This is a genomic window from Leptolyngbya sp. FACHB-8, assembly GCF_014695575.1.
In the GTDB taxonomy this organism is placed as follows: Bacteria; Cyanobacteriota; Cyanobacteriia; order Elainellales; family Elainellaceae; genus Vacuolonema.
This window is the reverse complement of record NZ_JACJOO010000087.1, coordinates 1-57,671: the sequence shown is the minus strand read 5'-3', so window position 1 is coordinate 57,671 and position 57,671 is coordinate 1. Positions and strand designations below refer to the sequence as shown.

The window sequence follows — 57,671 nt, the reverse complement described above, 5'->3', positions numbered from 1 at the left end:
ATTTAGTTTGTGCTAATAGAAAAACGGTATCGGCGTCAAATGAATAACTTGAGTTCAATAACCCTTCAATCGTATCTTCAAAATAGATAGGCAGCATGTAATCCATCTGTTGCTTCAGTAAATTGCTGATCGAACCCAAAACACCATTAATCACAATATTTCCCACTTCCGTGAGGGTTCCAATTTTGACCTCATCTAAATCAGGAGAATTCCGATCTTCACCCGTTAAAAGAGACACCAGGGCAGAAGCACTTTCTGTCGGAAAAACAAGCTCTGCACTACCACTAAAAACACCCGAAAAGTTTAGCCTGACGATGGAAAGGCAATGATTACTGAACCGGGCTACAACTTCTCGTTTCAGCGCCTCAGTAGTAAAAACCTTTAGAACTGGAACATTCAGAAAAATAGGAGATTCGACCATCTCATTCAGCATTCCAGCAGCACGTCCAACTCCGATGTTAATAAACTCCTGAAGTGCATCAAGCTGCTCCTCGGTAATTAATGGCATGAGCGATCGCTTCCTTATTTCTGTAAGAGCTGTCGAACGGTTTGACGAACTTCGTTTTCTTTAACAGGCTTGTTAATAAATCTCGCAGCTCCAAGCTCTGTCCCTCGTTGGCGGGATGTTTCTTGAATATCTGCTGTAATAATCGCGATCGGCATTGTCCAGCCCTGCTCCCGTAGAGTCTTCAATAACTGGAAACCATCCACATCTGGCATAAGCAAATCTGTTAAAACGCAGTCTGGCTGATGCTTTTGCACCATTTCTAAAGCTTCTTGCCCATTTGTTGCTTCCAGAACGCTACATCCTTCAGATTCCAGATACTTACGCAGCATTCGCCGCGAGAAAGCCGCATCGTCCACAATCAAGACGGAATTCGTATGTAAATCGCTCATGAGCTTCCTTTATGAAGAAATATAAAGTATCTATATTCACTCTCGAATCCAGGACAAGATTGTTGTGTGGTGGATATCGGTCATTTTTTCGATCGTTCGTGTACTCATACCCTTTTGATACATTCGAATGCAAAGCTGCTTGATGTCCTCTGAGTAACGAACCTGCTTGTAGGACTCTAGGAATTGCCGACCACAGCGTTTGCATTTGTAGCACTGAACCTTGTTGCGATACCCATTGCGCTGCAACTGAGTTGAACTGCAAGTAGGACATTCCATACACCTAATGACACTAAGTTATCATTAGTGTTCAGCATTCCTTCCAGACAAACTTCTACTCTAAGATAGATTGTGTAGCGTGCGCATCCTTCTTAGGCTGGTATATATAGCCACGATAAAGGACCGGGTACGTTTGGGGGTATGGAGTCTTTGAATGAAATTGATGCTGAAGATTTAATGGCCTTCATAGTAGAAGGCCACGAAATTTTGACTCAGTTTGAGCAGGATGTTTTAAACCTTGAAAAAGGTTCTTTTGACCAGCAAAGGTTAAACCAGCTCTATCGGGCATTACACACAATAAAAGGAAATTGTGGATTTCTTCCTTTACCCAAATTGGAAGCGATCGCCCACGCTGGAGAAACCCTCTTAGATACCCTTCGAACAACTCAGCAAAACATTTCTCCAGGTGTTGCAACAGCGTTACTCCAATTAACGGACGCCATTCGACAAACGCTACACACGATCGAAGCCACGGCAACCGAAGGAGATCAGGATTATGCCGCCCTAATCACAACCCTAACCACCCTCTGCACCCCAACTACAGGTCATTCTCCCCTGCTTCCCCACTCCCCTGCCCCCCCGACCTCTACAGAAGCATTCAGTACCCAAATCCAAACATTCTCTGATTCCACCCCCGATTCAACGATTCGCGTTCACGTTGATCTCCTGGACCACGTGATGAATCTGGTCAGTGAGCTGGTTCTCGTTCGTAACCGAGTGCTGCAATTAATGCCGGGTAGCAACAATCCGGCTCTGATCTCGACTTGTCAGCAAATTAATCTCATTACAAATGAGTTGCAAGATAGCGTTATGCAGACGCGAATGCAGCCCATCAGCGTCCTCTGGCGCAATTTACCGCGCCTTGTGCGGGAAACAGCGATCGCCTGCCATAAAGAAGTAATTCTGGAGCTAGAGGGTAGCGAGACAGAATTGGATCGGAGTCTCATCGCCGCGATTAAAGACCCGATTATCCATCTTGTTCGCAATTGCATAGACCATGGCATTGAAGCACCGCACGTAAGAGTTGCCCATAGCAAACCAGCAGCAGGCACCTTAACCCTTAGAGCCTTGCAGGAGAACGGCCAGATCATCCTGGAAATTCGAGATGATGGGGCCGGTATTGACGCGGCTCAGGTTAAAGCGCGATCGCAACAAATCGGGCTCATCACTGCGACGCAAGCTGAATCATTGAGCGATCGCGAAACCTTAGATCTAATCTTTTTGCCTGGATTTTCGACCTCTGATGAAGTGACCCGCCTATCGGGTCGTGGGGTCGGTATGGATGTGGTACGGCGCAATCTTGAGTCGGTAAATGGCACCATTGAAATCGATAGCCAACTGGGATGTGGAACGACCTTTCGCCTGAAAATTCCCCTCACCCTGGCTATTCTTCCAGCGCTGCTGGTCTGTGCTGGAGGCGAGCGATTTACGATCCCCCAGGCCAGTGTGCAGGAGTTAGTTCGCATCGAAGGCACCGAACAGATTGAGAAGAGTATCGAAACCCTACTGAACGTTCCTGTATATCGACTGCGAGGGCAAATTTTACCTTTAGTCAATCTCACGTCAGTACTACAGTTAACACCCTCTGACATAGAACATGATGTTCTTTACTTTGTGGTCATGGCGATCGATGGATACCGATTTGGACTCATTGTGGATCAAATTATTGATACCCAAGATATCGTCGTAAAGCCTCTGAGCAAACAGTTAAAGTCGCTCGTGATGTTTGCAGGAGTGACGGTTTTAGGCGATGGTAAAGCAGCACTCATTTTAGATGTGGCAGGGTTAGCGCAACATGCAGGTGTGCAACGGCAGTCTGACATCAACCTCACTACCTCTGAGGTGGAACAGAGCGATCGCCAATTGATCTTGACAGTGCTTGGACCGCAAAATTCGCGCCTGGGAATTTGTCTTTCTCATGCAACTCGATTAGAGATGATCCCAGCCGAAAAGATTGAGCAGATTGCGGGTCAGTATGTCATGCAATATCGCGATCGCATTGCCTCATTGATTGATTTAGAAGCCCTCTTTACCGGGGTAGCGCGCCCTTTGCCGGAGTTTGATGACGTTATCCCCGTTGTTGTCATCTCGTTAGAAGACAACCGTACGGTCGGGCTGGTGGTGCATCAAATTCTCGACATTGCCGAAGAATCTCTCACAGTAACCGGTGCGGCGAATCGTCCGGGGGTTCAGTGCTATGCAACCGTGCAGGGCCAGATCACCGAAATGTTGGATTTGGAGGCACTGATCGATTTAGCCAATCCCTATCGGGTGTCCCAGGAGTTGATGACTGGAGTTGGGGGGTAATACCATGGCAATCCAGCAAATTTGTACCTTCTTTCTCAACAACACTCGGTTTGGCATTGGGGTTGAACATGTCCAGGAAATTATTCGACAACAACCCCTCACTCAAGTTCCCCTTGCAGCTCCAGATGTTTGCGGCTTGATGAACCTTCGCGGACAAGTCATTCCGGTGGTGGATTTACCCTGCCGTTTAGGCCTACGATCAGCACCCTGTGGAAGTGAAAAAGAAACCGTTTACAACATCATTGTGAGTGCTGAGGATGATGTTGTCAGTTTTATTGTTGATGATATTGGAGATATTTTGGAGTGCTCGACAGAAACCTTAGAGCCACCTCCAGCCACGCTTGATACCTATATTCGATCGTCTTTAACAGGTGCTTATAAACTTGAACATGATTTTCTGCTCTTGTTAAATACTCAAAAGATTCTAGATCCAGCATTAACCAGGAGATCCTAATGCCTTCTGATTCTACACAGACTGCGGAACAACCGTTGGAATCAACACCCATCACCCAGGCATCCTTCCAAGAATTGCTTGCAGCGCTCCAAACAGCCAATGCTGGTGACTTTTCCGTTCGTTTAGATGAGACGAATGGCTGGGGTGAGGTGGCTCGAGAGTTTAATCAATGGGTCAGCCGTAACCAAGCCTTTGCTCAGGGCATCAGTGAAGTTAGCCAGCGGGTTGGCGTTGAAGGAAATTTAACAGAGCGGTTAATCTTGGACGGAGCAACAGAAACCTGGGCTAGCAGTGTCGAATCTATCAATCACCTCATCCACCATTTGGTGACGCCAACAACAGAAGTCCAAAGGGTTTTGAGTGCGATCGCTCAGGGTGATCTAACGCAACGCATGCCTCTGGAGATGGATGGACAGCCCCTTGCAGGGGATCTGCAGCACCTTGGCACCATCGTCAACGACCTGGCGAATCGGCTCCATCTCCTTACGAATCAGGTCATACACGTTGCCAGAGAGATTGGCACTGAGGGGCATTTAGGCACGACCGCAGCCGTTGAAGGTGCAGCCGGCACCTGGCAAGAGCTCATTGATAGCGTCAATGCCATGGCATCTCAGATAACGGCACAAGTCCGGAGCATTGCCGATATTGTGCTTGCCGTTGCCCAGGGTGATCTGGCAAACCAGATCGAGGCCGATAACGTTGGAGAGTTCCGCGCGCTCACAGGCAACGTGAACCAAATGATTAAAAACCTGCAAAACACGATGCGCCAAATGGCAGACATTGCAACCACTGTTGCAACGGCGTCCGAAGAACTAACCGCCGTCAGTGGTGAAATGACCAACAATGCGGGTCAAACTGCTGAGCAGGCCTCTTCTGCATCGGCATCGGCAGAACAGGTTAGCCAGAATGCTACAACCGTTGCAACCGCGATTGAGGAGATGAACGTCAGCATTCGAGAGATTGCAAAAAGTGCCGCTGATGCGGCCAGAGTGGCCGCAGATGCCGTTAAAACCTCTGACGAAACGAACGTGAACATTACAAAACTGGGGCAGAGCAGTATTGAAATTGGTAAAGTGATTAAAGTCATTACCTCGATCGCCCAACAAACGAACCTGCTGGCGTTGAATGCCACAATCGAAGCCGCACGCGCAGGGGATGCGGGCCGAGGATTTGCCGTGGTTGCCAACGAAGTCAAAGAATTAGCGAAACAAACCGCAGCCGCAACGGAAGATATTAGCCAACGGATTGAAGCCATTCAGACGGATACCAAGAGTGCGATCGAGGCTATCACTCAAATTACAACCGTGATCAATCAAATTAACGATATTCAAAATACAATTGCTAGTTCCGTTGAAGAACAAACAGCCACAACCAATGAAATTGCTCGTAATGTCTCGGAAGCCGCTAAAGGCAGCTCAGACATTGCCAAGAATATTAGCGTGGTAGCGCTCAATGCTCAAACAACTACCACAGGAGCCAGCAACACCTCTGAGGCCGCGGCAGAACTTGCCCACATGGCTGCCAACTTACAAACGATCGTCAGGCAATTTCGTGTTTGAAACTTGCTCATCTCAACGGTTATTTTTCCTGCCCTTTACACGGAAAAATAACCTTTTCGACCAGATTGAAAGCACGCTCTATCGTGTTTACCTTCAATAGGTGGGCAATATCAGCCGCAGAAGCCGCAGTTCTTAAGGGACTGTGACTTCTGGTCACTAGAAAGTTAATCGAGGCAGGCTCCAAAAATTATGCTCTCAAAATTATGCCAACCATTCGGGTTTTAATTGTGGATGATGCGGTGATGGTGCGAAGCCGTCTCAGCAAAGTCCTGGCTACCGATCCTGCTATTGAAATTGCGGGAGTTGCCGCAACAGGACAGATTGCTTTAGCAAAATTGGCGCAACTCAATCCGGATGTGGTCATCCTGGATATGGAAATGCCCGATATGGATGGCTTACAAATTCTGGCGCATATTCGTCAGAATAATACCCATCTGCCTGTGATCATGTTCAGCTCTATGACAACCAGGGGAGCAACGGTCACCCTCGATGCCCTGACCTTAGGGGCCTCTGACTATGTAACGAAACCCAGCCATCTCGGAAACGTAGACGACGTTACTCAATACCTGAAAGACACCCTGATTTCGAAAATCAAAGCCCTGAGCAGAAAAGCTACTCACAAAGCGGAAACCTCACCCCTTACCTCCGTTCCTCTTCGCCAGTTCAATCGGCCGAAAGAAATGGTAGAGATCGTTGCAATTGGAGTTTCTACCGGTGGTCCCAATGCACTGGGAACCTTACTAGCAGATGTACCACCCGATTTTCCTGTGCCGATCGCCATTGTGCAGCACATGCCACCCATGTTTACCCGACTGCTGGCAGAGCGTCTGACAACCAAATGCGCACTACCCGTTCGAGAGGCGATCGCCGGAGCCACCCTCAGTCCTGGCACCATCTGGATTGCTCCCGGTGATTACCATCTCACCGTAAAACAGGTTAATTCTGTTGTGCAACTTGCTACCGAGCAAACCCCTCCCAAAAATTCCTGCCGCCCCTCCGTCGATGTGCTATTCGAATCGGTAGCCCAGGTTTATGGCGATCGCACCCTCGGCGTTATCCTGACGGGCATGGGGCAGGATGGGCTGCGGGGATGTGAGCAGATTCGCGATCGCAATGGGCAAATTTTGGCTCAGGATGAGGACAGCAGTGTCGTTTGGGGAATGCCAGGATTTGTGGCAAATGCAGGCTTAGCCGATGCCGTGTTGCCTCTCGACCAGATCATGCCAGAGATTTTGCGGCGGGTCAGCCGCGCCTCTTTCGTTGGGGGATGAGGGGATGACACAACGAGCCCTAGATTTTAACTATCTCCGAACCCTGGTGTTTGAGCAGTCTGGAGTTGTTTTGGAAGCTCACAAGGATTACCTTGCGGAACTGCACCTGGATAAACTGGCTACTCAGACTGGATTTGAGTCGATCGCCGCCTTTACCGAACATCTTAAAACCATTCCATTGAGTACCCTGCATACTCAAGCCGTCGAAGCGCTACTGATTAGCGAAACCTCCTTCTTCCGCGATCACTACCCCTTCGAAGCCCTCTGCACCTCGATTCTCCCCCCTCTCATTCAGTCACGTTCCAGCAATCGAATGCTCAATATTTGGAGTGCTGGTTGTTCGACTGGACAGGAGCCTTACAGTATTGCCATGCTCATCCGCGAATCGTTTCCAGAGTTAGCAAACTGGACAGTTCGTTTGATTGCCAGTGATTTATCAACCCGATCGCTTGACCGGGCGCGCCAGGGAATCTACAGCAATCTGGAAATTAACCGGGGACTGACGCCGGTGATGCGCGATCGCTATTTTCACAAAACCGGGCAATCCTGGCAAATTAATGATGACATTCGACAGATGGTTGAATTTCAGCAACTCAACCTGCTCCATTCCTGGGATACGCTCCCTGAACTCGATGTTATCTTTCTCAGGAACGTCCTCATTTATTTCAATAGCGATACCAAACAGTCCATTTTGAATAAGGTGCAACGCTATTTACGAGAAGATGGGTTTTTGTTTCTCGGTAGTGGTGAGACAACGTTTTACCTCGATCCTAGATTTGAAGCAGTCCACGGCAAGACAAGCCTTTACCATCGACTACGCAATTCATCGCAATAAATAACCTGAGTTCGGGTTAAGAGCGTTTTCGAGTGCCGCGCGTTGCGCGGCACTCGAAAACGCTCATTTTGGCGTGCGCTTTGCGCACGCCAAAATGAGCACTGCAGCTTATCCCGAACTGAGGTTAAATACTGTACATCCCAGCGAACCAACGAGACGGTGAACCAACTCCGCATGGGAGGATGCTTGCTTGAAACGGAAGAGGCTTACTTCTTGAACATTCCCTGCGCTTTAACCATATCTAGAAACGCAAAAACTGGCGGTGATAAAAGCGCACTGGCCAGTACCGCCATCCAGATCTCGCGATAGAGCGGTACAGGAAGACTGTAAACCTGTACATTCTCTGGAATGGGTTCCGCTGCAAGGCGGGGCATAATCGTCACCCCCAAACCCTGCGCCATCATGCTAACAATGCTGGAGTCTGCGTTGACATAGTAGTCAACATTGAGCGTTACGCCGTGGGCCTCGCAGTGGGCGTATACCTCCTCATCGTGCATATCCCCTTCCGCAAACATGATCAATGGATAACGACTCAACTGCTCCCAAGTTAATGTTACTCCTGGGTGCTGGAACGGCATCGGAATCAGCACGACATATTCATCCTCGAACACTTTCCACTTTTCGAACTCATCACCGAGAGGGCTGTCAATAAAGCCAACATCTGCACGACCTCGGCGTAAATCCTCTTCAATCACCTGGTTATTCCAGTTGTCAGAAATGCGAATCGCTACATTGGGAAACTGCTGACGAAAGCGGGCCAATACATTTGACAAAATATGCGTCGTTACACTGCGAAAGGACGTAATGCGCAGGTCACCGCCCCGCAGACTATTGGAAAGGCGGGCTTCGGTAAACATATCTTCCTGAAGTTTCACAATCTGCTGGGCATAGGCCACCATCCGTTCACCAATGGGCGTCAGATGGGCCCCGTAGCGCCCCCGGGAGAACAGCACCACCCCCAATTGCTCTTCGAGCATCGCGATCGCCCCACTGACCGACGATTGCGAAAGGCCCAACTGCAACGCAGCATCGCTGAAGCTACTGCGCTCTGCAACAGCCAGCAACGTCTGCAATTGGGATAGGGTCATGGAGGTACGCGATTTGCGTTTCATGATGGCACCAGAAACAGCAGGGTGAGGGAGAAAACCCTTCCCATAAACAGCCTTCCGATCCATCGGTAAAACCGATGGAGGCGATAGGTAGAGTATTTTGATTTCATTCTGAGCCGTTTATACAGTAGACCTATACACAAAAAATAGAACCAACCGTATGAGATTTACGACACAAAGCCCTAGAGACAGGGCAGGTTTCCTTGCGGCTTCCAAGCCGTTACAGCATCACCCAATCCGCGAAAAGATTCAGCATCTTTGGCGCCGCATGGTGATGAGTTTGAGAGAGGATGACACTGCGTTGCAAGTTTGGTTGACGCGCGATCGCTCCGGCGAGGCCGTGTGGCATGGCTACGACACTCGCACAGGTCGAGCTATCCACAATGCCTCGGAAAGTGAAGTACGTCAGTGGGTTGAGCTGCAACAGCGACAACCTGGCGCAAAATCTTGCCTGGAAGTCTGCCGATAAGCCAATCATTCAATTGGAAATAGCTTCCGGTTGGCTACTTCGGGTTAGATGCGATCGCGAGGCTCTGCCTCATTAGAAGAGACAGAGCCTCTAGCTGACACATCATTTATGTTGAAATCCCGATGATAAGAATGGAAGATTCTACCCAAATTCACATCGACCGGGATTGGAATCATTGCTAACCAATTACGTGGATGCACGTGATCACGAGTTTTTTTGTTTTCGTTAATTAGGACTTTTATCTAAGCCACTCAATTCGATTAAACACAAAACCTGAAATGCTGCGGTATCCGCTTCACGGATGTTAAAGCGTTTCAGGTTTTGTGTTTAATGATGCCAACCCATTAAGGTGCTAACAAATGGGCAGTACTGGACTCGAACCAGTGACATCCTGCTTGTAAGGCAGGCGCTCTACCAACTGAGCTAACCGCCCGCGTTCCGCTTTATCCGGAGCACGATTTACTAATGTAGCAGATAATCGCGACTTTTATGTGCAAAAAATGCCAAAAAAAGGTTGAAACATAAATTGCACCGCAGTAGCGGTGCAATTTATGTTTTATGAAATGAATGGGCAGTACTGGACTCGAACCAGTGACATCCTGCTTGTAAGGCAGGCGCTCTACCAACTGAGCTAACCGCCCGCGTTCCGCTTCATCCGGAGCACGATTTATTAATGTAGCAGATGATCGCAACACTGCAAACAAAAAATACAGCAATTCAGCAATTCTCATTTTGAAATTAGGCCCGAAAACCGCGCGCCTTCGGCGCGCGGTTTTCGGGCATCAAAGCCAAGAGTTCACGCCCGTAGGGCGTGAACTCTTGGCTTTGATGCCCATACTGAGAATTGCTGACAGCAATTCTCATTTTGGAATAAAGCTCATTGTGAAAATTGTGGTTGGAACCCAGAAAGAAACTGCACCGCTATAGCGGTGCAGTTCGCTTGTTATTAAAAAATGGGCAGTACTGGACTCGAACCAGTGACATCCTGCTTGTAAGGCAGGCGCTCTACCAACTGAGCTAACCGCCCGCGTTCCACTTCATCTGGAGCACGATTTATTAATGTAGCAGACTTTACGGGAGATGCAAGTTTTTTGAGAAAAGCCAGCAATTCTCATCTCGAGCTTTAAACCTGAGAGAGTTCGCAACCGACGGACGCGAACTTCATGATTCATTCGTATTCACCTTCGCCCATTACCTGCTTCTGCCGTCTGCCGTCTGCCTCCTGCCTTTCCCCCATTCTCACTCCCTGCTAGGATTCTAAAAATACGAATGTTCTACTGGGCTGCCCCATGCCCTCCGGCCACACCCACGATCGCATCACTCTCTGGACACTTCCCCTGGTTGGGATAGGAACCCTGCTTGCCACCGCCAGCAGTACCTCTACTCTGCTGATGGCAGGCGGTTATCTATTTGGGGGGCTTATGTTTGGGCCTGACCTGGATATTCACTCTGTCCAGTTCAAGCGATGGGGATGGTTTCGCTGGATCTGGATTCCGTATCAGGGGAGCCTCTCCCACCGATCGCCCCTTTCCCATTCCCCCATCACTGGCACAGCCCTGCGCATTCTCTACTTGCTGGTGTTGTTGGGCTTCTTCACATTTTTGGGGCTAGCGATGGTGAACCAGATCGGGCAACTGGGCTGGAGCTGGGGCGATATTTTTGGAGGAATGGGGCGATCGCTCTCCCAATACCGCACCCATTGGTTCACCCTGGTCATAGGGATCGAGCTCGGAGCCCTCAGCCATATCCTTGCCGACTGGGCCACCACCACCCGTCGTCGCTACAAAACTGAAGGATGGAAAGCCGTTCTTCCCAAGCAGAAGAAAACCCGCCGAAAAAGTAGTCGAAAGCGATCGCCCACACCCCGTAGCCGTCGCCCATAAAGGCAGAGAGCACAAGACAGACAACAAAGAACAAAAAGAACTCAAGACCTCTACCATCCTCTCTTGCCCTCGTACTTCCTACCCATCCACTTATCCACCCCCTATGTACTCCCAAACTCACCACCTCCTCCGCTCCCGTCAGGATGGCCAGTACCTCGTTGCCCGCGCTCGTACGGCAGATGCCGATCCTGATACGGCTCCTATCCAGTTTTTACTGTTATTTGGGGAGTATGCAGACGCCCTGAGTTACTTAAACACCCATGCAGCGGAGGCGAGCGATCGCTTCTCCGTTGAAACAATTCCAGGGAGCCAGTTGGGGGCATTACTCAAGCGGTGGGGCTATCGAGGCATTGGGGTGGTGAAAGATCCGCTAATCCCCACAGTGGAATTTCTTACCATTGAGTAAAGGTTAGGAGGAGAGAGTAGCAAAGCTATTCTCTCCCCCTAAATCCAGCAATTCTCATTTTGGAATCCAACCGGAAAACTGCTCGCCTGAGGCGAGCAGTTTTCCGGCTTCAAATCCGAGAGTCGTGCCCATAGGGCACGACTCTCGGATTTGAAGCTCACAATGAGAATTGGCTGCCCAAGACGATTGCACCTTAGAAGTGCGCCTCTAGCGTTATACAATGCTAGCTTGCGCAGGAGCGTGCATTATTCAACTGCAATTCTTGTGGGATGGGCATTTTGCCTGTCCGGGCGGGTGAGGGCACCCACCCCACAATTGACTGAGTTCATAACCTTAGCTTTAACCGCAGTTCTGTTTCCTTATTCATCATGACCAAGCAATATCGCATCACTCTCCTTCCTGGCGACGGCATCGGCCCTGAGATTTTGGCGGTCACCGTGACCGTATTGAAGGAGGTGGGCCAGCAATTGGGGATTCAGTTTGATTTCAAAGAAGCCCTAATTGGTGGAGCCGCCATCGACGCGACAGGTAACCCCTTGCCTGATGAAACCCTGGCGATCTGTAAGGATAGCGATGCGGTACTGTTAGCGGCGATCGGTGGCTACAAGTGGGATACACTGCCCAACGCGCAACGCCCGGAACGGGGATTGCTGGGTCTGCGAGCTGGTTTGGGTGCCTTCGCCAACTTGCGGCCAGCCACGATTCTGCCCCAGTTAATCGATGCTTCCAGCCTCAAGCGTGAGGTAGTGGAAGGGGTCGACATCATGGTCGTGCGCGAACTCACAGGAGGAATTTACTTCGGACAGCCACGCGGGATCTTTACCGATGAGAACGGAGCCAAACGTGGTGTCAATACCATGGTTTACACCGAGGCCGAAATTGACCGGATTGGCCGAGTCGCCTTTGAAGCCGCCCAAAAGCGCAGCAAACGGCTGTGCTCGGTAGATAAGTCTAATGTGCTTGAGGTGTCGCAGTTGTGGCGCGATCGCATCACCCTCCTGGCTTCCGAGTACCCCGATGTGGAATTGAGCCATATGTACGTGGACAACGCGGCAATGCAATTGCTGCGTAACCCCAAGCAGTTTGACACCATCGTAACGGGCAACCTGTTCGGCGACATCCTTTCCGATGCGGCAGCGATGCTAACCGGGAGTATTGGGATGCTGCCTTCCGCTAGCCTGGGTGCCAGCGGCCCTGGTGTATTCGAGCCTGTTCATGGTTCCGCCCCCGACATCGCAGGCCAGGATAAGGCCAATCCCCTTGCGCAAGTGCTCAGTGCAGCTATGATGCTACGCTACGGCCTCAGCGAACCCGAAGCCGCCAATCGTTTAGAACAAGCGGTTCAAAAAGTTCTGGATCAGGGTTACCGCACAGGTGACATCTACTCAGAGGGGATGACTCTGGTGGGTTGTCAGGCCATGGGTGATGCGTTGTTGAAGGCGCTGAGCTAAGGCAAAGGGTAGAGTGTATAGGTGGGCGAGTGGATGGGGCGCTGGTTGGGTCATGATTTCCTTGCTCCCCCTACTCATTCGCTCCCCTGCCCCCTTATTCCCCTGCTCTGCTTTATCAATTTATCGAGACTCCTGATAAATTTGGTTCGTTCCCTGGCTTTTTCGCTATGCTATTAGGCAACTTGGCGGGGTAAGTCCGTTGGGTAGCTCGGAAGTACGTTGATAGACTATTGGCGATCGCAATTGGAGAAAGCGTTGGTGTACACCTCACAATACACACAGAATCAACCCAGCACTGGCCTACCGATGGACTCGACTCATCATGAGTCGATGAGTTTTTCGGCGCTTCTGGATCCCGCCCTTTTGCATTCTGCCCGTAACATTTACCGAACTTTTTATGAAGTGCATCCTGAAGAGGTGCGTCGGCCTATTGGGATGGCGATCGATCGCTACACCCATCGCGGCAAGCTCATTTTTGGCACGAAGCCTGTGCTTCTTCCCCAAGAATGCTTCATCCCTTTGAATCAGATTGAATCTGACCTTTTCTAAGCCGTGTAAGGCTTTGAAATTGGCTCTTTTAACAAACCCCGGATTTTACCGTTAGTTTGTAGCGGCGAAATCTGGGGTTCTGTATATGGGGATCGTCGTAGCCGTCCTACGTTGGTGGTGTAACTTTCTCCCCGTCATTTCATAAGGAGGGTTTCACAACAAACAATGTTTATCTTCCATTTTTAATGGACATATTGAACCTGACTCAAAAAGCAAGCCCATGAACACACCTGCTCATGTTGTAGCAAGCCTCTTATTCCTGGGAAGACAAGATCAGGCTCTGACGTTAACCCCGGTAATCATAGGAGCTATCTTGCCCGACGCGCCAATGTTTGTGTTCTACTTCGTGGAAAAAGTCTTGTATAAAACTCCAGAAGCAATCATCTGGAGACAGGCCTACTATCAGCCCCATTGGCAAAATTTCATTGATTTTTTCAACTCAATTCCGCTGATTCTATTAGGGTTGGTTCTGGCACTATGGGCCGGTTCGCAGTTTGGAACATTACTGTTTGGCAGCATGATGTTGCACATGGCTGGAGACTTGCCGTTGCACCATGATGATGCCCATCGCCATTTCCTCCCCTTTTCAAACTGGCGATTTCAGAGCCCAGTTTCCTATTGGGATCCCCGACATTACGGGCATCTTGTCTCAGCCTTGGAAATTGTGTTTGTGATAGTTGGCTGCGTCATCTTGTTCAATTTGTACAGTTCATTACCTGGAAAAATTGCTATCGGGCTGATTGGCGTTTGTTACTTGGCTTATTTTGTATATGTCTTAACAGTTTGGGCTTAGGGTCGTGCATCTGGCAACCTGTCATTCTTTCTATGGGAATGGTGGTAAAGCCACCATTCCCATAGAAAGAATGACAGGTTGCTTTATTTGTGATTCTTAAAAACCATTTGGAAGGAGCCAATTACCGTGGCTTCAGCCTACTCAAAACTTGCATTGGAACTCCGAAGGGTAATTTTGCTATAGTCTAAGCAAAATTACCCTTCGGAGTTCTGATTTTAGAAAGGGGCAAGATTCAAACCTCTAGAAATTCACTTTCTTGCAACTAATCGTTAAAAAGTTACTGAAAAGGATTATTGCTCTATCTGGAAAAAGAAAAGAAAAGTTTGATGTCTGTTCTAACTGACCCCCACCTTCCCTTGGCCTATGCAATCTGGAATCTTTGCCGTTGTTACTATTGGCTCATATCGCCTTTATATAGGAGAGGTACATCATCTAGAGCAGCGTTGGAAGCCTGCTCTGGCTCAGCTCAACCAAGGAAATTATCCAGATATACAACTTCAGCAGACATGGAATAGGGTTGGAGGTAAACGTCGATTTACGTTCCACACCAGCAAGGATTTAATTGAAGATCTTGAGCTTTTAGAACGGGCTCAATTTCTGGCAGATGTTGAGTCACAAAGGACGGCAGTACCAAAATCGTCCAGAGGCTAAGAGCTGATAAAAAGGTGTTAGGACTTATACATTTTTGTTAGGTACGGTGTGTCTCGCTTACAGCGCTTTGCGCTTGAATTAGCCATGGTTGTTTTTGTGAGAACCTCGCGGAGCAAGGCTCTCACAAAAACCAGATTTTAAGCGCTTGAAAAGCGCTGTAAGAAATGATTTGAGAAATGATTGCAAAGGTTGATTTTCCGTACCCTTCGGGCGTGAGAAATCAGCCTTTGTAAGCCAGTTCTCTGGCATTAGTTTGGACAGTTTTTCTGAAACCTTTGATTTTGCGTGCGCGAAGCGCACGCAAAATCAAAGGTTTCAGAAAAACTGTCCAGAGTATTGTCTGGAATAGGACTGTAAAATTCATGCGGTCGTTAAACCGCTTTGCGCGAGGCTTTTGTGAATCTTCGCCATTGTGACTGCACAAACTTTCGCTGTTCCAAAAGATGCACGAGTACAAAAGCAAAGAACGTATAGACTAACCAGAAGTGGAGACTACGCGCTAAACCAACGACTTCCGCATTTTGTGGGAATAAATCTGGTAATGTCACAAGCCAAAAAAAGGAAACGACACCACTGCGGAAAGAATTGGATAGAAAAAAGCCTGATAAAGGAACAATTATCATAAACACATAGAGAGCTGTGTGTAACAGCACGCCACGTAACCATGCACCTGTCATTTTGGGACGTTGGCGGATAAACTTACGCCACCATACCTGCTGTAGGAAAAAGATGCGTGCCGTCAGTAAAGCTATAGTCAATGCCCCCATTGAGCGATGGAAGGTGTAGAAATTAGCCCTAACGGGGTCAATGGGTGCATGAGCCATCAGGACACCGACTATAAACACAACGACATAACAGGCTGCCATCACCCAATGCATGAGCCGTAATTGTTTGAAGGCTGCATTAATTCGTCCTTTGGGTACGGGTACCTGGGGTGCTGCCTCAGAACTCATCAGAAACCTCCTGGAATATGCTTCAGGCCGTTCATCACCTTCTACTATCTCCAATGGGTATGAATTCGCCGTGAATTTCACATAGAGTTTTTTCTATGATCGGCAAATCAAACTCTATAGGACTTACGCATTCTTGTTATGTGTGGCGTGCGAAGTACACTATACACAACAAGAATGCGTAAATCCTGTCTATAAAAGAGGCAACCAGGACTAAGCAGCAGCAATCAATCCATGTTTTAAGGTGAGAGTGCTTCGCACCTCCACCTTAAAACATGGGCAAACTTAAGCCGTACTGTACTAGGCGTGAAAAATCGACCCAATGCTTAGAAGAGTATCCCAAATACAAGATTGAGGGTTTAGTTTGGCACAGGATAAGGAACAAAGTTGGATGCTGTTTGAGCAGGATGACCCTGCACCGAATTGTCGAGTAACTTTGGACGCAAGCATAGGTACACAAGCGGCCCAAATAGGGGAACCAGGGCGATCGCCCAAAAAGCTACTGAACTTCTAATCCCCCGTCGTGCCATATCATCATCCAGCAATGACGTGATGGGAAAAACCAAACACATCAGGCAGAAGTCTAAGGAGATTAGATGAACAAAATTACGAGTTTGAAACTGTTCTACGTAATCATTCCAATCACCCAAAATGAGCGCATAGGCAATGATCAGAATCGTTGAAATTAATAAGGCGATCGCGGTAGACTTTCGTTCTAAGAGTCTCAACCATTGATCTTTTTCACCCTGAAACTCTTGATTTCGCTTCCGAAACAACAAGTACGGCAATAAACAGATCACCCCGGTGAAGTTGGATCCTAAAAAGTATGGCCAGCTCCGAAACCCCTGCATTCGCCCATCGGCAAACATGAGACAGGCATAAATCATGGGCCACACTCCCATCAAACTGAAGATGGCAGGCAAATATGCATTGAGGTCACCCCATTGCAAGGTTAGGAGTTTACGTGCCACATACCATGTGTAAGGCCGATCTAACGGGGCCAACCATAATGTGTAAGCAACAAACCCAATCCAAATCACCCAAAGTACAGCCCGTCTACCCATAGTCTTGGAGAAACTCATCTTCATTCCTAAGCTTCCAAATAAGAGAAATGCTTAACCTCTATCAATGGGGATGAGTTATTAGATAGGCAGGCATAACTGAACGTGAGGCGCAGAATGCTGTGCAACTAGCAAAGCGAACAGCACAGCATGATGTAGGCATCGGGTAAATTAGTCTCTGAAATTAGAGCCGGACTAATCAATTTTGGAGACAACTGCTAATACCTGCTTAAATTAGGTTAATTTTGTGGTTTTCATCTACCAAACTCTGCGAACTTTTTGCGAATGAAGGACAACAACTGTGCTGGATGAGGGGGTTATTAAGTTTGTTTGTAACTGGGAACAGGGGCCACCAATGGGAGCCGAGGAACTGGCAACCCTGATTGAGTGGCGCGATCGCATGTTCACTCTCGATTTCATTGGCACATATCCCAATGGCATTGGTTACGGCAACATTAGCCAGAAGCAAACTGAAACGTCTTTTGTCATATCGGGTACTCAAACAGGACATTTAGCCCACACCTCCTCCAGTCATTACACCGTTGTTGATAACTGGGATATTGAGCAAAATTCTCTCCACTGCATTGGCCCCGTGAAAGCCTCGTCGGAGTCTCTAACCCACGCCGCACTGTACGAGTATTCCCCTGAAATTCAGGCTATTATTCACATCCATCATTCAGCGCTCTGGCGTACTTACCAGTATGTTTTACCCACTACAGACGCGACCGTTCCCTACGGTACACCGGAGATGGCGCATGAAATGTGGCGACTTATGGAAGCCAGTGATTTGCCTCAACAGAAAATCCTGATCATGGCTGGGCATGAGGATGGCATTATCGCCTTTGGGGAAACCTTGGCGGAAGTGGGCGATCGCCTTCACCGTCTTCTTCCAAACTAAAGCGCATTTTACAGCGCTTTGCGCTTGAATCAGCCACGGTTGTTTTTGTGAGAGTCGCGCTCTGCACGGCTCTCACAAAAACAACCAGATTTTAAGCGCTTGAAAAGCGCTGTAAAGCTTGCTGGAAGGATTGTTTTTTCACACGAAGCGCATGAAAAAACAACCCCTATAGCAATGTGCAAGTGCGTTGAGTACAGCAACGGTGGTGTGGGGCACGAAGTGCCCCACACCACCGTACTTAATCAACCCGCACAGCGCTATAAAATAGGGCCTGTTTAAAGCCCGTTCTAGAACACGACTCATTGACCAAATCTGGAAAGTCGATTGGTATGTATTATGTACACGAATTAACTTTCGAGGTTTGTTCCAAATGTTAATTGAATTTGAAACTCTGTCCAGCCCTGATCACTGCTTACTTGAATGCTACCTCGTAAGCGATATACCAATTTCTGCACAAGGGAGAGGCCCAATCCCGTACCGCCCTGCTTCCAGTGGTCGCTTTGAGGAATGCGATAAAACTTTTCAAAAATACGCGATAAATCATCTGTGGGAATGCTGGCTTGATTACGGATAGTAATTCCGATCCTGGCAGGATGTTCAATTAAAGGAAACACATAGAGTTCAATCTGACCGAAAGCGGGAGTATATTTACAGGCATTATTTAACAGTTCAGTCAGAATACGTTCCAGGCTGTTTTGGTGAGTTCGTAAGGTTGGTAGGCTTTCAGGCAGGTATAAGCTAAAGCATTGCTGGCGCGATTGAATTCGACCTTCAAAAGCTTCGGTAATGACAGATAGCCAGGCTATCAGATCTACTTCATCGTCCAGGGGTAAGTTATCGGTCGTTGCATCCAACCGTTGCAGATCAAGTAGGTCATTGATCAGGTTGGCTTCCCGCTCACATTCGTTTTGTAGAATTTCGAGGTATTGTTGCTGCCGTGCCGGTGTTGGGGCTACCTTGAGCAGATGGATAGCCATCTTCATATTGGAGATGGGGGTGCGAAGTTCGTGGGAGACGGTGTTAAGGAAGTCGTCTTTGAGGTAATTCAGTTCGGCTAGAGTCGCGACCTGGGCCTGGATCGCCTGGTAGAGACGGGCCTGGCGAAGGGCGATCGCACACTGGCTAGCCACCTGCTGAATCAGTCGAATTTCTAACTCATCAAAGCCAGAACTTACCGGCTTAAACAACCATAAGTCACCCAATACATCCTGCTGGTCGCGAATTGGACAGGCGAATACGGCTCCCCCGCTGGGCGTCCGTTCCACCATGCAAACACTTCCTTCAGGAAACGCCAGAACCTCTTCCACCCGTCCTAAGCGGGATGGCAGAATTGAGTACTCGTAACAAACAGTTCGGCTTGCTTGATCAGGGCTATAGATTCCAGCTTCACAGGCTAATGTAGCCAGAACCGTACCCAGTTCCAGAACAGCTGATTGCAAAATGTGATTTTCGTCGAGGCTATCGCGAACTCGATCTGTGATGCGCTTGAGCAAGGCTTCATGGATGAGCGATCGCTCCAAAGCTGCCGTTCGCTGACGTACCTGATTTTCCAAGTCGGCATTAAGTAAGCGCAGCTTCTCCTCACTCGCTTTCAGGGCTCTATCAGACTGCTGCCGCTCGATAGCAATTCCAGCCAAGTAGGTAGACAGTTGAATCAGCCGAAGATCTTGGGAGGTGGGACGACAGGTTTTAGCACAGGCTATGCCCAAAGAACCCAATACATCACCATGGCTAGAAAAAATGGGGTTTGACCAGTAGGAGCGGTAGCCATACTGTAGGGCCAATTCACGGTATTGATTCCAGGCCGCATCTGTCTGCACATCAAGCGTAATCACAGACTGACGACGAAAAACCGCTGACCCACACGAGCCTTCCCCTTCACCGACAGGAATACCATTCCGCAATACCTGCTGGTAGTGCTCGGGAAAGCTCGGAGCAGCACCTAAAAACAGGATTTGCCCATCAGGGGCTAATAACAAAATCGAACATAGGCCCAGGTCGGAGAGTTCTTCAACCTCCTGAGCTAGAAGGGATAGGATTTGGGGCAGGGGGGCTGCAGTAGCAATTAGCTCTAGAACTTGATTCTGAATGTCGAGAAGCGATCGCTCCCACTGTTCTTTTGTCGGCGGGTGGGCAGTCTTTAAGCTTTTAAGACGGCTAACCTGGCGGCGCAGTTTCGCAAGCTCAGCTCGAAGTTCCTCTTGGTTTTGGTCATCATCCTGATTCAGGCCCAATGCGGAGAACTGCATAAAATTGACCTTACTCGGATCGCAAAGAGGGTTGTGATCCTAGTTTAAGGTGCCCGTCTTTTTGTGCTGCGTATCTTTACTTAGCGTTAGGCTTATTTACATCTCCTCACTAATATCATGTCGGGTTAAATTAAGATAAAAAGTGGCGCGGTGCAAAGCGCCGCGCCACTTTTTATCTTAAGCATTTAACTTTACTTGTTATAACATCCATATAGCATTACGCACTGCAACCTGGCCTAACGATTCGTCACTGCGTTATGCACAAGCTTTAGAGCAATTTTAAGCCACTCAGGCAACAGGATCCTTCTGGAACTCGGGCAGAGGCAGTTCGGCTAAATGCTTCCAGCAGACCGTGCAAGCCGGGAGGTTATGACCTTCGGCGTAGGGTTGGTGAACTGTGTCAAGCCAGTCAAAGAAAGCGCGAAAGTTGTGGGCGATCGTTTCCGCATCACTCTCTACTGTACCGAGTTGAAAGTGAGGAGATGGGTTTTCGATCGCAAAAGGACAGGCATGAAACTTACCTTCGGTGGTCAGCACAGGATAGCAATGGGGACAGCGAGCGCTTTCTTTCGCTCGCTCGGCCTCTCCTGTAAACGGATCAACACCCCGCCCCGAATCAACCACATCAGGGTGACCAATCGCGATCGCCCCCTCATGTTCCCGCTCATACTGCTCCAACAACTCCAGAGACTTGCGGGGCATTTGAGGAGCCCCATCTCCCGTGGTAATGGAATAGTTGAGAGAGGCTGTAGTTTTGTGCAGCGGATCGAATTCAAGAATTTGTAATAAGCGTTCTGCTTGAATACCATTGGAATAGATCACGACCACTCCAGAGTATCCATGCTGACGGAGATAGGCGATCGCCCATAAGACATTTTCATGATTCAGCGTGGGTTCACCACCATAAAACTTGATGGCACCCAACGCATTCGTCATCACAGTACGCAAGGCAGCATCCAGGTGTTCTGTGGTGTATTCCACTAACCATCCTTTGGGGCTGCCGAACACCGTGCAAAATGAACAGTCACGGTTGCACTGATTGCCAGGATAGAGGTGTAACTCCACCAGGCGGTTTTCATGGATTTCGCCTTTATCACGAGGAGGACGTTCCTTAAAAATCATAGATCAATGGGGCTTTAGAGTAGGGGGAACTGGTATCCATTTATGCCGAAAGATGTCAGGCGATCTCTTGCTCCCAAATCTGTTCCAAACGGGTTGTGTATTCAGCATTGACAACCGGAACTGTGTCTTGTGTTAGGGTTTTGAGCGGCATACCATAACTGGTTTCCGTAGCCGTAAATTGCTTCTGCAATTCTGGAGAGATTTTGCTGACATCTAGTAATGGCGGGTCACCCCAGACATCGGGCTTAAATTTTTGCAGTTGTCCCTCTGGGCTAGCGAGAATATTGGCAAGAATCATGGCTCCGGCCGGATTGTTTGCATTAACTGGAATGGCCGTAAACGAAGGGTCATTGAGGGAAATGCCGGGCATCGTGAAGGCGCGAGTACTTGGAGGGAGTTGCCCCGTGGCCAGCCCTTCTGCCACGCTAGAGACAAAGATAGGCATCATCCAGATTTCACCGTTGGCAAATAATTCAGTTAAGCGATTCGCTGTAGGTGGGTAGGTTTCACCTTTACGCCAGAGGTGGGGTTCCAGTTGTTTCAGATATTCCACGAGCTGGGGTGATTTTTCATTCCAGAGGGTTTCCTGAAATTCGGCCCCGGCATACTGGTCATAGCCGCCCGTGGTGCCATAAAGCGCCGTTAGAAGGAAGCGGCTGCCATCAAAAGCGGGTGGAGCGACATAGGCAAAACGGCCGGGATTGGCCTGAGCCCAGGCTAACAATTCCTGAAAGTTTTGCGGGGGCTGGGGGACGCGATCGCCATTCACAGCCATTACATAATAAGACCCCGTGTAGGGCGCTTCGTAACCGTCGATAGGTAGACCAAAATCAGACAGAACAGCAGGATTGCTCAGGTCATAATGCTGCATCGCAGGCAGTTTATCCGTGAAGGGACCGTAGAGCAAGTTGCCCTGCTTCATCGTGCGAAAGTTTTCGCCATTGATCCAGATCAGGTCAATACTGCCACCTGATTTGAGGCCCGCCTGCACCTCGCTGACAACCTTGTTCACCGCCTCCACCGTGTCATTCAGAGGAACCCGGTTCAGGGTGACACTGTACTCACTCTGCAATTTCGACCCGACCCAATCATCGGCAAACTTGTTGATGTTGTCACTGCCTCCCCACATGGCCCAGTTGACCGTAGTTCCCCTGGCAGCGGCGACAATCTCGTCCCAGGTAGCCGTCTTAGGGTCGAAGGCTGACTCCTGAGATTGAGACGAGCCATTGGAAGCACAGTTCGTAACCAGCGTGGCGAGACAGGCACCCGCGGAAAGGGTTAAAAAACGACGACGAGGTAGATAGAGAGTCATACGAAAGAAAATCGAAGGGTATTCGTCAAAAACGGGTAGGTCAGGACACATGTAAGGGCGTACCGGCAGGCTCTGCTGTCGGGAAACTCCAGAGGGCTTCGGGAGGAAGGTGAACCCAGACTTGCTGAGCGATCGCCCACTCGTGCACCGGGTTCACCCAAGCCTGTATTACGAGTTCCGACGCCAGAGACAGCGTAAGCCGCCGCTGCGTCCCAGTAAACCGTTGGCCCATAATTTTTGCAGCGAAGGTATTGGTTCCGGAGGACGGGTGGTTCAACACACGCACCTGTTCGGGTCGGATCGTGACGTGAACGGTCCCTTCCTGGGCCGTGGCGCTACTGAGGGTTTCCCCAGTGGCCAGTTGCCATCGATGGCCGTAGGCCTGGGCCGGGAAGAAGTTAACCCCCCCCATAAACCGAGCTGTACTCTCATCGCAGGGTTGGCGATAGAGTTGCTCTGGGGTAGCCACCTGGCGCAAACGGCCCTCAAACATCAGGGCAATGCGATCCGAAAGTACCACCGCTTCCGCCTGATCATGTGTTACGACCAGCATAGTCACCCCAGTTTGAGCCTGCAAGCGCAGGATTAGATCCTGCATTTCCTCGCGCAGGTTTGCATCCAGGGCTGACAGGGGTTCGTCCAACAACAGGAGTTTAGGGGCGATGACCAGGGAACGAGCTAGGGCAACCCGCTGAGCCTGCCCACCAGAAAGCTCGGAGGATTTGCGATCGCCAAATCCCTCCAACTGCACCTGTCGCAACATCTCCGCCGCCTGTGCATCGCGCTCAGCTCGGCCTATCCCCCGCATTTTCAAACCAAACGCCACGTTTTCCCCAACGGTCAGGTGAGGAAACAGCAGGCCCCGTTGCAGCACCAGCGCCACGTCACGCTTTTCCGGGGGAATGGCATTGAGCGTCTTGCCATCCAACTGAATGACGCCAGAGTCTGGCCGCAACACCCCCGCCACCATTTGCAAGGTGGTGGATTTGCCACACCCCGATGGCCCCAATAACGACAGAACTTCCCCCGAGCGAACCTCTAACCAGAGATCGCGCACGGCAGCAATCGTATGAAAGTACTTCGTCAGATTTTGCAGAACTAGATGACTCATTCTTCTCGTTTCAAACGCTTCCTAAACCACCCAAAGTCGCATCGTTCTGCAACGTTTTACTCGCTACAACTAGAAATATAAAACCTGGAATCACGGACGTAATAGCTACGGCCGCGATCAACCCATTGTTGCCCCCTTGTAGCAAGGTGAACAGTACCATTGGGAGGGTAAAAACTTTCCCTGCTCCCACAAAAAAAGTCATTAGAAATTCATTCCAGGAAATCAGAAAGGCGAATAGCGCCCCTACCGCGATGCCCGGCGCAATCAGCGGGAGGGTGACCTGGGAGAAGACCTTGAAGGGGGAAGCGCCGAGCGATCGCGCCTGAATTTCATAGCCCACATCAAAATTGGCAAAGACACTGGACAGCACCAGGGTCATATAGGGAATTGTGGGCATCAGATGCACCAGCACAACCCCCAGCAAAGTTCCGCTCAGCCCTAAACGAATCAACACGAACTGAATGCCCATCAGCGTAGCCAGGGGAGAGACGATAATGGGGGTCAATAAAAACAATTTCAGAATAGGTTTACCGGGAAACTCCATAAGGCCCATAGCGCGACCTGCAGGGAGGCCCACCAGCAGAGCCAGGAGAGTCGTGATGAGGGCGATCGCCAAGCTTTGCACAATCCCCTGACCAACACGGGAACTGGTGGCGAAAATCTGCTGCCAGTGCTCCAGTGTCCATTGCTGAGGCACAATCTGCGGAAAGAACCAGCCCTTCGCCACCGACCAGAACAGCAGGGGCAAAAAGGGCAGCAGCAGAGCCAGAATCACAAGCAGCAGTAAAGGCTGACGAACGGATAGAGGCATACTCAACGGTTGGGGAGTTTAGGGGCAATGGCGGCACGCGATGCGGTTGTAACCCACAGGTATAGGGCAATCACAGCAATGGAGATAGCCGAGAGGGTGAGGCCAAGGGCGATCGCCTCAGGCCGCCGCGCTAAATCGGTATCGGTGAAGGCCCGATAGACATATACAGGCAGGGTGCGCGACTGGATGGCTCCCAGCAAAAAGGGCACTTCAAACGAGGAAAATATGAAGCCAAAGACGATGAGGCTGGCCGACAAAATCCCCGGTTTCATCAGCGGCAATGTGATGTTCCAGAAGCATTGCCAGGGAGTTGCACCCAAAGCCCGAGCTTGCTGTTCATAGGCTGGGTTAAGTCCGCGTAGCACCGCCAGCAGTATTAGCGTAATGAAGGGAATTTCCTTCCAGAGAAAATGAATGAGGACGCCCATACTGGCTCCATCGTTGACCAGCAGCGGAAAGTCTTGATCTGACTGAATCCACCCCAGCCCGAGAAAAATACGGGCCAGTAAACCACTAGGGGCTAGCAGCAGCAAAATTCCAACGACTCCAACCAAATGGGGGATCGGTAGCGTAATTTGGCAGGCCAGGGTTGCCCACCGCCCGGCAGAGCGCAACAGTAGCGCCAGGGCAATGCTGAGCAAGGTGGAAAGTGCAGTCGCCACGATCGCAATGTAAAAGCTTTGCAGGAGCGATTGCCAAAATTCGGAGTTAGAGAAAGCGGCCTGATAAGCGTCCAGGCTCAATTCTCCCGGCCCTAGTAGGGTAAAGAACCCCAAGCTCTGAAGCAGAGCCAGGATGAGGCCACCCCCAAACAGAACGCCTATGATGCTTAGAGCCGGAAGGAGGAGTAGATAGGGCTGCGATCGCTGCAATAGCGCACTCAGCCAATGATTCTCCTGTGGCTGACGAAATATCGGGATCATTGCAGGTACGGCCATCCCTCCAGGAAACTGCCGATTTACGATAGCACTTATAGCGGTATCCAAGTTGATTAAGTACAGAAGGGAGTGTATGGCACGTGGCACCACACACTCCCTTCTGTACTTAATCAACTCACACAGTGCTGCATATCACCCTTTCCGGCCTGATGAGGTACGAGGAATATGGGCTAGTGGGCTATATTCCTCGTACCTCATCAGATTAGAAGATGTTGTAGCTGAGCAGTAGGCTTTTAAAATATCAACCGCTGCAAAAACAATTGTTCAGCTCAGCTCAGGCTACGTGTCTAAAGTTCCTGTTTTTACGCCCACTCACACAAAATCAATCGTTTTACTCAAACCTTGCATCAGAACTCAAAACCTCTATTTTTCGTGACTGTACGACGAAAAAATAGGGGTTCTGAGTTTTGGTTTTGCAAAGGTGCAAGATAAGGGTTTAACTAATAGTCTGACCCATGAGTTATTGCTGTGTTCGATCCTATTGCGGTAACGCGTGAAGTTAAGCACTAAACACCCCTTTTGCCAACCCAGACTGAATACAATCATCTGGTATTTTCCTAGTGAGTGAAGCCTAAAATCAGCAATTCTCATTTTGAAATTAGGCCCGAAAACCGCACGCCAAAGGCGCGCGGTTTTCGAGCATCAAAGCCAAGAGTTCACGCCCTACGGGTGTGAACTCTTGGCTTTGATGCCCATACCGAGAATTGCTGGCCTAAAATAGGGGCGTTAGACAAAGTCCTCCTATCTTTCAGACCTTATCCAACCGGAAAGGTTATAAAAATACTTGAATAAAATTTATACCACCCTATGAACCTGATCGGTAATTCTTCTATCATGGGGGGGATGACATGTAGAATACAAGGTCTACCCCGTTAACCGCTTCTACTTAAGCAAGCTCATCCGTTTCCAGGCTCTCGATACCCTTTGCATCAAAAAATCCGGACTGCCTAACGCCTTCTAGACAACTTCGAGGATTTCTGATGGGAAAGAGTGGGTTATGGGAACTCTTTCTGAAAAGGGGCCTGTCGTATATACAACTGAATAGAACCGGCCTTTCGTCAGAATTTAAACCCTTCTCTACAGGAACGCACATGATGGGACTGAAATCAATTCCAAATCTGTTGTACCAACGGCTATCCGAATCTCTGCAAAATGGTAATGAAATTCGCATTCGTACACGGGAAACAGGATTCGTAGGAATTCCCATTCATCTCGATGAAGAGTTCGTTGAAGTGGTTTATCTACATGTCAGCGAAGCTGATGCACGAGATGAAAGCCCCTATGCACGGACTGTTTGGCTCATCAAGCTATCAGAAATTACAGCCGTTGCTTACCCAATGCAGTCGTGGTCTAAGAAGGATTTAGAATCTCTTCTGCACGCTGAAAAACTGGTTTCAGATACCGATCAGCGATAGTTTTTCAAGCACCCATCCGCTGATTAACACACACTTAAAGCGGACTTAGGAACCCAGGAATTCTGACTTATCCTAGAGGGATAAGGGCAAGATCCTGGGTTTTTCGCAGCAAAATAGCTGAGCTTGATAAAGCGAACTTAGCAATTGAAATACTCAAAATTCAATCACTTAATCGTGTATCAAGGACTTTTTTAACGTCAGTTCGAGATAAGCCGAACCGCCCATTATTGCGTGCGCGACGCGCACGCAATAATGGGCTTTTTCGAGTGCCGCGCTTCGCGCGGCACTCGAAAAAGCCCTTAACCCGAAGCCTGGAGGAGGCTTTAGTGCTCCTGAACAGAATTCTATATCTTGTGCGGAATAATTATTTTCTATGCGGTAGTTCCTAGCAGAATGCCTGATGTTCACCTCTTCCCATAGAGAATGCGGGTTGCTCCAGATATCGCTCTGGGTTGAGCCCTACTTCCCTATGGGAATTTTTGTACGCGGCTCAACTCACTTCAAGCGCAGTACTAGAAAAAACTCTAAAACCCAGATTTTTTCGTTGTAGAAGCGAAGCCTTTACAACGAAAAAATCTGGGTTGGATGTTGGATGATGCCTGTCACTTAAAGGGAATTAAGCAGGCTCATCAATCCGTTTAATGTGCCCTGTGCTGCCATCCATCTCAACCCAATCTCCATCCTTCAGCCATTGGATCAAACCAGGAATCGATACGATCGCCGGAATTCCCATTTCCCGAGACACAATAGCCGAGTGTGACAATAGGCTACCTCGCTCTACCAGCAACCCAGCTGCTCCAGGAAACAGCAGAATCCAGCCCGGATCCGTTCGTTCGGCGACCAGAATACGGCCGGGTTGTAGCACCGCATTTTTAGGATCGGTGATGACCTGAACAGGAGCACGAACAATACCGGGGCAACAGCCGAGGCCCTGGTAAGTAAGTGAGGAGGTAGCTGGCTGGCTGGTTGGCTGAGTGAACGGGGTCAGGGGCAGCGGGTGAACGGGGCCGTAGGTCGTAAAGCGATCGCCCGCTGATGGCATTTGATGATAACGGTCAAACTCGGCTTTGCGGAGGGCGACCATCCCCTTCAGGTCGGTGCAGGTGGCAGTACCGTCGTTGTAGCCGAGAATTTCCTCCAGGTTGAGGTAGAAGATGTCGCGGGGGTGATCAAGGACATCCAGGGCGAAGAGACGCTGACCTATTTCTACAAAGATACGGCGAACGCGACCAAACACTCGGGTGCGCTCGAACCGAAGGTTTTCGCGATCGCGCACCCGATCCCGAGCATTTCGCAACACCCAATTAAAAAGGCGTCGTCGGAGGGGGCGGGAGCGCAGATGTTGATGAACGAGAATTTCAGCTTGTTCGCGGAGGGAGACAGGGGGACGAGGGCGCAGGGGCGCAGAGGAGTGAGAGGTATGGCGGGCCAGGTGGCCGATAGAACGGAGAAGCATGAGGGGATCGTCGTGGAGGGTAGGGCTTTCGAGTTTGAGTTCCTCCAGACAGCGATCGCCAAATTTCTCCAGATATTCCTTATAGGCTGATTGGAAGCCGGGTAGAGTTGTCATGGCTTGCTCAATTTGGAATTGGGAGCCACACAGCAGAGTTTCGACAAAGTTGGGATGAAGGGCGGCCAGATCTGCCATTTGGCGCACCCGTTGGGCGGGCTCGGCGCTAATCATACCGCCTTCGCCGCTCACCAAGTCATTCTGTAGGGTACCTGCTGTATCGCCACACCAGGCAACCGTTAGCTTTCGCAGCACACCGTAGAAAATCATGGCGAAAAAGTCATTCACCAGAGGTGCATCCCAGCGGGTGAGGAGCTTTTGTTCAAGGGTCTGGTAGTAGGCAATTAATTCATCCAGACGCCATTGGGCAAGGGTGTTGGGGGGTAGCTCCAGGGCGTCGTTTAGGCGGTGGTAGAACTGCTGAATCTGGCGGGGTAGAGTACGATAATTGCTCACCAGACCCATCAAGGTGTTGAGGAGCCGTATGCTGTCCTGTACTTTGTCGCGGAAAGTGCTGGATTCGAGCGATCGCAACACATCTGCCGGAAGTTCCTCCCGCACCCCCATCATCTGCTCCATAAACCGCCGATTCACCCGGAAGCCAGGGAGCAGCGCCAAAACTCGGTACCAATTCAACAGGTTGTAATAGATGCGACCCCGCACCAGGCCCAACATACAACGAAACGTGGTGTCATGACGGGCGATCGCTCCCTCAGGCACCCGCATCAGTCGGCAAAATTCGCGGTATACCGCTTCATAGGCACGACGAGCAAAAGAAAATGTCAGTGGCGTCGTAATACCGCCGTAGCTCTCGGCAATATTGCTGTTATCCCAAATTTGGAGTGGGCCATCCGGATCTGCCATCTGTGCCAGGGTCGTGATCGGGCGTGACTGCAGGAGCCAGAGTTGACCGCTGCCATCAATCGCCCACTCAACATCCTGAGGACGGCCAAAATGCTGGGCCGTATGACGGGCAAGGGCTGCGATCGCCTGGGCTTGCTCTGCTGTCAACACCCGCTCATCCACTAATGCCTGATGGGAAAGAATTTCTCCATCACGGCTCACCTGCCAGGTTTCCGCATCAGCCTCCCCGGACACCAGAGCATCCCCCAGACCACGCACTGCCGACACCAGCGCCACCCCTCGCCGTCCCGTCACCGGATCTGCACTAAACGCTACCCCGGCGCACTCGGCCTGTACCATCCGCTGTACCAGCACTGCGGGAGGTTGTGGTACCTCTGATAAACCATGCTCCAGTCGGTAGGCTAGAAGGCGATCGCTAAACCCCGAACGCCACACCTCCACAATTTTCTCCGGCACATCCTCCAGCTCAACGTTTAGGAAACTCTCCAATTGCCCAGCAAAGGAATGAGCCAATCCATCCTCATCTAGAGCAGATGAACGTACCGCCACTAATTCCCCATTGGGGCATAAGTGCCCCAATGCTCCTACCAACTCTGCCCGTATCGCTACGGGCCAATTTACCTGAGCCGGTACTTTAGAGCGATCGCCCTGCCCCCATACTTGTGCCTCTGTTAAACACGCTTCAAACGCTGCTGTTGTGACAACAAACCATTCAGGAATAGGCAAGTTTGCTTGGGAAAGAAGGGCGAGCGATCGGGCTTTTCCTCCCAATTGGGATAATGCCTCAGAAGCTTGATGAGACGAAAGTATCAATGCTGAAGAATCAAGACCCGGGATAGTATTTTTCATACCCATTCAACTTAAAAGATAGAGTTCAGCAAACGAGCATTATCGAACGCTCAACACCCAGGGGACGATTCCCAAACCGGCATACACGACTAACGTCCCCACCCCTGCAAGCAGCTCAAATCCCTTTGCCCAGGCCTTCACGGGGTAACTCAAAAACCGCCAACTCACGACCATCGCTGCCGTTAACAAGAACAACAAAGCCAATGCCACCAACGGTAGTTCTTGAATGGGCCAGGCAGCTCCTAGAGTGGCGATCGCCATTCCTGCCATCGCCCCCAACCATGCCAATACCGCCGCAGACCTTCCCCACAAGGCCGTATAAGTCTCGACTCCCTTTTCCTCATCCTGGGGCGCACGGATTTTTCGGCCCAGCTCAATTACCAATCCATTAAAAAAGCTGACTGCCCAAAAACCACCCAACGCTAACGACGGTGTAATTTTGTCCGGCACCCAATAGCACGCACTGGCGAACAACGCCATCAAGGGCATAATGACCATGTGTGACAGCATGTAGATGACCGGATGTACTTTCAACCAGTGCGGGACAAAAAACTCTTGCCGCATGAGCAGCATGTAGCCCCACACCAGGAGCAGCAGAAATACGAGCGATCGCCCCAACGTTATCGCGAAACCAAACTGGATGACCGCTGCAGCGATCGCCGCCACCCCCAATTCCTGTAAACTCACCAAACCCCGAGGTACTGCACGATAAGGACGATACCGTAGATCATCGGCATAATCTTTAAACTCATCGCAAACCCGTAATTGAAAAAAGAATAGAAATAGAACGACAAACGCAATCAGGATAGAGCTTGTAAGAGAAAAAGACGTGTTAGAGCTCGGTAAAAGCAACGCGGTATACCCAACCGCTGAAGCTGCAAACACCGCAATTAATAATCCATTTTTGAAAGGTGGAAATCGCTCTTGTAAATAAATCCACCAGCGTGACGACTCAGCCATAGGAGCAGTCAATCCTGCAATGTAATACTTTTTATATGCCTATTCCTGTTCAGGCTCACGTCCACGGGCTAACCGTTGGTGGGCTCGGGTAAACTCTCCCGAAGCCAGCGCACCAATAATGGACAGTTCCCCAGCCAGCAACAAGCCTGCACACACTTCTGCAAAGGCGCGGGCATGACCACTACCTGCCAGGCCCATCAATTGTAAACAAGCCTGTTGGCTGGGAAGACTGGTGCCACCGCCAACCGTTCCCACAATCAAATTAGGCACGGTTACACAGGCATACAGGTCGTCGGCTGCCGTTACCTCAAACCGAGTCACCCCAATTGCCGACTCCGCCACACAGGCCACATCTTGACCACAGGCCAGATACAACGCCGCCAGACCGTTGGCGTAGTGCCCCTGCACCCCAATGGTGCCTGTAAGAGTACCACCGATCGCTGACATCCGCCAATAATTTTCCATCGCCCGAGGCGTCGTATGCAGGTGCTTCTCCACCAGGGCTCCAGGCAACAACACCTCTGCCGTTACCTTTTTGCCCCGCACCGATAGGAATGATTGGGCACTGGCCTTCTTATCTCCAGATAAATTGGCCTCTACAAAGCTGTATTGGGGTTGAATGGGAGTATTTTCATGGATGTAATGACAGATGGCTTCCGTGGCGATCGTCACCATATTTTGCCCGGCCGCATCACCCGTGGTGAACTGGAATTCCAGGTAAACGTGGTTGCCTTCCACCGTCAAACGTATATCGACCAGTTCGCCGTGGCGGGTAGTGGACTCAGCAATTTGCTTAAAGGTAGGTTGTTGGGCGATCGCCCACATCATAAACTTCCCGGCTTCTGATAAGCTGCGAAACGCAAAGCCTGGCGCACGGGTCACCCCTTCTGTCAGTAACAGCGACGAGCAACCGCCTGCTGCTGTCATCAGTTGCGCCCCTCGATTGTAGGAAGCCACCAACGCTGCTTCCGTTGTAGCGAGAGGAATGTAATAACTCCCCTGCGCATAGAGCCCATTTACCTGCAAAGGCCCTGCAATACCAACAGGGATTTTGACGGTGCCAATGAAATTTTCAATATGGCGGCGATAGCAGTCCATGTGGCCAATCGTGATGGGGTCAGCGATCGCCCCCTGCACCTCCGCTGATGCATTCAAAACCTGCCAACGCTTAGCGATCGCCTCGGGAGTCATGCGAGCCCCCCCGGGTATTCGGGATGTGACTTCTGCAACTCGGGGTTGCAAACGTTCTTCGAGTTGCTCAAAGTTACCAACTTTCAGCAATTCATCTAAATAATGGGCAGCCTGACGGTAGTGAGTAGACATAACCGAGCGTAGGACAAAAGTTTGAGAGGAGATATGTCTAAGGTATTCCCTTCAAACTGAAATACGGTCGGGTCAGGTACCAATTCCTCAAACTGAACACTGTACCTAGGGTTTGACAGCAGGCGCTTTGCACAAGTTCACAAAGTATCTGCCCATAACAAAACCAAAATTTGTAGGCCCTAAGTGAACCTGAGTTCGGGTTAAGGGCATTTTCGAGTGCCGCGCGCTGCGCGGCACTCGAAAACGCTCATTTTGGCGTGTGCTTTGCGCACGCCAAAATGGGCACTTCAGCTTATCCCGAACTGAGGTTAAGTGAATTAATGCTTGAGGCAGTGTGTTTTTTCTAGCAAAGGCGATTCACTCAAAGTGGGGTTGCGATCGCACCATTTCAGGCAACTCATCAGTGAATGGGCAGGAAAGACAGTTATGCCACTTTGGTTACAAGCAGGTTTGTGGGGGCTCTTGGCCGGATCAGCGCTACTACTGGGTGCAGCCGTAGGGTATTACACTAGAATTTCCCAACGAGTGATTGCGGCTATTATGGCCTTCGGTGCCGGGGTATTAATCTCGGCTCTGGCCTTTGAGCTGATGGATGAAGCCTTTAGCCGGGGTGGCTTTGACTCCACAGCGATCGGGTTCCTCTTAGGGGCAGCAATTTACACCGCAGTAAACCTTTACCTGGAGCAGCGCGGGGCAAAGCACCGCAAGCGTTCAGGCGGCCACCAAGCCCAGGAGGATGAGCAAGAGGGAAGTGGTCTGGCGATCGCCGTAGGCGCCCTTCTCGACGGTATTCCTGAATCGATTGCCATTGGCATCAGCATGATTGAGGGGGGCGTGGTCAGTTGGGTAACGGTAGCAGCAGTTTTTCTCTCCAATGTGCCCGAAGGGCTGTCCAGTGCAGCAGGGATGAAGCGGGCCGGGCGATCGCTGAAGTACGTCTTCGGTGTTTGGGGCAGTATTGCAATTCTGTCAGGACTTGCCGCATTGTTGGGGGATGCTGTCTTCAGCCATTTTTCAGCAGAAGTTATTGCAGCCACGATTGCGATCGCTGCTGGTGGCATCCTGGCAATGATTGCCGATACGATGATGCCCGAAGCCTTTGAAAAAGCTCATGAGTTTACAGGTTTGATCACCGTATGCGGTTTTCTGGCTGCATTTGCCTTGAGCAAGCTAGGTGGCTGATCGGGGATTAAATTGGGTTTCTCAAATATGTGGCAGCAATTCTCATTTTGGAATCCAACCCGAAAATAGCCCACCTTCGGCGGGCTATTTTCGGGCTTCAAAGCTGAGAGTTCGTGCCCTTCGGGCACGAACTCTCAGCTTTGAAGCCCGTACTGAGAATTGCTGAATATGTGGATGGAGTGTGACGGGGCATAAAGTGTTCCTTCACACATCTGGAACACCAGCATTAACTCGGGCAGAAATTACTCCCCGAAAAACACCATCTCTAAAACTCAATTTTCTCCGTTGCTGAATATAGCGCTGTGCACGTTGATTAAGTACGGTGGTGTGGGGCACGAAGTGCCCCACACCACCGTTGCTGTACTTAACGCACTTGCACATCGCTATAGAGCTATGAAATGAGATGTATGTCCTACCAGATTGTTGGGACTGTCTATGAACAGATGTAAGATATGAGCCATGCCACGTTTCTCAACCTTAAAATGAAATAGAAAAATACAAACTTTCAGTATTTTTACGAGTTAAATCATGAGTTTTATAGCTCTCCAAAATAAATTTTAGACCACTGTAATACTGACTTTACATACAAAATCTGAGCAAATCAGGACTGTTCCTGTTGCATCCAGTGATCGGAAATATAGCAATTTCAAAAGGTTTTGAGAGATAGATTGATCTGCACCGACTCCACTTCTCAAAACCCATCTTACAAGTTATTTAGGACTGACATAAAACGGGCTTATGTAAATACACGGAAAAGTTTTATTAAAGTATTTTCGAGAAATTAGTACCGGAATTCTTGCAGTTTTAGGGGCTTCAGGGAAGCTTTTTACTCGTTCTTTAGATTAAAGAAACATATTACAAAGTACTTGTGAATTCTTACATTAAAGAACGACCTAAGGGGGTTTACATAGATAAACTATGGGTACGTAGGTAACTCATGGGTTTTACTTCATAGCAGCACCTGAAAACATCTGTATAGACACTTAAGAGCAGCATAACCCGATTATCCGGCCCTTCAAGATGGTTCATGCGTTGTTTTGAAATTTCCTCAAGAAAAATTTTGAAGGCTAGAGAAATGGTCATTGAGTTGCAAAAGATTGATGTTGTTGGAAACGGCAGTTCCTTTCCAAGCTATTTGGCAAGTGCTAACGGTACTCTTTTCTTTGGAGCTGTAGATACTGTTAATGGTGTAGAAGATTATGAATTGTATTATTTGGACAGCACCAATACTCCTGTAAAGATTGATGTGAACCCTATCGGTAGTTCCTATGCTCGTTCCTTTGTAAGTATTAATGACGCGGTATTTTTTAGTGGTGTTGGTGTCACTCGTGATTGGGAACTTTACTATCTAGACGAAAATAAGAGCCCCATCAAGATTGACGCCAACTTAACAGGTAGCTCTTATCCAAACCAGCTGTTTAACTATAACGGCACCTTATTTTTTCAAGCGACTGACGTGAATGAAAATGAAGACTATGAGCTTTGGTATTTAAACGCTAATGGTACCCCTGTAGAAATTGATATCAATCCTGCAGGTAGCTCATTTCCCACCTCTTTCGTCAATGTCAATAACACTTTATATTTCTCAGCAAACGTCAATAATGATTATGAGTTGTATTACCTTGATAGTTCCAACAACCCAGTCGCAATTGGCATTAACCAGAGTGGTAGCTCTTTTCCCCAGTTCTTGACTAACGTTAATGGCACTCTATTTTTCCAGGCTGTTGACACGACAGGCGATTATGAACTTTATTATTTAGACGCCAACAAAGTTCCCACCAAGATTGATATCAATCCTACAGGCAGTTCTTTTCCTCAATATTTGGCGAATGTAGAAGGTCGGCTATTCTTTCAGGGTACGGATGATAACGGGGATATAGAACTGTATTACTTAAGGCCAGACAATACACCCGTTAAACTTGATATCAGTGCAACAGGAAGTTCTACACCTAAATTCCTAACAAGCTTCAACGGTAAGTTATTCTTTCAAGCAACAGTTGATGGCGACACCGAACTGTATTACTTAGATACGAATAACAACCCAGTCAAAATTGATATCAATCAATCTGCCAGTTCTTCTCCAAAGGGATTTACAGTTGTCAACGACAACCTATTCTTTCAAGCTACAGATACCAATGGTGATGTAGAACTTTACCAACTGTTGGACAGGCTCGGCATTGATAGTGTGAGTTTGCCAGGCGATCGCACCTATACCATCGGGGAAAACCTGGACTTTACCGTTACCTTTTCAAAAGCAGTCACCATTAACTTAGGTGGTGGGAGCGTTCGTATTCCCATTACTCTCGATAGTGGTGAGGTTGTCTACGCTACGCTCGTAGGAGATGGTACATCGGCGACCAGACATACCTTCCGGTACACCGTCAGCAACGGCCAGTTAGACACTAATGGTATTACCGTAGGAACTAGCCTGGAGTTAACCGGTAATGCCACAGTTCGTGATAGCGCAAACACCAATAGCCCTCTCACGTTCCCCCCTTTGGGAACCACTGCGGGTATTCAAATCGATGGTATAGCTCCTAGCGTTACGGGTGTTGCCTTACCCGCTAATAACATTTATCAGGTGGGGCAAAACCTGAACTTTACCATTACCTTTTCAGAAGCCGTAACGCTGAATACGAGCAACGGAACACCGAAACTTTCCCTGATTCTGGCAAACCGTGCCGTCAACGCAACCTACATCTCCGGAAACGGTAGCAACACATTACTGTTCCGCTACACCGTGGCTGAAGGTGATTTAGATAGTGATGGTATTGTTTTGGGTACAGCCCTTGTATTGGATGGAAGTACCATCCGTGATGCGAACGGCAATAACGCGTCTCTGGCTTTAAATGGAATTCCTTCCACAAGCGGTATTCTAATTGGATCTGATGAACCCAGTATCTTATTGGTGGAAGCACCGAATGCAGGCCGTTACCGGGCCGATCAGGCTCTTGATTTTACGCTCAATTTCAGTGAAGTGGTGAATGTCAATACTGATAACGGTATCCCATCGTTAGGACTGAACTTGAATAGCGGGCTAGCCAATGCTGTCTACGTTTCAGGTACAGGTACTAAGCAACTGGTCTTCCGTTACACCGTAGCCAGTACAGATTCAGATACTGATGGCATCACCCTGGACACCCTTAATCTGAATGGCGCAACCCTTCAGGACGCATCAAATCATAATGCCGTCCTGACACTTCCTGGAAGCCCGAATACCAGTGGCATTCTTATCGATACGACCGCTCCTACAGTTAGTGTGGTAGCTGTTTCCCCGGTTGTACAAGATGGGCGCGACAATGTTGCAACCAGCAGCCTGAGCTTTACATTCAATGAATCGGTGACAGGGGTTGACATTGCAGATGTATCTCTCACTCGTAATGGAGTCGCCCTTAACCTGGCAGGAGCAACCTTAACTGCTAACAGCAGCCAGACAAGCTATACCCTGAGCAATCTGACAGGTCTAACCACTCTGGATGGTTCGTACACGCTCAGTATTCTGGCAACAAGCTCTGGTATTGCCGATTTGGCAGGCAATCTTTTGGCTACAGGAGCGGCCGTTTCCTGGAAGCGAGGCACAATGGCCTTGGCTCCTGCCAACATCAATTTCTCTGGAGGGTCTGTAGGTCGCCGTTTCACGGGAAAGTCAGGTAATGAAACCATCCTGGGTACGCGGGCGAATGACACTCTTTCTGGAGCAGGGGGTAACGATACAATCCGAGGATTAGAGGGCAATGACCTTCTAAATGGTGAGATTGGTTCAGATGTAATCTTCGGTGGAGCCGGCAACGATCGACTGCTTGCCAGAGTAGGTAACGATCAGCTCTCAGGCGATGCTGGAAATGATCTGCTTCAGGGGGATGCTGGAAATGACCTATTGAATGGCGGAGATGGTAACGATATTCTCGTCGGTGGTTTGGGAACCGATACCTTAACAGGCGGATTGGGAACCGATGCTTTCCGTTACAACAGCCTGACTGAAAAAGGTGATATTATCCGTGGCTTCCAGGTAGGGCAGGATGTCATTGATTTGTCACCGTTGTTCCGTACAACTCCGTTCCGTACGGGTACACCCTTTGCCCGGTTTGACCGCTATGTGCGGCTATCGGCATCAGGTACCTCTACCCGTATACAAATCGATCAGGATGGTGTTGGGGCTGGCACCACATTTGTGACTTTGGCAACCTTGGAAAATGTTCGAGTGGGCCAACTCACAAGTCGTAATTTCGCGATCGCCTAAGCTTACAAAGCTTACAGCAATGTGCAAGTGCATTAAGTCCAGTGGGATGGGAACGAAACACCCAACTGGACTTAATCAGCGCGCATAGCGCTATATAACTCCAGCCATTGCTATTAGAAGGAAGAGGGGGATGGCCCAACCACAATGGCTATTGCTATACAAATTGGGGCGTTGCTGAATGGAGCAATGAAATGAGATGTGGAACTGCGGTTCCACATCTCATTTCATTGCTAGCAAATCGGTAATGAGGATAAGCTATAGCACCAGCAGCAACGCTGTATATCCACCGGCTCCAAGAACAAACGACCAGAAGCGACTTTCTCTTTCTTCGGGGAGTTCTTCCTTCAACACGTTGAGCACGACACCTCCTGCAAGAAATGCGAATAGCATTGCGATCGCTGCCTCCGAAAGCTCAGTTGCACTGCCAATCACCCATCCGGCGATGATGGCAGCGGCTAAAATCCAGCGACCGGTATGGTCGTACATTTTTTTGTGGTGTTCACGCAATCCATGATCATTCACAACAAAATGTAGGGCCATGGCGATCGCAAAGAACAACAGGCTCATCAGCCCTGGCACTTCCCGATGGACTAGAAGATAACCGATGAGCATGTTATAGGCTGTAAAAGACGCTATGTGAAGCCAGAACACTCCGGCACTGGTGGTGTCGCCATGGCCTGTATCACGATTGCGCCGCCGCGATACTTTAGCCACGCGTTCTAACCCATAAAAAATAATCAACCCAAGCAACGCGACCAAATAAACGTGATGCTCCAAATAGGCCAGGTTTTCATCCAGGCTGCGTTGAACGGATTCCTGGGCCTCGCTCAAATCTGGCAAGACATGCACAAATACATAGGCAACGGATACACCACTGCCAATCGATAGCCAGCGGCTTCGAGGAACCGTACCCAAGAATCGCAATCGCCCTGAAAAGAGGTGAACGAGAGCCAGGGTTACGGCAAACAGGCCTGTTATAGGAATTAAGTTGATGGAAGCTACTGGAGCTTCGGCCGCGATCGCAAACATGGGTCAAGCCAGGATCCAATTAATCTCTAGCTTGGCTAAATTCCGCGATTAATGAGTCTTCCAATCAGCTGATTTTGCTGCGGTTTCTCATTTAAGCGATGAAATTGGGCAGTCCAAAGCACTGCCTAATTTCATAGTTATTTAATTAGACCGAACATGCGTTTGCATACGCTTCCATTTCTGTGTCAGCACACCCTGGCTAGGGCTGAACAGCAGAGCCAGGATGAAAAAGCTGAACACAACCAGGGCGATCGCCGGACCTGATGGCCAGTCGAAATAATAGCTGGCATACATTCCGATCACAGTCGCGATCGCCCCTAACACACCCCCTAAAATCATCATCAGGTGTAGCTCTTTAACCAGCAGGTAAGCCGCAATCGCAGGCCCGATCATTAACGCAATAACCAGAATTACACCCACCGTATGCATTCCAGCAATGATGGTCATGGTAATTCCGGCCATCAAACCCGTGTTCAGCAGGCTTACCGGAAGTCCCATAGCCTCTGCTCCAGACCGGTCAAAGGTAAAAAAGAGAAGCTCTTTATAAAACAACTTAATGAGCAGCAGCACAACCGCAGCGATCGCCCCTGTGCGCAAAGCATCTACCAACGTAACGCTGAGAATGTCACCAAATAGCAACCCCTCCAGATCCAAGCGGGTACGGAGGGTCGTGAGCAAGAGAATTCCCAGACCAAAAAAGCTGGAAAAGATGAGCGCCATCGCAGCATCCGCCTTGACTCGTGTTTGATGGCGAATCCAATTGATTAAAAAGGTACTGAGTAGACCAGAGATAAAGGCCCCAATTGCCAGCTGCACGTTTAGGAAGTGAGCGATCGCCAAGCCTGGCATGACTGCATGGGCAATCACATCTCCCAACAAGGCCATTCGCAACACAATCAAATAACTACCCACTACCGGGCAGAGGAAACCAACTAAGACCCCTACCAGAAGCGCGTTTCGCATGAATTCATAAGCGAAGGGGTCAAGCAGCAGGTTTAGCATTGCAGAAACGATTGCCCTTAGACGAGGTTCGAATACGGTAAAGGCAAATGGACATTCGCCTGATTAAGTTTTGCAGAGGCGGCCAACCGACCTCCAGAGTTAACAGAACAAAAAAGCTTCTTCCGCTCGCTGAGCAGGAGTCAAATTAGAACCATAGGCCCGCTGAATGTTTTCCAGGGTCATCACTTGATCAGGATGATCGTTGGCCAGTAGCTGGCGGTTGAGGAGCAGGAGGCGATCGTATCGACGCAACGCATCACCCCACTCGTGGCTGCACACCAGCAAGGTTTTACCCAAACTCTTCAGCTCGTCAAACACACGAAGCATGATCGCCTCGGTTTTACGATCAATGCCCGTGAAAGGCTCGTCAAAGAAAAACAAATCAGCCTCTTGGGCCAGGGCTCGGGCGAGGAAAACACGCTGTTGCTGCCCACCCGAAAGCTCACCAATTTGGCGGTTACGCAGCTGCAACATTTCCACCCGATCTAGCGCTTCCAGGGCGCGCCGTTGGGCTGACGGGCTGGGAGAACGAAACCATCCTAGAGACGGCGTTTGAGCCATCATCACTACGTTCCAGGCTGTGATGGGATAATCCCAATCAATTTGCGATCGCTGGGGCACATAGGCGATCCGATGCCGCAGTCGTCGTACTGGATGCTCATGAAACAAAATTTGCCCGTCGTTGACCGGAATCAGCCCAAGAAGCGCCTTTAGCAGCGTGCTTTTACCGGCACCATTGGGACCAATCAGCCCTACCAGCTCACCGGGATGCAGCTTGAACTGTACGTTTTCAAGCGCCTGAACGCTTCGATAGTTGACAGACAAATTTTGAACTTCTAACATGAACCCGAGTTGGGATGAGAATCATTCTCACAAGATCATAGCAGACCCTCTCGGAAGCGGCAAAGATCATGCAGCACTTCTTATATCGGCCCGCCCAAGCCTGGAAATGGACAGCGATCGCGCTCATCGTGACTCTAGCCACCAGTTGCACGCCAACCTCCAGCACGTCCGGAGAAGCCGCGTCCTCCACTCAAGAGGATCGCCCTGATGTCGTTGCGAGCTCAAGCGTTGTCTGCGATTTAGTCCAGCAACTCGCCCAGGATACGATTCAGCTCACCTGTCTGATTGACCCGGGACAAGACCCCCATACTTACGAGCCGACGCCTTCTGACCGCCGTGCCATTGATGATGCCGACTTGATTCTTTACGAGGGGTACAACTACGCCCCTGACATTATTCGACTGGTGACATCAACCACCAACTCGGCTCCGAAAGTGGCGGTTTATGAAGAAGCCGTACCCAAACCCTTGATGGGTCAGGGTCATGACCATGAGCATGAGGCAGACGAACCAGGCCACGCAGAAGCCGAAGACGAGCATGGTCATGAAACTGACACAGCAAACGCTGGAGACGTTGAAACCCCAGACCCGCACGTTTGGCACGACGCCGAGAATGGGGTGGCTATCGTCAAGGTGCTTGAAGAAAACCTGGCAGCGATCGCCCCAACCCATGCCGCTCAGTACGAAGCCAATGCCGCTAAGCTGACGGAGCAATTGTCAGGAATTCATACCTGGATTAAAGCGCAAGTCAGCACAGTTCCCCCAGCAAATCGCAAATTAGTGACGCCTCACGATGCGTTTCACTATTTCGCAGCCGCCTATGGCTTTTCTGTGGGAGGAACCTTAAGTGGCCTCAGCACATCTGAAGAGGTCGCCGCAGGAAATCTGACAGACCTGGTGGATGAGGTGAAATCGGCAGGTGTCCCAGCCATTTTTGCTGAAGCAACCACCAATCCTAAAAGCATCGAGGCGATCGCCCGAAACGCCGGAGTCACCGTTGCCCCTCAACCCCTCTATGTCGAAGGCCCAACCGGTCCCAACACAGCCGTAGATCATTATCAGACCATGTTGGTGACCAATACCTGCACCATCGTCAACGCGCTTGGAGGAACCTGTAAGCCCGAAGATGCACCTGCAGTACCCTAGAGGCTGGTTGAAAAGGTATCTACTTATAAGAAACTGAAAATTAGCGGTTTCAATTTCGGGCGATCGCAATCTCAAGCAAAAGGCAGATCCAATCTCCCTACGCATTCGGCAAAGTATAAGAGAGGGGTAAGAATTTCAATTCTGGCGTGTTCAACGGAACAGCTTGTTGAGTGGACTCCTAAATCCTAAATAACAGGCTTTCACAGAACTTGAGCAGGTACTGAAAACACTAATTTTCCGTAGATCCAGATCTGCGGAAAATTAGTTCTTATATGGGATTTTCTCAAGCAACTTCTGAAAAGTTTTTGTGGTGGTGTTGATTTTTCCTGCATAAACCACGCCAAATTAGCATCCTAAAAACTTTTTCACAGTTATGAAAAAGGGAGATCAAAATGAGCACTTCCATTGATACAACACAGCATCAAAACTACTTACAAAATGCTGAAACAGAATTTTCTCGCCTGAGCCAACAAGTGGATGCCTATCGTAAGCGAGCACAACATGCCAAAGCAACATTCTCAGCCGTATATCAGGTTGAGTTAGAGCATCTATCGGTGAAACGAAATACGGTACAACGGAAGCTACAACGGTTACAACAGGCAAACAATGCTCACTGGAATGAACTGCAACAGGATTTTGAACAAGCCTGGAATGAGTTAAATGATGCTTATTTGAGGGCGATCGCTTCATTTGAGCGTGCATAAAAAAGTAGGTGTGGTGCAAAGCGCCACACCTATCTTTGTTTAGATATCTAAATCTTTTGAATCTTCCGTAGGAAAGTGTTTGGCGTTTGCTGCGATCGCTAACCTCAAAGGGTGGAAGTTGATCCATTACAGCTTCCCTGTCCTCGCCGTCGCGCTGAAGCAACCATCATGACCCAATTTCGCGGACAGACCCAGGCCTTTGGTCAACCTGGCATCGAGCCCCGCTGGACTCAGGGCAATAAGGCGGGTATCGGTACAGCCTACTCAACCTCCAGCCAGGTCTGGTCTACTCTGTGGAATGGAGTCATCACAGAGGTGTATCACCCCACAATTGACTGGCCTCAACTGCGCGATTTGCAGTTTTTAATTACGGATGGCAAAAGCTTTTTTCATGAAGAAAAAGCGCATCTCCATTCTGAAACCAAACGCCTGTGGCAATACGCGTTGGGATACAGTGTCACCAATTCTGACCCTAACGGGCAATATCGCATCACCAAAGAAATTATTGTTGATCCGCACCTGCCGTGTCTGCTTCAACAGACCAGGGTTACGGGTAATTTGCCCGACTTGCGGCTATATCTGCTCTGCGCTCCCCATCTAGAAGTGGGAGGGTGGGGTAACAATGCCCACGTGGTGACTGTGGCAGGGCGTGAACTGCTGGTCGCGGAGAAACAGGGACAGTGGTTAGCGTTGGGAGCAACCTTACCTTTTACCCGTCTTTCCTGCGGTTATGTTGGGCAGAGTGATGGTTGGACAGATTTGCACAACGACTTTCAAATGGATTGGGAATTCGATTGTGCATTAGATGGCAATGTTGCCCTCACTGGAGAGCTTCAGCCCGAAATGGATGTGCCCTTCACGGTTGGATTGGCCTTTGGTGACTGCCTCTCCAAAGCCATCACCGCTTTGCTGCAATCCTTAGATGTGCCCTTTGTGGATCAGCAGAAGCGCTACATGGAACAGTGGGAGCGCCCTTGCCACAATGTGCTGCCCCTGGCTCAGGTCGCAACAGATGGCGGCAACCTTTGCGCCAGCAGCATCAGCACGTTACTGGCCCATGAAGACAAGCGCTACCAGGGGGCAATGATTGCATCTCTAGCGATACCTTGGGGAGAAACAAAAGGCGATCCATCCAGCAAAGGCTCATCTGACCCCCACCAACGGGGCTACCATGCGGTCTGGATTCGAGATCTCGTCCACTGTGCCCTGGGCTTACTGGCCGCTGGAAATCAAGAAACCCCTCTGCGATCGCTCATCTACCTGGCGACCAGTCAGCTCCCCGATGGGAGTTTTGCCCAGGTCACCTGGCTCAATGGTGAACCCCTACAGGATGGCGTGCAGCTCGATCAGGTCGCCTTCCCCATCTTGCTGACCTGGCACCTGCATCAAGAAAAAGCACTGCGGCAGTTCGACCCCTATCCGATGGTGCAACAAGCCGTACGCTACCTGATCAACCATGGCCCCGTCACACAGCAAGATCGTTGGGAACAAAGCGGTGGTTACTCCCCCGCGACGCTGGCGGTAACCATTGCAGCGCTGATTGCAGCAGCCGAGATGATGCGCGATCGCGGCGACCATCAAACGGCCCAATTCGTTGAGGACTATGCTGACTTTTTAGAATCTCACATTGAAGCCTGGACGGTGACTCGCGAGGGTAGCCGGGTACCCGGCATCTCCCGACATTTCGTTCATATTGCCCCGATCGACCCTGCTACCCCTGATGCCATTCCTGACCCCAACCGGGGCATTGTCTTCCTGCCCCATCAAGGCCCCGGCAAGCCCCAGGAGTTGCGAGCCAGCGAAGTGGTCGATGCCGGCTTTTTGGAATTGGTTCGTTATGGCATTCGTCAAGCTGATGACCCACTCATTGTCGATTCATTACGGGTCGTTGATGCAGACCTGAAAGTGGATACGCCCTTTGGTCCCTGCTGGCGACGGTACAGCCATGATGGCTATGGTCAACGGGCCGATGGTAGCCCCTGGCAGGAATGGGGCCAGGGCCGAGCCTGGCCGCTGTTGACAGGAGAACGGGGGCATTATGCGATCGCGGCCCACCAGGACCCTCAACCCTACATCTCTGCAATGGAAGGCTTTGCCTCATCCACAGGTCTCCTGCCCGAACAAATTTGGGATGCCCCTGATCTACCCGAAGCCCACATGTATCTAGGTGGCCCTACAGGTTCAGCGATGCCCCTGGCCTGGGCTCACGCAGAGTATTTGACGTTGCTTCGCTCAACGATGGATGGTCAGGTATTCAACTTCATTCCCGCAGTGGCTCAGCGGTACGGTAGCCAGGAGGGACGCCCCAGAGCACCCCAGATTTGGAGCACCCATTTTCAAATGGCAGAGGTTACCCAGCAAGAACTACTGCGCATCCAGGCTTCACGCCCGTTCCGTCTGCGCTGCACCTATTCCGACTGGGACGATACCCACGACACGACTGCAAAGCCCACCGACCTTGGCGTTCATTATGTCGATATCCCCGTGCCGTGCGGTCAGAAAAAGCCCATCCGCTTTACCTTCTACTGGTTGGATACGGAGCAATGGGAAGGACGCGATTTTCAAGTCAACGTTCACACAACCGAAGTTCTCACCCCCACACCCACTATGATTCAGCAAAACAGCACCCCCGAAATTCGTCTAGAGGCGCTCCGCACCTGGAGCATCGATTCTCCGATTGAGGCTATCACTCCCCAGGAGCTACTGCGGGTTCAGGCCCCTCGGCCCTTCCGCCTGCGTTGCACCCATACCGAGTGGGCAGACATTCACGACGCAACTGCAAAGTCTACCCCGGCTGGCATTCATTACGTCGATGTCCCCATCCCCTTCGGCCAGGAAACACCCATCCGTTTCACCTTCTATTGGATCGATACGAACCAGTGGGAGGGGCGGGACTTTCAGGTCAACATTGACCAGGAAGCAAATGTAGCACCCATTTAATCGGTTCTTTAGCAACCCTGCTTTGCACAACCGATGATTAGGTAACTAAAGAGCGAACGAGCTAGAGGAGGGCGATCGCCCTCCTCTAGTTATGTAAGCTGAAGGCCATTAGAGGCGATGGGAGGATTAGCCTCCCATCGCCTCTAATGGCCTAATCAATTTGTAGCCAGCAATACGATGCTGTGGGGTTTTAGAAGAACCGGATGTCCCCCCTGCCGTGCTACTGTGTATCCGTTGAGGAGGTGTTGGCATGAAGCGACTCATTTCCATCGCGGTCAGCCTGGTCATATTGCTGCTGATCTACTGGAAGATTGATTTTGCCGGTCTAGTAAAGGTCTTTCAAGATTGCGATCGCCTCTGGATGCCCGTCAGCCTCGGCATGGTTATCCCTATTACCCTGTTTACGGCCTGGCGCTTGCAGCAATTGATGCCCAGCTCTCCGGATACCACCCGCAATCTTGGGTTTTGGGAGGCCAATAAGCTCATCCTGGCTGCCAGCAGTCTCAATATGGTGTTGCCCTCCAAAATGGGAGACATCGCCAAAGCCTACTTCATGCGCGATCGCGGTCACCTCAGCGGTTCCCTGGCGCTTTCCCTGGTGGTCTTTGAGAAAGCCTGCGACATGCTCTCGTTGCTGCTGTGGTGTGCATTTGGCCTGTTGCTCTACCCCCAAAAGGATGCCTTTTTCTGGGGCATGACCTTATGTGTTGCCCTCGGCCTGGGGCTGGGCCTCATGCTCCTTGGGTCGCCTGCTTTTGCCCAGTTTTTCTTTGGCAAAGCCCATGCTATCGCTCCTAAAAAGCTGAAGCTGAAAATCAACAAGCTCAGCTATTCCTGGAAGGAAATGCATGATTATTTTTGGGGCGATCGCCGCCGATTGCTGATTGTTTCTCTCACCTCGGTCTTTATCTGGTTTCTGCATCTGTTGCAGATCTGGTTCTTCATCCTGGCCCTCAATGCCTGGGCACCGTTCCTGACAAATTTAGCCCTTTCTCCTCTAGCTATTCTGGCTGGGCTTCTACCCCTCACATTCGCTGGGGTGGGTACCCGTGATGCCGCCTTAATTGCCCTTTACCAACCCTACTTTCCAGCAACCGTTGGTGCGGCTCTGGGTTTGTTATGCACCTCACGCTATCTATTACCGGCCGTTGGGGGTCTACCGTTTTTGGGACAGTACATCAAACTTGCCCAGGACGTTCGTACGGCTACAAAATAGTCCCCTTACAATAACAAGCAACTTCATCTGTCTCCCCCTTCCTACAACGTGACTCAAACGTATTCCGGCTCGACGGCATCTCCATCCCGCTTCTCAATCATGGATCTGGCCTATCTCCGTAAGTACATCACGACTGAAGTCAGCCAGTTTCAGCGCTACCTGTGGTTAGGGCTGAGTCTACTGATATCGCTGAGCTACAGCTTACCCGTTATGTTGAGGGCACTGAGTTCTCGCTTCATCATTCAAGATGACGCGCGGCAACATGTCTCCTGGATGCGGCGTTTTCTAGACCCCGACATCTACCCTAACGACCTGATGGCGGACTATTTTCAGTCTGTTGCTCCCTGGGGCTACAGCACGTTCTACCATCTGTTTAGCCAGGTCGGCGTTGATCCGATCGTCCTCAGTAAGCTCTTGCCCCCTATTCTGGCACTGGTCACAACGGTCTACATCTTCTTAGGAACGATGCAGTTTCTGCCGTCTCCTGTTGCGGCCTTCATCTCGGCCACGCTGATGAACCAGAACCTGTGGTTGCGGGATGACATTGTTTCGGCAACGCCCGTTGCGTTTGTGTACCCATTCTTCACCGCATTTTTCTATTACTTGATGCGGCGATCGCTCATCCCCTTCCTGATCTCCCTGGTACTTTTAGGGTTGTTCTACCCCCAGGTAATGTTGATAGCCAGTGGCGTTCTCTGCTTGCGGTTGTTCTCGTTCAAAAATGGACGCTTGGGGTTCGCTCCCTCATCCGATCTACGCTTTTACTTGATGGGATTAGGAACGGTTTTTCTGTTACTGATCCCCTATGCCGTCGAATCGTCACCCTATGGCCCGGTACTAAGCCGTGCCGAAGCGCTCAACATGACAGCTATGGGGCGCAATGGATGGTCACGCTTTTTTGAAAGTTACTTCAGCCGATATTGGATTTGTGGCAAACGTAGTGGTTTTTTGCCCTCTGAATGGTGTGATTTATCGTTCTCGCTGCCCCAGATCGGTCTGGGGTTCCTCCTGCCACTCCTGATCCTTGAACGACAGCGGTTTCCGCTGGCAAAGCGGGTTAGTCCAGAATCCCTAGTGGTGCCTCAAACTCTGGTGGCATCCTTCGGGTTATTCTTGCTGGCCCACATGTTGCTATTTCGGATGCACCTGCCCAATCGTTACGGAGAACATAGCCTACGCATCATCATGGCGTTATCGGCAGGGGTTACCCTTGTCATTCTTGGCGATCGGTTACTGAGTTGGATTCAGAGTCAGGCAAAGCCTAGCCTAAAAATTCGTTCTTTTGGAGCCCTTAGTTTAACAGCACTACTGGTTACAATCCTGTTGGCAAATCCTTACCAGCTCACTTTCGAACGTGAGCGGTTTCCCATCGCTCGTTATGAGAAGGGGCTTTACCCAGAAATTTATGAATTTTTGCTCTCTAAGCCTAAAGACACGCTGATCGCCTCTATTGATAATGAAGTCAACAATATTCCCAGCTTTGCAGAACGCCCCGTGTATGTAGGTGGAGGTGGCTACGTTTTGCCCTACCACAAGGGTTACTTCCAGGAGGCCCAAACGCGATTGCTGGATGTTCTGAATACGCAATACAGCAACAACCTGAACCAAATCAAAAAGATGATTCGGCGTACAGGTATTGATTACTGGCTCATCGACCGTGATTTTGCCACTGTTGATTACCTTCAGAATGAGGTCTTCGCACAGTTTCCGGAGTTCCGCAAACCCCTGAAAGAGCGGATACTTAAGGGGTATCGACCTGCACTAGCGGTGATTAGCAAAAAATGTGTGGTTGCAGAAAGCGCTTCCTCAAAGCACGTTCTGCAACTTCTAAACACTACCTGTTTGCTAAAACAAAGCGCCCCGAAACCAGGCAAACCCCCTCGAGCTACTCCGTAACCTGAGCCCTTACCCCTTGCCCAAACAAAACCAGAGCCTTGATTTCGAAGGTCGAAATCAAGGCTCTGGTTTTTAGCTGAAGAGCGCTAAGTACTAATAGCTAACCTGAGTTCGGGTTAAGGGCGTTTTCGAGTGCCCAAAGCGCACGACAAAATGAGCACTTCAGCTTATCCCGAACTGAGGTTAGCTACAGCCATTTTTGCCTTATGTCCTGGGATTTACTCAGACCGTAACGGTGTAACTGAACTGCTCGCCAAATCTTGTAATTCAAACAGACTTAGCAGGGCATTCCAGTCACCAGCATAGGTAGTACGATTTTGAGCCAGTTGTGTTACAGCTTCGTACCAGAAATCGTTATCTGCGTAGATGGGGTATGGGTCGGCAGTCTCGGTCAGTTGCTGAGCGGCTTCAGGCGAAAGTTGAGCTCGCTCAACCCAACCACTCACTTCCGTCAGATCCTGTTCGCCACCCGAGGGTAAATTGCAGACGATGGTGAAATACCAATTATACGTTTCGCCGGTTTGCAGCGGGGCCTCTGTACTAGGTAACTGAAAGCTGACAAGCCCAGGCGTTTCAGGAAGACTAACGGGGATAGAAATCGATTGCAACACCGGGTTACGATCCTTATCTAACAGCGTGAAGAGCGCCGAGAGGTTTGTGTTGGAAGCTGTAAATGGCGAGTAGAACCAGAAGGTGGGGTAATCTTCAGATGTCTTTCCCAAGTTGCTAGCTGGAATCAATGCCAACAGAGGGCGATCGCCCTCCACGTCCAATGTCTGGCACCCCGACCGAATCGCTCCACCTCGTGCCCTCCCGGAAGCACGACCCACTTCACGATTGCGAGTAAAGAGCGCTTGAATCCGTTCACTCAAGCTTTGAGCTTCCGCTGGAGCAGGTACAACCGGGAACACCATAGCTCCACAAATGATAACGGCGATCGCCCGACCCCACAGGCGGGACGACCTCAAGCAAGTATATAGCGGGCGTTGTACGCGTAACGACGAATTCAGGCGTTTCATGTCTCAGGCTCCTGAGCTGTATTGTCAAATTTTGCGGAGACGATAATTTAAGTACCCTACGACTGCTCCGGCCATGAGTAGAGCGATCGCCGGGGGCACAAGGGGTAGCCAGCCACTGCCAAAGACAAACACAACATAACTAATCCCATATAAGCTGGCTAGAGCTAACCCCAGGCTTAAGGCTAGCAGTTTGACCCGGCTTATTTTCCACACGACCACTCCACCTACACACCCCCAAGCCAGCGTCCACACGGTTTCGAGCCCCAAAGGCCACCACCAGATCAGCGGCCGATTATCCAGCACAGTACTGATCAATTGGCTCGTCTTTTGGCCCTGCAAAATTACCCCAGGCAGTTCCCCAAAAGGAGTATTCCAAAAATCAGCAGCGGTAGAAGATGGTGCCGTAAAACCAACCAAGACAATGCGATCGCGGATCTGCTCAGCAGGCACCTTGCCCTGAATCACATCCTTCAGGCTAACCATGGAAGCAAACCCAGGGGCACTGCCATTATGGGTGCGATAGTTGAGCATGGTTTGGTAGCCCCGTAGTTGATTGTCCATATATTGGTAGGCGGCTCCGGTACCCAGCAGTTGAGGAATGGGGCGATCGCCCAGTACCATGTCTTGCTGATAGGCCGTTCCCTGCGCATTCTCAGGAGAAGTGAACGGCATCCCTTCGGCCTCCAGGTAACGACGAGCTAAGACCAGGCTAAAGGCTTCCTTGGTGTCACACACCCCCATATCACCCGATTGTTGCATCAGGTAATGACGGCGCACATAGCGATCGCCCTGGTCGTCATCCAGTAAGTCGCTGAAGCCGACCTGTTCCCGTTTCACCTCAGGAGGATAGGCGATCGCATCTACCGTCTGGTTACTCCAACCCCGGTAACTACTTTTGCAAACAGTGATCAAATTTGGGGTCTGTGCAAGGAGGCCATTCAGCTCTGGCTCGGCTGCAAAATCGCGATAGAAATCTAGCCCAATCATGCGGGGTTGACCGGGTTCTAATGCCTTCAACATATCGGCCAGCGCACCATCGGGAATGGTACCGCGTCCCGGTTCATACTGGTTCTGCAAAAACTGCAACGTCGGTTCATCCACCCCAATCATTAAAAACCGTTCATCCTGAGGTTCGCTGGGACGGGCCCGCAGGAATGCGTCGTAGGCTGCCAGTTCTACGCCTTGCAACATGCCCATAAATCGGGCGATCGCCACCAGAGCGGTCGCTGCAACGCTCGTAACGGCTACTGTACGCAGTTTGACACGCCGAGACGGAAGCGATTGGCTGGCTGCAATAAACTCTGTTTGCAGTGCAGTAGCGGGGGGCGATTGCGTCGCCGACTGCTCAAACCACCGGGCCGCACCGGCCAGGTCTTTCCCCCGCAGCAAAAAGCTGTTATCCCGCCCCTCCGCCTTCCATTCCATGGCACGCACCTGAAGCCGGGTGTGCATCCGGAGGTATTCCTGGTCTGTATCCAGGCTGGTCATTAATGACCCTAGATTTACCAGAAAATTCGTCTTCTTCGTGAAGTCAATCGCATGGCGGTTGGCGACCGCAGACGGTAGACCATCAGGCTCAACCGCTTGGTAGAAAAGGGGCACAATTCGCTTATTTAACGCCTCCGCATAGGCCAGTTCCTCCTGACAGCGGGGCGATCGCACTGCACTGGGGGACAGCACAATCACAAAGTTATCGGCGGTTTCAATACCGGTTTTCCGCTCTTTCTCAATATCGCTTCCAGAAACGATGGCGTCCTGATCAAACCAGGTGCTCCTACCCTGATCCTGCAGGGCATTGTTCAGCTTGCGGGCAAAGTCAGAATCTACTGGAGAGTAGCTGAGGAATGCTGCTGTAGAAATCTGGGGAGGCTGTTCCAAACTGGTCGCAATGAGCTCCTCCTGCAAAGCAACGGGGGGTTGCAAGTCAGAGCTTTTAGAAGAGGCCAGCCACGCCTTGGCTTTTTGCAAATTGTGTCCCCGCAGCAACAGGCTGGGTTGACGACCCTGTTCGTGCCAGCGTAACGCTCGCACCAGCAACATCTTATGCTGTTCGTGATAAGCCGATTCCTTATTCAATTCACACAACAGCATATCGATCCCCGTCTGGTACTCGGCTGCATCAATTTCCTGGGGTACCAGATGAATCACGGGCAGGGATTTCAAACGATTCAGCACAGAGTTTTCATCTCCAACCCCCAGACGGTTGTAGATGTCAACCATGCCTCGTTTGCGTTGGGCAGATAACGTGGTTGATCGCAACCGAATGGCAATGATGGGCTTATTCAACTCGAAGGCATAGGCCATCTGCTTTAAGCAGTCCTCCGAGTCATTGAAGCTGGGGGAGAGGAAACACACGACGTGATCGGCTCGCTCAATGCCCTGGCGCACATCATTCCAGGGATTAATGCGGCCTCTACGGCTGAGGTCGCTAGCCCAAATAGTGAACCGCTCACGCATCAGGGTTTTGCTAACGCTATCGGCAATGTCGTATTCCTCTGACGTGTGGCAGAGGAATACCTGAGTCATTAAATTATTGGCATTTTTGATGCTTTCACAAATGAACTCGCAATGTAAATCGGTCGGTTCGCAAGGAGGTTGCTCACCCTTAAAGCGATGGGTTAGCCAGAACTCTGCCTCCATGCGCTCCTCTTCCACCAGAAGGTATTGGCTTTGCTTCTGGTGGCGTTCCCATTCCAGCGCTTTGGTTAGCAATACGGTGTGCTGATGCACGTAGTCTTGATGACGGTGGAAAAGGTCGAGTAGGCCTCGGAGCGATCGCTCAAAATCATCCACCCCTTCCCGAAAATAAACCCAGTTAATCTTGCTAATTTCTGGATGCATATTCGAGGAGGAGTGCAACCCCTTTGCTCGGTAAGCATCCCACTCCTCACCCGTGCCTGTGGGATAACGCTCCTGCCAGGTATCGCGGGAAATCTCCTCAACGTGCAGCAGTGGAATAATACGCTTATTTTGCAACACTGCCATTTGAATTTCTTTCAGGCAGTAGGGTGAGTTGACGGCATGGGGCGAAATGATGAACAGGAAGCTATCAGCCTGCTCAATGCCGGTATCAATTTGGGTTTGAAAGTTGACCCCGAGAGGAATGTCGGTCTGATCAAACCAGGCTGTCACGCCTTCCTGTTGCAAGCGCTCATGCAGCCGAATCACGAACTCTTTGCTATCGATCCGTCCGTAGGAGATAAATGCATCCTGGAACTCAGTCATACCGACTCTTTATAGGGGGTTCTGCATCCTGTTGACCATGACTATATCAACAATTATCTAAGCCACGAGAAAAATTACGGAAACAGCAATCTTTGGGGGTGAAGCAGGGTGAGGTTGATATTAGGGGTATTGAGCGATCGCCTAATACCTGCCGCAACAAATCCTAACCATTCTCTATATCAATCCATCAACCTACTTAGGAGATTTCCAGATAAGAACTTCCCCATTATTTGGGAAAAAGGAGCGGCTTCGCCGCGCCTTTTTTCCAAATAATGGGGATATTGTTTCTCAGAAATCTCCTTAAGGTTCAAACAAGCCCCCAACACAGTACAGTATGGTTGCGTCCGTTCCGTCTATCAGGAGATTGCCGTGATTCGGGGTCCTCGTTTTCTGCGCTCTCAACTATTTTTATTTAGACAGAAGATACTGAGCGTACCGCATCCAGAATCTTCTGTCCTCATAAAAATGGCTATGGCTACATCTGGTTTACGAACGGTTCGTCTGGTTATTGCTTTGGGAATTGCCATACCTATTCCTTCCCTGTGGCCTGCGATCGCCACTGCTGCCCCCCAATCCCCAGCCTCACTGTCCACCAGGCCCTTTTCTAATCCGGCTGATATTCGTTCTAAACAACGCGTTACCCCTGACGTCCCAGAGCCATCCCTCCCGACTGACCCCCCCCCCCTGCCTCCCCTTCCCGATGCCCCCCTCCCCCCCCTGCCGCCCCCCAGCGAGTTACTCCCCAGCCCCGCCGAGCAACCGACCTCCCCGGAACTGCCCTCAGATCTACCAGGCACTATTCAAGTCGATCGCTACGAGGTTGTTGGTAGCACCGTCTTTGACGAGGAAGAATTAGAAGCGGTAACACGCCCCTTCACCGGCCCTGAGGTTTCCTTTACCGACCTGTTGCAGGCCCGATCTGCCGTCACTGCCCTCTACACAGACAATGGTTACCTCACGTCTGGGGCTTTCATTCCCCCCCAATCCCTAGAGAACAACGTGGTCAGAATTCAGGTGGTTGAAGGCCGCCTGGAAGACATTAATATCACTGGCAATCGACGGCTAAATGATAGCTACATCCGCAGTCGTCTGCGTCTGGCTGGACGTTCCCCTCTAAATGTGCCCCGCCTGTTAGAAGGGCTGCAACTGCTGCAACTCGACCCTCTGATTGAGACCATCTCCGCTGACCTGCAAGAGGGCGTTGAGCCCGGCACGAACCGACTCGAAGTAGCCGTAGTGGAAGCGGATAGTTTTGACGCAACTCTCACCCTCGATAACAATCGATCGCCCAGTGTTGGTAGCATCCGTCGCCGGATCGCGGTCCAGGAGGGCAACTTGTTAGGGTTTGGCGATCGCATCCGTCTCGAATACACCAACACCGATGGCAGCAACGGCATTGATAGCAGCTACAGCGTCCCCATTAATCCTCGTAACGGCACCGTCCAGCTTTCCCTCGGTTTCACTGACAGCAATGTGATTGAAGAACCCTTTGATGTCCTGGAGATCAACTCTGACTCCAGCTATTTCGAACTGGGAGTGCGCCAACCCGTCTTTCAATCTCCCACAGAGGAAGTGGTACTGGGGCTAACGGCTTCGCGCCAGGCTAGCCAGACGGAACTGGGGATTGAAGACATTGGCCCCTTTCCCCTGTCCCCCGGTGCTGACGAGGAAGGACGTACCCGCGTTTCAGCCCTACGGTTCTACCAGGAGTGGGTGGAGCGCAGCAGCCGTCATGTACTGGCCGCGCGATCGCAATTCAACCTGGGGCTTGATTTGCTGGGCTCTACTGTCAACGAAGATCAACCCGATAGCCGCTTCTTTAGTTGGCGGGGGCAGGGGCAGTGGGTACGTCTGCTAGACAGGGATACTTTGCTACTAGTACGGGGCGATGTGCAACTTACCGGGGATGATCTGCTTTCCCTTGAGCAAATTGGTATGGGTGGCCAGGACACTGTGCGCGGCTATCGCCAGGATACTCTCTTAACCGACAACGGTGCTGTCTTGACAGCGGAGTTACGCTGGCCGGTACTGCGGGTTCCTGAGGTAGACGGCCTGCTGCAAGTGGCCCCTTTCTTCGATGTCGGCCTGGGTTGGAATAACCGCACCGAAGACCCAGATCCCAATTTATTAATGGGGTTAGGACTAGGCTTGCTGTGGCAGATGGGCGACAATTTTACGGCTCGCGTTGACTGGGGCCTTCCATTAACCGATGTCGAGTCACGGGGCGACTCTTTGCAAGAAGAGGGAATCTACTTCTCGATTATCTACACCCCATTCTGATTGCTGATTCAACGTCAGTTAGAAAGGGTGCATCCCACTTTTGCAGATTTGGAAACCCACTTTTGTAAGTGAGGCGGGCTAAGCCCGCCTCACTTACAAAAGTGGGATGCACCCGTTAGAAATAAGCTGAAGCATCCGTTTTTGTATACAGTCTGCGCACGCCAAAGTGTTTTTTCGAGGGATGCGCTTTGCGCATCCCTCGAAAAAAACTTACCCAAACCCAAGTTACATACCTCAATTCGGGATAAGCTCAAAAGTCCATTTTGTAGTGCGCTTCACGCACTACAAAATGGACTTTTTCGAGGGGCGCGCAAAGCGCGCCCCTCGAAAAAGTCCTTAGCCCGAACTCAGGTTTACATAAGTTCTGGCTGAAATAACTTCAAAGAACAAATAGTACCCACAGTGAGGACTGCCTCAGAAAAATTAGGATGCCATAGTAGGTTCAGTTGGCAAGCAAAGTATTCGAAATAAGCCCAACGAATACTGGCAGTGCTGTCAATAAATACACGAACAAACATCACCTAAGAGGACATGATTCATGGCTAACACAACAACGCTCTCCCCCGCTATGGCCGCTGCTAGAGCTCAACGCGAACAGGTTACAGATTCAGAACTTTACTCCCGGAATATTCTGGGTCCTGTGTTCTTTACCCTGTCCGACTTGAGAGTTGATGGTACCGCTGGAGATCCCCTGTACCCTGACTTCGTGGCCCCCAAACAATCTCCCCACATTGTGGCAGAAGACGAAGAGGTTATTGCTAGTGTGAAAATCGCATTCAATAAGTCACCTTTGTCTGCTCTACTGATGTGTCTAGAAACCAAAATCACCATGAACTTCCACTTCGAAGGTCAAGGTAATATCGCAGACGAAGTGGATCAGGCGATCGCGATCTACACCCAAAAGGACGTGTTTAATTACACCGTCCAACTTCCCGGCACTGCTCGGAAGTGGAATATGGACCCTGGCCTGTATGTGGTATCTGCTACGGCTGAAGTTGGCCCTGCACAGAACAAGTGCAGCCAGTTCATTCTGGGTTATGGCTACATTGCCGAGGTGCTGCTGCAAGTCTATCCATCTGTGTAACAGATTAAACTCGATTACGGCCTGAAGATAATCTCCAGGCCGTAATGAGAATCTGGTAGTGTTCTAAACACGTGGATGGGGTGCGGTGAAAGGACACGAAGTGCCCCTTTCACCACACCCCATCCACATTTGAAACAGGCCCCAAAGGTATACACTTCATAACCGGAGGACTGACGTAAGCCAGCCACACCTGATGCAATATCGCAGACAGAGAAGGTGCACGATGTAAGTTAAAGCCCAATTCAGAAAATGCCTGCTGTACAGCGGACATCTCCTGAATTGGGCTTTAACTGGCTACATAGACCCGCTTGGGAATTGATTTGGGGGGCCGGCCATGGATGTTGAAAAGCTTTTGAAAAGCCAGAGTTAAGGCTATCCAAGTGCTGCGTAAGTTTGTACAAAAAGTCATCAAGGTCTAAAGGTTTACGGATGAAGCCATCACAACCTGCTGTAAAAGCAGAGGCGCGATCGGACTCAAAGGTTGCCGCTGTCACTACCAGAATGCGTACAGAAGGGTAGCGGAAGGATAGAGAGTCTGCCTTGCACCACTGGCTTTCAAGGGCACGAATTTGTCGAATTGCAGTTTCTCCATTCATATGAGGCATCCACAAATCCATCAGAATCAGATCGGGGCGCCAGGTTTGAAAAAGCTTCAGGGCCTCCAATCCATCACAGGCCTCAGCTAAGTCAAGTTTTTGGGAAATGAATTCATTAAGGATGGTTTGAATGAGAAGTCGATGATCTGGCTCATCATCGACAACTAGAATTCGCACGCGATCGCTGTTCATAGGCCAAACACCAAATGAAGATCAGATCGGCAGTTCAGCTATCGCAACAGAAACACCAAACCTGCACATCTATTGCTAATGTTGAACACGAATGATTAAGCAGAGCCATTGATAAATTACTTCGGAAGAGCAAACAGCTTGTGGAGTATGGAAAATTTGACAAGCCTTTTAGCAAGATGAATCTTGAACGAATCAGGCTTGATGCTGTTTGACAAACCGTCAGGCAACGAACAAAGGGATGAAGTTATAAACCCAGAAAATTTTTGATGATTATGAAAGTAACGAAAATTATTTAGTTAGGTTTTATAGTAGAACACATCTTCCACTTTGCCAACCCCTATCTTAACGCTTCAATATAAATCCTTACTAACTGTTGCTTAACCAAGCTAAAGTATTTATTTTGTCTTTTGTTAAAAACGTATTGGGTGCAACTATTTCAGGCGATCTTAGGATGACTAGCACTTCAAAAAAGAGCTTATGCCAGCTCCAGGTAACTGATACCAACCGTTACATTATTTCTACATAAATCTGTAGTACCTTTTGAGATACAAAAAATTTTCATACCACCTGACTTTTGAGAGCTAAGCCTAGCATCTTTCAAAATAGCGGACTTTTAATACTCAGTAATTGATTCAAATTCTGGCGTTGCTAAATAGGGGATGAAATGAAACGCCCTGTAGTTTGTTCCCATCCCCTATTTAACAACGTCTAATTTTCAATATTCTGGACAGTTTTTCTGAAACCGTTGATTTTGCGTGCGCTTCGCGCACGCAAAATCAACGGTTTCAGAAAAAC

42 protein-coding genes and 3 tRNA genes (1 of these 45 running past the window's edge) are annotated in these 57,671 nt (G+C 50.1%); 22 read left to right on the top strand and 23 right to left on the bottom strand.

Going from position 1 to position 57,671, the window contains the following annotated elements; genetic code table 11:
- Both H6F91_RS25095 and H6F91_RS25090 read right to left on the bottom strand, forming a co-directional pair.
- Positions 1–508: the 5' portion of a chemotaxis protein CheC gene (locus H6F91_RS25095; protein WP_190773405.1), read on the bottom strand. 116 nt of this gene lie to the left of the window's left edge; the window shows 508 of its 624 coding nt (coding positions 1–508); the start codon lies at positions 506–508; the stop codon falls past the left edge of the window.
- 14 nt (positions 509–522) lie between these two features.
- Positions 523–897: a response regulator gene (locus H6F91_RS25090; protein WP_190773406.1), complete on the bottom strand. Its 375-nt coding sequence runs from the start codon at positions 895–897 to the stop codon at positions 523–525.
- 417 nt (positions 898–1,314) lie between these two features.
- On the opposite strand from H6F91_RS25090, the gene H6F91_RS25085 reads away from it, so the two are divergent.
- From H6F91_RS25085 to H6F91_RS25065, 5 genes are all read left to right on the top strand, one after another.
- Positions 1,315–3,480, top strand: a complete 2,166-nt coding sequence (locus tag H6F91_RS25085; protein WP_190773407.1) for a chemotaxis protein CheA — start codon at positions 1,315–1,317, stop codon at positions 3,478–3,480.
- Positions 3,481–3,484: 4 nt separating this feature from the next.
- A complete protein-coding gene (locus H6F91_RS25080; protein WP_190773408.1) occupies positions 3,485–3,934 on the top strand; it encodes a chemotaxis protein CheW in 450 nt (149 codons plus the stop codon).
- Positions 3,934–5,493: a methyl-accepting chemotaxis protein gene (locus tag H6F91_RS25075; RefSeq protein ID WP_190773409.1), complete on the top strand. Its 1,560-nt coding sequence runs from the start codon at positions 3,934–3,936 to the stop codon at positions 5,491–5,493. Before H6F91_RS25080 ends, H6F91_RS25075 begins: the two co-directional genes overlap by 1 nt.
- A gap of 203 nt (positions 5,494–5,696) precedes the next feature.
- Complete coding sequence (locus tag H6F91_RS25070) at positions 5,697–6,764, top strand: chemotaxis response regulator protein-glutamate methylesterase (RefSeq protein ID WP_190773410.1); 1,068 nt, start codon at positions 5,697–5,699, stop codon at positions 6,762–6,764.
- Positions 6,765–6,768: 4 nt separating this feature from the next.
- Positions 6,769–7,599: a protein-glutamate O-methyltransferase CheR gene (locus tag H6F91_RS25065; RefSeq protein ID WP_190773411.1), complete on the top strand. Its 831-nt coding sequence runs from the start codon at positions 6,769–6,771 to the stop codon at positions 7,597–7,599.
- Between the two features lie 206 nt (positions 7,600–7,805).
- Here H6F91_RS25065 and H6F91_RS25060 read toward each other — a convergent pair whose 3' ends face one another.
- Complete coding sequence (locus H6F91_RS25060) at positions 7,806–8,711, bottom strand: LysR family transcriptional regulator (RefSeq protein WP_242035976.1); 906 nt, start codon at positions 8,709–8,711, stop codon at positions 7,806–7,808.
- A 157-nt stretch (positions 8,712–8,868) separates the two neighbouring features.
- Here H6F91_RS25060 and H6F91_RS25055 point away from each other — a divergent pair, with 157 nt between their 5' ends.
- Positions 8,869–9,177 (top strand): hypothetical protein, encoded by a 309-nt coding sequence (locus H6F91_RS25055; protein ID WP_190773412.1) that lies wholly within the window; start codon positions 8,869–8,871, stop codon positions 9,175–9,177.
- A 360-nt stretch (positions 9,178–9,537) separates the two neighbouring features.
- On the opposite strand, the gene H6F91_RS25050 is transcribed toward H6F91_RS25055, so the two are convergent.
- The 3 genes from H6F91_RS25050 to H6F91_RS25040 form a co-directional block, all read right to left on the bottom strand.
- Positions 9,538–9,610 (bottom strand) — tRNA-Val (locus H6F91_RS25050).
- 135 nt (positions 9,611–9,745) lie between these two features.
- Positions 9,746–9,818, bottom strand: a tRNA-Val gene (locus tag H6F91_RS25045).
- Between the two features lie 313 nt (positions 9,819–10,131).
- A tRNA-Val gene (locus tag H6F91_RS25040) sits at positions 10,132–10,204 on the bottom strand.
- Between the two features lie 262 nt (positions 10,205–10,466).
- On the opposite strand from H6F91_RS25040, the gene H6F91_RS25035 reads away from it, so the two are divergent.
- The 5 genes from H6F91_RS25035 (at position 10,467) to H6F91_RS25015 (ending at position 14,259) form a co-directional block, all read left to right on the top strand.
- On the top strand, positions 10,467–11,060 hold the full coding sequence (locus H6F91_RS25035; RefSeq protein ID WP_190770499.1) for a metal-binding protein: 594 nt from the start codon (positions 10,467–10,469) through the stop codon (positions 11,058–11,060).
- Between the two features lie 103 nt (positions 11,061–11,163).
- Positions 11,164–11,466 carry a hypothetical protein gene (locus tag H6F91_RS25030; protein WP_190770498.1) on the top strand — a complete coding sequence of 101 codons (303 nt, stop codon included), beginning with the start codon at positions 11,164–11,166 and terminating at the stop codon, positions 11,464–11,466.
- Positions 11,467–11,834: 368 nt separating this feature from the next.
- Positions 11,835–12,917: a 3-isopropylmalate dehydrogenase gene (gene leuB, locus H6F91_RS25025; protein ID WP_190770497.1), complete on the top strand. Its 1,083-nt coding sequence runs from the start codon at positions 11,835–11,837 to the stop codon at positions 12,915–12,917.
- A gap of 306 nt (positions 12,918–13,223) precedes the next feature.
- The gene (locus tag H6F91_RS25020; RefSeq protein WP_190770502.1) at positions 13,224–13,466 is read left to right on the top strand and encodes a hypothetical protein; all 243 of its coding nucleotides are present in this window, start codon (positions 13,224–13,226) and stop codon (positions 13,464–13,466) included.
- A 313-nt stretch (positions 13,467–13,779) separates the two neighbouring features.
- Positions 13,780–14,259, top strand: coding sequence for a hypothetical protein (locus tag H6F91_RS25015; RefSeq protein WP_242035974.1), 480 nt, complete (start codon positions 13,780–13,782; stop codon positions 14,257–14,259).
- A 1,022-nt stretch (positions 14,260–15,281) separates the two neighbouring features.
- Here H6F91_RS25015 and H6F91_RS25005 read toward each other — a convergent pair.
- The gene (locus H6F91_RS25005) at positions 15,282–15,863 is read right to left on the bottom strand and encodes a cytochrome b/b6 domain-containing protein (protein WP_190770494.1); all 582 of its coding nucleotides are present in this window, start codon (positions 15,861–15,863) and stop codon (positions 15,282–15,284) included.
- A 356-nt stretch (positions 15,864–16,219) separates the two neighbouring features.
- Complete coding sequence (locus H6F91_RS25000; RefSeq protein WP_199308044.1) at positions 16,220–16,942, bottom strand: hypothetical protein; 723 nt, start codon at positions 16,940–16,942, stop codon at positions 16,220–16,222.
- Positions 16,943–17,222: 280 nt separating this feature from the next.
- Between H6F91_RS25000 and H6F91_RS24995 the strand changes: the two genes are divergently transcribed.
- Positions 17,223–17,819, top strand: a complete 597-nt coding sequence (locus H6F91_RS24995; RefSeq protein WP_347280083.1) for a class II aldolase/adducin family protein — start codon at positions 17,223–17,225, stop codon at positions 17,817–17,819.
- A 347-nt stretch (positions 17,820–18,166) separates the two neighbouring features.
- Here H6F91_RS24995 and H6F91_RS24990 read toward each other — a convergent pair whose 3' ends face one another.
- From H6F91_RS24990 to H6F91_RS24965, 6 genes are all read right to left on the bottom strand, one after another.
- Positions 18,167–20,068, bottom strand: a complete 1,902-nt coding sequence (locus H6F91_RS24990; protein WP_190789533.1) for a GAF domain-containing protein — start codon at positions 20,066–20,068, stop codon at positions 18,167–18,169.
- Positions 20,069–20,356: 288 nt separating this feature from the next.
- Complete coding sequence (locus H6F91_RS24985) at positions 20,357–21,190, bottom strand: radical SAM protein (protein ID WP_190789532.1); 834 nt, start codon at positions 21,188–21,190, stop codon at positions 20,357–20,359.
- Positions 21,191–21,245: 55 nt separating this feature from the next.
- Complete coding sequence (locus H6F91_RS24980; RefSeq protein ID WP_190770491.1) at positions 21,246–22,502, bottom strand: ABC transporter substrate-binding protein; 1,257 nt, start codon at positions 22,500–22,502, stop codon at positions 21,246–21,248.
- Positions 22,503–22,542: 40 nt separating this feature from the next.
- Positions 22,543–23,613: an ABC transporter ATP-binding protein gene (locus H6F91_RS24975; RefSeq protein ID WP_190770490.1), complete on the bottom strand. Its 1,071-nt coding sequence runs from the start codon at positions 23,611–23,613 to the stop codon at positions 22,543–22,545.
- Positions 23,614–23,623: 10 nt separating this feature from the next.
- Positions 23,624–24,424, bottom strand: coding sequence for an ABC transporter permease subunit (locus tag H6F91_RS24970; protein WP_190770489.1), 801 nt, complete (start codon positions 24,422–24,424; stop codon positions 23,624–23,626).
- Positions 24,425–24,426: 2 nt separating this feature from the next.
- Positions 24,427–25,362, bottom strand: a complete 936-nt coding sequence (locus tag H6F91_RS24965; RefSeq protein WP_190770488.1) for an ABC transporter permease subunit — start codon at positions 25,360–25,362, stop codon at positions 24,427–24,429.
- 1,091 nt (positions 25,363–26,453) lie between these two features.
- On the opposite strand from H6F91_RS24965, the gene H6F91_RS24960 reads away from it, so the two are divergent.
- Complete coding sequence (locus tag H6F91_RS24960) at positions 26,454–26,777, top strand: hypothetical protein (protein ID WP_190770487.1); 324 nt, start codon at positions 26,454–26,456, stop codon at positions 26,775–26,777.
- 616 nt (positions 26,778–27,393) lie between these two features.
- Here the strand turns inward: H6F91_RS24960 and H6F91_RS24955 are convergent.
- The 3 genes from H6F91_RS24955 to H6F91_RS24945 are packed head-to-tail and all read right to left on the bottom strand — an operon-like array spanning position 27,394 to position 32,283.
- Positions 27,394–30,000 (bottom strand): PEP/pyruvate-binding domain-containing protein, encoded by a 2,607-nt coding sequence (locus H6F91_RS24955; protein WP_190770486.1) that lies wholly within the window; start codon positions 29,998–30,000, stop codon positions 27,394–27,396.
- 39 nt (positions 30,001–30,039) lie between these two features.
- Positions 30,040–30,960 (bottom strand): UbiA family prenyltransferase, encoded by a 921-nt coding sequence (locus H6F91_RS24950; protein ID WP_190770485.1) that lies wholly within the window; start codon positions 30,958–30,960, stop codon positions 30,040–30,042.
- A gap of 39 nt (positions 30,961–30,999) precedes the next feature.
- Positions 31,000–32,283 carry a hydroxymethylglutaryl-CoA reductase gene (locus H6F91_RS24945; RefSeq protein ID WP_190770484.1) on the bottom strand — a complete coding sequence of 428 codons (1,284 nt, stop codon included), beginning with the start codon at positions 32,281–32,283 and terminating at the stop codon, positions 31,000–31,002.
- Positions 32,284–32,709: 426 nt separating this feature from the next.
- Here H6F91_RS24945 and H6F91_RS24940 point away from each other — a divergent pair, with 426 nt between their 5' ends.
- Both H6F91_RS24940 and H6F91_RS24935 read left to right on the top strand, forming a co-directional pair.
- Positions 32,710–33,465, top strand: a complete 756-nt coding sequence (locus tag H6F91_RS24940; RefSeq protein ID WP_190770483.1) for a ZIP family zinc transporter — start codon at positions 32,710–32,712, stop codon at positions 33,463–33,465.
- A gap of 1,075 nt (positions 33,466–34,540) precedes the next feature.
- Complete coding sequence (locus tag H6F91_RS24935) at positions 34,541–37,705, top strand: hypothetical protein (protein ID WP_190772992.1); 3,165 nt, start codon at positions 34,541–34,543, stop codon at positions 37,703–37,705.
- Between the two features lie 255 nt (positions 37,706–37,960).
- Here the strand turns inward: H6F91_RS24935 and H6F91_RS24930 are convergent, their stop codons facing one another.
- The 3 genes from H6F91_RS24930 to H6F91_RS24920 all read right to left on the bottom strand — a co-directional run bounded on the left by H6F91_RS24930 (position 37,961) and on the right by H6F91_RS24920 (position 40,579).
- Positions 37,961–38,734, bottom strand: a complete 774-nt coding sequence (locus H6F91_RS24930) for a hypothetical protein (protein WP_190772993.1) — start codon at positions 38,732–38,734, stop codon at positions 37,961–37,963.
- 141 nt (positions 38,735–38,875) lie between these two features.
- Entirely contained in the window at positions 38,876–39,736 is an 861-nt protein-coding gene (locus H6F91_RS24925; protein WP_190772994.1) for a metal ABC transporter permease, read from the bottom strand.
- A 99-nt stretch (positions 39,737–39,835) separates the two neighbouring features.
- Positions 39,836–40,579, bottom strand: coding sequence for an ABC transporter ATP-binding protein (locus H6F91_RS24920; protein ID WP_190772995.1), 744 nt, complete (start codon positions 40,577–40,579; stop codon positions 39,836–39,838).
- Between the two features lie 68 nt (positions 40,580–40,647).
- Here H6F91_RS24920 and H6F91_RS24915 point away from each other — a divergent pair, with 68 nt between their 5' ends.
- From H6F91_RS24915 to H6F91_RS24895, 5 genes are all read left to right on the top strand, one after another.
- Positions 40,648–41,724: a zinc ABC transporter substrate-binding protein gene (locus tag H6F91_RS24915; RefSeq protein ID WP_190772996.1), complete on the top strand. Its 1,077-nt coding sequence runs from the start codon at positions 40,648–40,650 to the stop codon at positions 41,722–41,724.
- Between the two features lie 392 nt (positions 41,725–42,116).
- On the top strand, positions 42,117–42,428 hold the full coding sequence (locus H6F91_RS24910) for a hypothetical protein (protein ID WP_190772997.1): 312 nt from the start codon (positions 42,117–42,119) through the stop codon (positions 42,426–42,428).
- A 168-nt stretch (positions 42,429–42,596) separates the two neighbouring features.
- The gene (locus H6F91_RS24905; protein WP_190772998.1) at positions 42,597–45,368 is read left to right on the top strand and encodes a glycoside hydrolase family 15 protein; all 2,772 of its coding nucleotides are present in this window, start codon (positions 42,597–42,599) and stop codon (positions 45,366–45,368) included.
- Between the two features lie 250 nt (positions 45,369–45,618).
- Positions 45,619–46,584, top strand: a complete 966-nt coding sequence (locus H6F91_RS24900) for a lysylphosphatidylglycerol synthase transmembrane domain-containing protein (protein ID WP_190772999.1) — start codon at positions 45,619–45,621, stop codon at positions 46,582–46,584.
- Between the two features lie 48 nt (positions 46,585–46,632).
- Entirely contained in the window at positions 46,633–48,480 is a 1,848-nt protein-coding gene (locus H6F91_RS24895) for a hypothetical protein (RefSeq protein ID WP_190773000.1), read from the top strand.
- A gap of 218 nt (positions 48,481–48,698) precedes the next feature.
- Here H6F91_RS24895 and H6F91_RS24890 read toward each other — a convergent pair whose 3' ends face one another.
- Positions 48,699–49,499, bottom strand: coding sequence for a DUF928 domain-containing protein (locus H6F91_RS24890; RefSeq protein ID WP_190773001.1), 801 nt, complete (start codon positions 49,497–49,499; stop codon positions 48,699–48,701).
- Positions 49,500–49,523: 24 nt separating this feature from the next.
- Entirely contained in the window at positions 49,524–52,724 is a 3,201-nt protein-coding gene (locus tag H6F91_RS24885) for a TIR domain-containing protein (RefSeq protein WP_190773002.1), read from the bottom strand.
- Positions 52,725–53,195: 471 nt separating this feature from the next.
- On the opposite strand from H6F91_RS24885, the gene H6F91_RS24880 reads away from it, so the two are divergent.
- Together H6F91_RS24880 and H6F91_RS24875 are read left to right on the top strand one after the other, a co-directional pair.
- Positions 53,196–55,004, top strand: coding sequence for a ShlB/FhaC/HecB family hemolysin secretion/activation protein (locus tag H6F91_RS24880; RefSeq protein ID WP_199308043.1), 1,809 nt, complete (start codon positions 53,196–53,198; stop codon positions 55,002–55,004).
- A 538-nt stretch (positions 55,005–55,542) separates the two neighbouring features.
- Complete coding sequence (locus H6F91_RS24875; RefSeq protein ID WP_242035972.1) at positions 55,543–56,088, top strand: hypothetical protein; 546 nt, start codon at positions 55,543–55,545, stop codon at positions 56,086–56,088.
- Between the two features lie 242 nt (positions 56,089–56,330).
- On the opposite strand, the gene H6F91_RS24870 is transcribed toward H6F91_RS24875, so the two are convergent.
- Positions 56,331–56,876: a response regulator gene (locus H6F91_RS24870; protein ID WP_190773004.1), complete on the bottom strand. Its 546-nt coding sequence runs from the start codon at positions 56,874–56,876 to the stop codon at positions 56,331–56,333.
- Positions 56,877–57,671: the final 795 nt, after the last annotated feature.

Excerpts from the sequence above, each read along its gene's own strand:
- H6F91_RS25080 (WP_190773408.1), top strand. The coding sequence starts at position 3,485 with ATGGCAATCCAGCAAATTTGTACCTTCTTTCTCAACAACACTCGGTTT.
- H6F91_RS24935 (WP_190772992.1), top strand. The coding sequence starts at position 34,541 with ATGGTCATTGAGTTGCAAAAGATTGATGTTGTTGGAAACGGCAGTTCC.
- H6F91_RS25060 (WP_242035976.1), bottom strand. The coding sequence starts at position 8,711 with ATGAAACGCAAATCGCGTACCTCCATGACCCTATCCCAATTGCAGACG.
- H6F91_RS25065 (WP_190773411.1), top strand. The coding sequence starts at position 6,769 with ATGACACAACGAGCCCTAGATTTTAACTATCTCCGAACCCTGGTGTTT.
- H6F91_RS25055 (WP_190773412.1), top strand. The coding sequence starts at position 8,869 with ATGAGATTTACGACACAAAGCCCTAGAGACAGGGCAGGTTTCCTTGCG.
- H6F91_RS24960 (WP_190770487.1), top strand. The coding sequence starts at position 26,454 with ATGATGGGACTGAAATCAATTCCAAATCTGTTGTACCAACGGCTATCC.
- H6F91_RS24955 (WP_190770486.1), bottom strand. The coding sequence starts at position 30,000 with ATGAAAAATACTATCCCGGGTCTTGATTCTTCAGCATTGATACTTTCG.
- H6F91_RS24900 (WP_190772999.1), top strand. The coding sequence starts at position 45,619 with ATGAAGCGACTCATTTCCATCGCGGTCAGCCTGGTCATATTGCTGCTG.
- H6F91_RS24915 (WP_190772996.1), top strand. The coding sequence starts at position 40,648 with ATGCAGCACTTCTTATATCGGCCCGCCCAAGCCTGGAAATGGACAGCG.
- H6F91_RS25090 (WP_190773406.1), bottom strand. The coding sequence starts at position 897 with ATGAGCGATTTACATACGAATTCCGTCTTGATTGTGGACGATGCGGCT.
- H6F91_RS25005 (WP_190770494.1), bottom strand. The coding sequence starts at position 15,863 with ATGAGTTCTGAGGCAGCACCCCAGGTACCCGTACCCAAAGGACGAATT.
- H6F91_RS24905 (WP_190772998.1), top strand. The coding sequence starts at position 42,597 with ATGACCCAATTTCGCGGACAGACCCAGGCCTTTGGTCAACCTGGCATC.
- H6F91_RS25000 (WP_199308044.1), bottom strand. The coding sequence starts at position 16,942 with ATGAGTTTCTCCAAGACTATGGGTAGACGGGCTGTACTTTGGGTGATT.
- H6F91_RS24940 (WP_190770483.1), top strand. The coding sequence starts at position 32,710 with ATGCCACTTTGGTTACAAGCAGGTTTGTGGGGGCTCTTGGCCGGATCA.
- H6F91_RS24950 (WP_190770485.1), bottom strand. The coding sequence starts at position 30,960 with ATGGCTGAGTCGTCACGCTGGTGGATTTATTTACAAGAGCGATTTCCA.
- leuB (WP_190770497.1), top strand. The coding sequence starts at position 11,835 with ATGACCAAGCAATATCGCATCACTCTCCTTCCTGGCGACGGCATCGGC.
- H6F91_RS24945 (WP_190770484.1), bottom strand. The coding sequence starts at position 32,283 with ATGTCTACTCACTACCGTCAGGCTGCCCATTATTTAGATGAATTGCTG.
- H6F91_RS24885 (WP_190773002.1), bottom strand. The coding sequence starts at position 52,724 with ATGACTGAGTTCCAGGATGCATTTATCTCCTACGGACGGATCGATAGC.
- H6F91_RS25075 (WP_190773409.1), top strand. The coding sequence starts at position 3,934 with ATGCCTTCTGATTCTACACAGACTGCGGAACAACCGTTGGAATCAACA.
- H6F91_RS24920 (WP_190772995.1), bottom strand. The coding sequence starts at position 40,579 with ATGTTAGAAGTTCAAAATTTGTCTGTCAACTATCGAAGCGTTCAGGCG.
- H6F91_RS25020 (WP_190770502.1), top strand. The coding sequence starts at position 13,224 with ATGGACTCGACTCATCATGAGTCGATGAGTTTTTCGGCGCTTCTGGAT.
- H6F91_RS24965 (WP_190770488.1), bottom strand. The coding sequence starts at position 25,362 with ATGGCCGTACCTGCAATGATCCCGATATTTCGTCAGCCACAGGAGAAT.
- H6F91_RS24975 (WP_190770490.1), bottom strand. The coding sequence starts at position 23,613 with ATGAGTCATCTAGTTCTGCAAAATCTGACGAAGTACTTTCATACGATT.
- H6F91_RS24875 (WP_242035972.1), top strand. The coding sequence starts at position 55,543 with ATGGCTAACACAACAACGCTCTCCCCCGCTATGGCCGCTGCTAGAGCT.
- H6F91_RS24890 (WP_190773001.1), bottom strand. The coding sequence starts at position 49,499 with ATGAAACGCCTGAATTCGTCGTTACGCGTACAACGCCCGCTATATACT.
- H6F91_RS24925 (WP_190772994.1), bottom strand. The coding sequence starts at position 39,736 with ATGCTAAACCTGCTGCTTGACCCCTTCGCTTATGAATTCATGCGAAAC.
- H6F91_RS24880 (WP_199308043.1), top strand. The coding sequence starts at position 53,196 with ATGGCTACATCTGGTTTACGAACGGTTCGTCTGGTTATTGCTTTGGGA.
- H6F91_RS24930 (WP_190772993.1), bottom strand. The coding sequence starts at position 38,734 with ATGTTTGCGATCGCGGCCGAAGCTCCAGTAGCTTCCATCAACTTAATT.
- H6F91_RS25070 (WP_190773410.1), top strand. The coding sequence starts at position 5,697 with ATGCCAACCATTCGGGTTTTAATTGTGGATGATGCGGTGATGGTGCGA.
- H6F91_RS24970 (WP_190770489.1), bottom strand. The coding sequence starts at position 24,424 with ATGCCTCTATCCGTTCGTCAGCCTTTACTGCTGCTTGTGATTCTGGCT.
- H6F91_RS24910 (WP_190772997.1), top strand. The coding sequence starts at position 42,117 with ATGAGCACTTCCATTGATACAACACAGCATCAAAACTACTTACAAAAT.
- H6F91_RS24990 (WP_190789533.1), bottom strand. The coding sequence starts at position 20,068 with ATGCAGTTCTCCGCATTGGGCCTGAATCAGGATGATGACCAAAACCAA.
- H6F91_RS24985 (WP_190789532.1), bottom strand. The coding sequence starts at position 21,190 with ATGATTTTTAAGGAACGTCCTCCTCGTGATAAAGGCGAAATCCATGAA.
- H6F91_RS25030 (WP_190770498.1), top strand. The coding sequence starts at position 11,164 with ATGTACTCCCAAACTCACCACCTCCTCCGCTCCCGTCAGGATGGCCAG.
- H6F91_RS24980 (WP_190770491.1), bottom strand. The coding sequence starts at position 22,502 with ATGACTCTCTATCTACCTCGTCGTCGTTTTTTAACCCTTTCCGCGGGT.
- H6F91_RS25085 (WP_190773407.1), top strand. The coding sequence starts at position 1,315 with ATGGAGTCTTTGAATGAAATTGATGCTGAAGATTTAATGGCCTTCATA.
- H6F91_RS25035 (WP_190770499.1), top strand. The coding sequence starts at position 10,467 with ATGCCCTCCGGCCACACCCACGATCGCATCACTCTCTGGACACTTCCC.
- H6F91_RS24870 (WP_190773004.1), bottom strand. The coding sequence starts at position 56,876 with ATGAACAGCGATCGCGTGCGAATTCTAGTTGTCGATGATGAGCCAGAT.